47 protein-coding genes and 2 tRNA genes (2 of these 49 cut by a window edge) are annotated in these 57671 nt (G+C 70.0%); 41 read left to right on the forward strand and 8 right to left on the reverse strand.

Annotated elements, in window-relative coordinates:
• The 7 genes from mrdA to ACFYRX_RS36390 all read left to right on the forward strand — a co-directional run.
• Positions 1-2077: the 3' portion of a penicillin-binding protein 2 gene (mrdA, locus tag ACFYRX_RS36360; RefSeq protein ID WP_389109453.1), read on the forward strand. 173 nt of this gene lie to the left of the window's left edge; the window shows 2077 of its 2250 coding nt (coding positions 174-2250); its start codon lies beyond the left edge, outside the window; it ends in the stop codon at positions 2075-2077.
• Positions 2074-3273, forward strand: coding sequence for a rod shape-determining protein RodA (gene rodA / locus ACFYRX_RS36365; protein ID WP_389109456.1), 1200 nt, complete (start codon positions 2074-2076; stop codon positions 3271-3273). Before mrdA ends, rodA begins: the two co-directional genes overlap by 4 nt.
• A 98-nt stretch (positions 3274-3371) precedes the next feature.
• On the forward strand, positions 3372-4871 hold the full coding sequence (locus ACFYRX_RS36370; protein WP_389109459.1) for a CHAD domain-containing protein: 1500 nt from the start codon (positions 3372-3374) through the stop codon (positions 4869-4871).
• An 88-nt stretch (positions 4872-4959) separates the two neighbouring features.
• Entirely contained in the window at positions 4960-6939 is a 1980-nt protein-coding gene (locus tag ACFYRX_RS36375) for a TIGR03960 family B12-binding radical SAM protein (protein ID WP_389109462.1), read from the forward strand.
• A 263-nt stretch (positions 6940-7202) separates the two neighbouring features.
• Positions 7203-7736 (forward strand): CbrC family protein, encoded by a 534-nt coding sequence (locus tag ACFYRX_RS36380; protein ID WP_389109465.1) that lies wholly within the window; start codon positions 7203-7205, stop codon positions 7734-7736.
• A 96-nt stretch (positions 7737-7832) separates the two neighbouring features.
• Positions 7833-8648 carry a S1 RNA-binding domain-containing protein gene (locus ACFYRX_RS36385; protein WP_389109467.1) on the forward strand — a complete coding sequence of 272 codons (816 nt, stop codon included), beginning with the start codon at positions 7833-7835 and terminating at the stop codon, positions 8646-8648.
• Positions 8649-8858: 210 nt separating this feature from the next.
• Positions 8859-9923: a MerR family transcriptional regulator gene (locus ACFYRX_RS36390; protein ID WP_389109469.1), complete on the forward strand. Its 1065-nt coding sequence runs from the start codon at positions 8859-8861 to the stop codon at positions 9921-9923.
• Between the two features lie 164 nt (positions 9924-10087).
• On the opposite strand, the gene ACFYRX_RS36395 is transcribed toward ACFYRX_RS36390, so the two are convergent.
• The gene (locus ACFYRX_RS36395; protein WP_389109471.1) at positions 10088-11182 is read right to left on the reverse strand and encodes a glycosyltransferase; all 1095 of its coding nucleotides are present in this window, start codon (positions 11180-11182) and stop codon (positions 10088-10090) included.
• A 152-nt stretch (positions 11183-11334) separates the two neighbouring features.
• On the opposite strand from ACFYRX_RS36395, the gene ACFYRX_RS36400 reads away from it, so the two are divergent.
• On the forward strand, positions 11335-12831 hold the full coding sequence (locus ACFYRX_RS36400; RefSeq protein WP_389109473.1) for a glycosyltransferase family 39 protein: 1497 nt from the start codon (positions 11335-11337) through the stop codon (positions 12829-12831).
• A 67-nt stretch (positions 12832-12898) separates the two neighbouring features.
• Here the strand turns inward: ACFYRX_RS36400 and ACFYRX_RS36405 are convergent, their stop codons facing one another.
• Positions 12899-13702: a hypothetical protein gene (locus ACFYRX_RS36405; RefSeq protein WP_389109476.1), complete on the reverse strand. Its 804-nt coding sequence runs from the start codon at positions 13700-13702 to the stop codon at positions 12899-12901.
• 320 nt (positions 13703-14022) lie between these two features.
• Positions 14023-14607 (reverse strand): TerD family protein, encoded by a 585-nt coding sequence (locus ACFYRX_RS36410; protein WP_389109478.1) that lies wholly within the window; start codon positions 14605-14607, stop codon positions 14023-14025.
• 239 nt (positions 14608-14846) lie between these two features.
• On the opposite strand from ACFYRX_RS36410, the gene ACFYRX_RS36415 reads away from it, so the two are divergent.
• The 17 genes from ACFYRX_RS36415 (at position 14847) to ACFYRX_RS36495 (ending at position 38444) form a co-directional block, all read left to right on the forward strand.
• The gene (locus tag ACFYRX_RS36415; protein WP_389109480.1) at positions 14847-15200 is read left to right on the forward strand and encodes a GNAT family N-acetyltransferase; all 354 of its coding nucleotides are present in this window, start codon (positions 14847-14849) and stop codon (positions 15198-15200) included.
• A gap of 15 nt (positions 15201-15215) precedes the next feature.
• Positions 15216-16409, forward strand: a complete 1194-nt coding sequence (locus ACFYRX_RS36420) for a hypothetical protein (protein WP_389109483.1) — start codon at positions 15216-15218, stop codon at positions 16407-16409.
• Positions 16410-16457: 48 nt separating this feature from the next.
• Positions 16458-17222, forward strand: a complete 765-nt coding sequence (locus ACFYRX_RS36425; protein WP_389109485.1) for a TIGR03936 family radical SAM-associated protein — start codon at positions 16458-16460, stop codon at positions 17220-17222.
• 263 nt (positions 17223-17485) lie between these two features.
• Positions 17486-21493 (forward strand): Rne/Rng family ribonuclease, encoded by a 4008-nt coding sequence (locus tag ACFYRX_RS36430; protein WP_389109488.1) that lies wholly within the window; start codon positions 17486-17488, stop codon positions 21491-21493.
• Between the two features lie 211 nt (positions 21494-21704).
• Entirely contained in the window at positions 21705-22772 is a 1068-nt protein-coding gene (locus ACFYRX_RS36435) for a glucose-1-phosphate thymidylyltransferase (protein ID WP_389109491.1), read from the forward strand.
• Positions 22769-23755 carry a dTDP-glucose 4,6-dehydratase gene (gene rfbB / locus ACFYRX_RS36440; protein WP_389109493.1) on the forward strand — a complete coding sequence of 329 codons (987 nt, stop codon included), beginning with the start codon at positions 22769-22771 and terminating at the stop codon, positions 23753-23755. Before ACFYRX_RS36435 ends, rfbB begins: the two co-directional genes overlap by 4 nt.
• A complete protein-coding gene (gene rfbD / locus ACFYRX_RS36445) occupies positions 23752-24648 on the forward strand; it encodes a dTDP-4-dehydrorhamnose reductase (protein ID WP_389109496.1) in 897 nt (298 codons plus the stop codon). The genes rfbB and rfbD overlap by 4 nt, the downstream gene beginning before the upstream one ends.
• Positions 24645-26642 (forward strand): glycosyltransferase family 2 protein, encoded by a 1998-nt coding sequence (locus ACFYRX_RS36450; RefSeq protein WP_389109499.1) that lies wholly within the window; start codon positions 24645-24647, stop codon positions 26640-26642. Before rfbD ends, ACFYRX_RS36450 begins: the two co-directional genes overlap by 4 nt.
• Positions 26643-26652: 10 nt before the next feature.
• Positions 26653-27255 (forward strand): dTDP-4-dehydrorhamnose 3,5-epimerase, encoded by a 603-nt coding sequence (gene rfbC, locus ACFYRX_RS36455; protein WP_389109503.1) that lies wholly within the window; start codon positions 26653-26655, stop codon positions 27253-27255.
• 207 nt (positions 27256-27462) lie between these two features.
• On the forward strand, positions 27463-27783 hold the full coding sequence (rplU, locus tag ACFYRX_RS36460) for a 50S ribosomal protein L21 (RefSeq protein WP_030601628.1): 321 nt from the start codon (positions 27463-27465) through the stop codon (positions 27781-27783).
• Between the two features lie 14 nt (positions 27784-27797).
• The gene (rpmA, locus tag ACFYRX_RS36465) at positions 27798-28052 is read left to right on the forward strand and encodes a 50S ribosomal protein L27 (RefSeq protein WP_031130899.1); all 255 of its coding nucleotides are present in this window, start codon (positions 27798-27800) and stop codon (positions 28050-28052) included.
• 104 nt (positions 28053-28156) lie between these two features.
• On the forward strand, positions 28157-29593 hold the full coding sequence (obgE, locus tag ACFYRX_RS36470; RefSeq protein ID WP_389109505.1) for a GTPase ObgE: 1437 nt from the start codon (positions 28157-28159) through the stop codon (positions 29591-29593).
• An 896-nt stretch (positions 29594-30489) separates the two neighbouring features.
• Entirely contained in the window at positions 30490-32040 is a 1551-nt protein-coding gene (locus tag ACFYRX_RS36475) for an alkaline phosphatase D family protein (RefSeq protein ID WP_389109506.1), read from the forward strand.
• Positions 32041-32129: 89 nt separating this feature from the next.
• Positions 32130-33323, forward strand: a complete 1194-nt coding sequence (locus ACFYRX_RS36480) for a hypothetical protein (protein WP_389109508.1) — start codon at positions 32130-32132, stop codon at positions 33321-33323.
• 144 nt (positions 33324-33467) lie between these two features.
• Positions 33468-34967, forward strand: a complete 1500-nt coding sequence (locus tag ACFYRX_RS36485; protein WP_389109511.1) for an SDR family NAD(P)-dependent oxidoreductase — start codon at positions 33468-33470, stop codon at positions 34965-34967.
• Positions 34968-35097: 130 nt separating this feature from the next.
• Positions 35098-37143: a hypothetical protein gene (locus ACFYRX_RS36490; RefSeq protein ID WP_389109514.1), complete on the forward strand. Its 2046-nt coding sequence runs from the start codon at positions 35098-35100 to the stop codon at positions 37141-37143.
• A 107-nt stretch (positions 37144-37250) separates the two neighbouring features.
• Positions 37251-38444: a glycosyltransferase family 2 protein gene (locus tag ACFYRX_RS36495; protein WP_389109517.1), complete on the forward strand. Its 1194-nt coding sequence runs from the start codon at positions 37251-37253 to the stop codon at positions 38442-38444.
• On the opposite strand, the gene ACFYRX_RS36500 is transcribed toward ACFYRX_RS36495, so the two are convergent.
• Entirely contained in the window at positions 38428-40446 is a 2019-nt protein-coding gene (locus ACFYRX_RS36500; RefSeq protein WP_389109849.1) for a hypothetical protein, read from the reverse strand. The two genes, ACFYRX_RS36495 and ACFYRX_RS36500, sit on opposite strands and share 17 nt — an antisense overlap.
• Positions 40447-40581: 135 nt before the next feature.
• Positions 40582-42579: a hypothetical protein gene (locus tag ACFYRX_RS36505; protein ID WP_389109520.1), complete on the reverse strand. Its 1998-nt coding sequence runs from the start codon at positions 42577-42579 to the stop codon at positions 40582-40584.
• Positions 42580-42890: 311 nt separating this feature from the next.
• Between ACFYRX_RS36505 and proB the strand changes: the two genes are divergently transcribed.
• The 5 genes from proB to ACFYRX_RS36530 all read left to right on the forward strand — a co-directional run bounded on the left by proB (position 42891) and on the right by ACFYRX_RS36530 (position 47921).
• Positions 42891-43997, forward strand: a complete 1107-nt coding sequence (proB, locus tag ACFYRX_RS36510) for a glutamate 5-kinase (protein WP_389109852.1) — start codon at positions 42891-42893, stop codon at positions 43995-43997.
• A gap of 208 nt (positions 43998-44205) precedes the next feature.
• The gene (locus tag ACFYRX_RS36515; RefSeq protein WP_389109854.1) at positions 44206-44682 is read left to right on the forward strand and encodes a hypothetical protein; all 477 of its coding nucleotides are present in this window, start codon (positions 44206-44208) and stop codon (positions 44680-44682) included.
• Between the two features lie 111 nt (positions 44683-44793).
• Entirely contained in the window at positions 44794-46080 is a 1287-nt protein-coding gene (locus tag ACFYRX_RS36520) for a glutamate-5-semialdehyde dehydrogenase (RefSeq protein ID WP_389109523.1), read from the forward strand.
• Positions 46081-46149: 69 nt separating this feature from the next.
• Positions 46150-46731 (forward strand): hypothetical protein, encoded by a 582-nt coding sequence (locus ACFYRX_RS36525; protein ID WP_389109526.1) that lies wholly within the window; start codon positions 46150-46152, stop codon positions 46729-46731.
• 122 nt (positions 46732-46853) lie between these two features.
• Positions 46854-47921 (forward strand): hypothetical protein, encoded by a 1068-nt coding sequence (locus ACFYRX_RS36530; protein ID WP_389109528.1) that lies wholly within the window; start codon positions 46854-46856, stop codon positions 47919-47921.
• 181 nt (positions 47922-48102) lie between these two features.
• Here ACFYRX_RS36530 and ACFYRX_RS36535 read toward each other — a convergent pair whose 3' ends face one another.
• On the reverse strand, positions 48103-49239 hold the full coding sequence (locus tag ACFYRX_RS36535; RefSeq protein ID WP_389109531.1) for a M48 family metallopeptidase: 1137 nt from the start codon (positions 49237-49239) through the stop codon (positions 48103-48105).
• Positions 49240-49385: 146 nt separating this feature from the next.
• Here ACFYRX_RS36535 and ACFYRX_RS36540 point away from each other — a divergent pair, with 146 nt between their 5' ends.
• From ACFYRX_RS36540 to ACFYRX_RS36570, 7 genes are all read left to right on the forward strand, one after another.
• Positions 49386-49544 carry a hypothetical protein gene (locus ACFYRX_RS36540; protein ID WP_389109533.1) on the forward strand — a complete coding sequence of 53 codons (159 nt, stop codon included), beginning with the start codon at positions 49386-49388 and terminating at the stop codon, positions 49542-49544.
• Between the two features lie 153 nt (positions 49545-49697).
• Positions 49698-49862, forward strand: coding sequence for a hypothetical protein (locus tag ACFYRX_RS36545; protein WP_389109535.1), 165 nt, complete (start codon positions 49698-49700; stop codon positions 49860-49862).
• 79 nt (positions 49863-49941) lie between these two features.
• Complete coding sequence (gene nadD / locus ACFYRX_RS36550) at positions 49942-50580, forward strand: nicotinate-nucleotide adenylyltransferase (RefSeq protein ID WP_389109538.1); 639 nt, start codon at positions 49942-49944, stop codon at positions 50578-50580.
• A gap of 16 nt (positions 50581-50596) precedes the next feature.
• On the forward strand, positions 50597-52462 hold the full coding sequence (locus ACFYRX_RS36555) for a LytR C-terminal domain-containing protein (RefSeq protein WP_389109541.1): 1866 nt from the start codon (positions 50597-50599) through the stop codon (positions 52460-52462).
• 110 nt (positions 52463-52572) lie between these two features.
• Positions 52573-53016 (forward strand): ribosome silencing factor, encoded by a 444-nt coding sequence (gene rsfS, locus ACFYRX_RS36560; protein WP_389109543.1) that lies wholly within the window; start codon positions 52573-52575, stop codon positions 53014-53016.
• Entirely contained in the window at positions 53013-53672 is a 660-nt protein-coding gene (locus ACFYRX_RS36565) for a histidine phosphatase family protein (RefSeq protein ID WP_389109546.1), read from the forward strand. Before rsfS ends, ACFYRX_RS36565 begins: the two co-directional genes overlap by 4 nt.
• Before the next feature lie 83 nt (positions 53673-53755).
• Positions 53756-53828: transfer RNA gene (locus tag ACFYRX_RS36570), tRNA-Ala, on the forward strand.
• Between the two features lie 54 nt (positions 53829-53882).
• Here ACFYRX_RS36570 and ACFYRX_RS36575 read toward each other — a convergent pair.
• Positions 53883-54746: a helix-turn-helix transcriptional regulator gene (locus ACFYRX_RS36575; RefSeq protein WP_389109548.1), complete on the reverse strand. Its 864-nt coding sequence runs from the start codon at positions 54744-54746 to the stop codon at positions 53883-53885.
• A gap of 234 nt (positions 54747-54980) precedes the next feature.
• Between ACFYRX_RS36575 and ACFYRX_RS36580 the strand changes: the two genes are divergently transcribed.
• From ACFYRX_RS36580 to ACFYRX_RS36595, 4 genes are all read left to right on the forward strand, one after another.
• A complete protein-coding gene (locus tag ACFYRX_RS36580; RefSeq protein WP_389109857.1) occupies positions 54981-56348 on the forward strand; it encodes an MFS transporter in 1368 nt (455 codons plus the stop codon).
• Between the two features lie 69 nt (positions 56349-56417).
• Positions 56418-56591 carry a hypothetical protein gene (locus ACFYRX_RS36585; protein WP_389109551.1) on the forward strand — a complete coding sequence of 58 codons (174 nt, stop codon included), beginning with the start codon at positions 56418-56420 and terminating at the stop codon, positions 56589-56591.
• A 3-nt stretch (positions 56592-56594) separates the two neighbouring features.
• Positions 56595-56828, forward strand: coding sequence for a hypothetical protein (locus ACFYRX_RS36590; RefSeq protein WP_003976229.1), 234 nt, complete (start codon positions 56595-56597; stop codon positions 56826-56828).
• Positions 56829-56948: 120 nt separating this feature from the next.
• A tRNA-Ala gene (locus ACFYRX_RS36595) sits at positions 56949-57021 on the forward strand.
• A gap of 126 nt (positions 57022-57147) precedes the next feature.
• Here ACFYRX_RS36595 and ACFYRX_RS36600 read toward each other — a convergent pair.
• Positions 57148-57671, reverse strand: partial view of an NADH-ubiquinone oxidoreductase-F iron-sulfur binding region domain-containing protein gene (locus tag ACFYRX_RS36600; protein ID WP_389109553.1) — the end only. 1090 nt of this gene lie beyond the right edge of the window; the window shows 524 of its 1614 coding nt (coding positions 1091-1614); its start codon lies off the right edge, out of view — the gene reads right to left on this strand; it ends in the stop codon at positions 57148-57150.

The following is a 57671-nucleotide window of genomic DNA, read 5'->3' on the forward strand; positions in this document are numbered from 1 at the left end:
CGTCGAACCCGCCGTACGCGGCTCGATCCTGGACGCCCGCGGAGTGCCGCTCGCCGACAACGAGACCCGGCTGGTGGTCTCCGCCTCCCGCACCGACCTGCTGAAGATGAGGGACGACGGCAAGGCCGTCCTCACCAAGCTGGCCAAGGTCCTCGGCATGACCACCGCGGAGGTCACCCAGAAGGTCCGGCTGTGCGACGCGAAGACACCCCAGCCCTGCTGGAACGGCTCGCCCTACCAGCCGATCCCCATCACCGACGAGGCCACCGCCAAGCAGGCCCTGCAGATCCGCGAGCGCGCCGAGGACTTCCCCGGCATCACCGCCGAACCCGAGGCCGTCCGCCGCTACGCGGCCCCCGGAAAGTCCAACACCGCCCAGGTCCTCGGCTACCTCTCGCCCGTCACCGACGACGAGATCACCAAGGCCCAGGACACCGACTCGCCCTACCTGCGCTCCGACCAGGTCGGCCGCTCCGGCCTGGAGCGCCAGTACGACAAGGAACTGCGCGGCAAGGCCGGCGTCACCCGCTACGAGGTCGACAACCTCGGCCGCGTCATCGGCGAGGCCGAGGCCGACGAGGCCCAACCCGGCGCCAACCTCGTCACCAGCATCGACGCCCGCGTCCAGCGCGTCGCGGAGTACGAACTGAACGACGCGATGAAGATCGCCCGCACGCAGTTCGACAAGATCACCGGCGAGAACTACAAGGCCGACTCGGGTGCCGTGGTCGTGATGGAGGCCAAGACCGGCCGGGTCGTCGCCATGGCGTCCGCACCGACCTACGACCCGAATGTCTGGGTCGGCGGCATCTCCGCCAAGGACTACAAGAAGCTCACCGGCAAGAACTCCGACTACCCGCTGCTCAACAGGGCCATACAGGGCCAGTCCGCGCCCGGTTCGACGTTCAAGGTCGTCTCCACGGCCGCCGCCGTCGAGGCCGGCTACGAGTGGGACGGCGGCTACCCCTGCACCAGTTCGTACTCGGTGGGCGGCCAGGTCTTCAAGAACTTCGAGGGCGAGAGCTTCGGCCCCATCTCCCTCGGCCGTGCCCTGGAGGTCTCCTGCGACACCGTCTTCTACGGCCTCGCCGACCGGGAGTGGAAGAAGGACGGCGGCATCAACCCCAAGAAGGGTGAGCCCAAGGACTACTTCTACAAGGCCGCCCACCAGTTCGGCCTCGGCAAGGAGACCGGCATCGACCTCCCCAACGAGGTCACCGGCCGCGTCCCCGACCGCCAGTGGAAGGAGTCGTACTGGAAGGCCAACAAGGACTCCTGGTGCAGGACCGGCAAGAAGGACGGCTCCTACGTCGAGAAGATCGCGTACGAGAACTGCCTCGAAGGCAACAAGATGCGCGAGGGCGACTCGATCAACTACTCCATCGGCCAGGGCGACACCCTCGTCACCCCGATCCAGGAGGCCAAGATCTACGGGGCGCTCGCCAACGGCGGCACCCTGTACGAGCCGACCATCGGCAAGGCGATCGTCAGCGCCGACGGCAAGACCGTCCAGGAAATCAAGCCCAAGGCCGTCGGCAAACTGCCGATCGGCCAGGCCGCCCTCAAGGGGATGGACGCAGCCCTTGAAGGAGTCGTCACCCGGGGTACGGCCGCCTGGAAGTTCGGTGGCTGGCCGCAGGACAAGATCCCGCTGCACGCCAAGACCGGTACCGCCGAGGTCTACGGCAAGCAGACCACGTCATGGCTGGCCACGTACTCCAAGGACTACACGGTCATCATGACGATCGCCCAGGCCGGTACCGGCTCCGGCGCCTCCGGTGAGGCCGTGCGCGGTATCTACAACGCCCTGTACGGCGTCTCCGACGACGGCACCATCGACAAGAAGAACGCGCTGCTCCCCACCCCCGAGAAGAGCCTGCCGAAGATCCAGACGGACGGGACCATCAAGTCCCCGAAGGTCTCCAAGGACCCGGCCAAGGACCAGCGGGTCAGCCAGCAGGGCGCGCCCGAGCCGGACGAGACGCAGCCGGGGGCGACCGTGAACACGGCGACCCCGGGCAACCGTGACACACGCAGGCGCCGCCGCAGGCGGGGAAGCCGGAGGATGCTCACATGACCGGGGCGAACAGCTTCCAGGTCTCCGGCTACGGCCCCGCGCGCGCGGGCTGGACCCGGCTGCTGGCCCGCGACTCGCTCGCCCGCCGGCTGGACTGGCCGATACTGTTCTCGGCCCTCGCCCTGTCCATGATCGGCTCGGTCCTGGTCTTCTCGGCCACCCGCAACCGCACCGAGATCAACCAGGGCGATCCGTACTACTTCCTGCTCCGCCACCTCATGAACACCGGCATCGGGTTCGCCCTGATGATCGGCGTGGTGTGGGTCGGCCACCGCACCCTGCGCACCGCCGTGCCCCTGCTCTACGGCGCCTCGGTCCTCCTGCTCCTGATGGTGCTCACCCCGCTGGGCTCCACGGTCAACGGCGCCCACTCCTGGATCGTGCTCGGCGGCGGCTTCTCGCTCCAGCCCTCCGAGTTCGTGAAGATCACGATCATCCTGGGCATGGCGATGCTGCTCTCCGCCCGGGTCGACGCGGGCGACAAGCCCTACCCCGACCACCGCACCGTGCTCCAGGCGCTCGGCCTCGCCGCCGTACCCATGCTCATCGTGATGCTCATGCCCGACCTCGGGTCGGTCATGGTCATGGTCATCATCGTGCTCGGCGTGCTGCTCGCCTCCGGCGCCTCCAACCGCTGGGTCTTCGGCCTGCTCGCCGCGGGCGCGACCGGCGCGATCGCGGTCTGGCAGCTGCACATCCTGGACGAGTACCAGATCGCCCGCTTCGCCGCCTTCGCCAACCCCAGCCTCGACCCGGCGGGCGTCGGCTACAACACCAACCAGGCCCGGATCGCCATCGGTTCGGGCGGACTGACGGGTGCGGGCCTCTTCCACGGTTCGCAGACCACGGGCCAGTTCGTGCCGGAACAGCAGACCGACTTCGTCTACACCGTCGCCGGTGAGGAACTGGGCTTCGTCGGCGCGGGCCTGATCATCGTCCTGCTCGGGGTCGTCCTGTGGCGGGCCTGCCGGATCGCCCGCGAGACGACCGAGCTGTACGGCACGATCGTCGCCGCCGGCATCGTCGCGTGGTTCGCCTTCCAGGCCTTCGAGAACATCGGTATGACCCTCGGGATCATGCCGGTCACCGGACTGCCGCTGCCGTTCGTGTCGTACGGAGGATCGTCGATGTTCGCCGTCTGGGTGGCGGTCGGACTGCTGCAGTCGATCAGGGTGCAGCGGCCGATGTCGGCGTAGAGCGGACGAGCCGGGTGACGGGCCCGGATGAGCCTGGTGATGAGCCGGGTGGCGGTGGCCCCCTGCCGTAACTGCCGCCCGGCAACTAGATTCGAATCATGGCGGACACCAAGCGGGAGATCGAGCGGAAGTACGAGTCCGACGAGAGCGGCCTGCCCGACCTGACGGGAGTCGCCGGGGTCGCGGCAGTCGTGGACAAGGGCGTGGCGCATCTGGACGCCACCTATTACGACACCGCCGACGAACGCCTCGTCGCGTCCTCGATCACCCTGCGCCGTCGCACCGGCGGATCCGACGCCGGCTGGCACCTGAAATTCCCCGTCGCTCCCGGTGTACGCGACGAGATCCAGGCCCCGCTCTCCGACACCCTCCCCGACGAGCTCGCCGCTCTGGTCCGCTCCAGGGTCCGGGAGGCCGAACTGGTGCCCGTGATCCGGCTGCGTTCGGACCGTGACGTACGCGATCTCCTCGACCCGGAGGCACGGCTGCTCGCCGAGGTCAGCGTGGACGCCGTGCACGCCGAACGGCTCAGCGGCGGCATCGGCGACGCCCAGTGGACCGAGATCGAGGTCGAACTCGCCGACGGCGGCGACCCGGCCTTCCTCGACAAGGTGGAGAAGCGGCTGCGCAAGGCGGGCGTACGGCCGTCCACGTCGTCCTCGAAACTGGCCCGCGCCCTGGCGGAGACGGCCCCCAAAAAGAAGAGCCCCGTCCCCGGGGCCCCCGTGACCGCGGGCGACCACGTCCTCGCGTACGTCCGGACCCAGCGGGACGCGATCGTCGAGCTCGACCCGGCCGTCCGCCAGGACGCCGAGGACTCCGTGCACAGCATGCGCGTCGCCACCCGCCGGATGCGCAGCACCTTCAAGTCCTACGGCAAGGTCCTCGACCGGACCGTCACCGACCCGATCGGCGACGAACTGAAGTGGCTGGCCGGTGAGCTGGGCGTGGACCGGGACCGCGAGGTGCTGACCGCCCGCCTGCAGGGCGCCCTCGACGAGGTGCCCACGGCACTGGTGTCGGGAGCCATCGCCGAGCGGCTGGCCGTGTGGGCCGGCGACCGGCCCGGCGGGGCGAGCGCGCGGCTGATCGGCGTCCTGGACTCCCACCGCTACCTCACCCTGCTCGACACCCTGGACGCGCTCATCGCCGACCCGCCGCTGCTGAAGGCGGCCGGGAAGAAGCCCGAGGCGGTGCTCGCCAAGGCCGTGAAGAAGGACTTCGGGAAGGTCACCGGGCTCGTCGAGCAGGCGCTGGAGCTGGACCCCGGCAGCGACCGGGACATCGCGATCCACGAGGCCCGCAAGAAGACCAAGCGCACCCGGTACGCGGCGGAGACGGCCCACCCCGCCCTCGGCAAACCGGCCAAGGACCTCGTCAAGTCCATGAAGGCGCTGCAGAACCTCCTGGGCGAGCACCAGGACAGCGTCATGGCCCGCCAGACCCTGCGCGAGCTGTCCGCGGTCGCCCACGCGTCGGGCGAGAGCGCCTTCACGTACGGGCTGCTCTACGGGCGCGAGGAGCAGCGGGCGACGGCCGTGGAGACCGAGCTGCCGGGCTTCTGGGACGGGATCAGGGACGGGGTGCGGGCCCTCTGACCTTCCGGGCGTTCGGGGGGTGGCCGTCGCCGCGTTAGGCTGGGTGGTCATCCCTGTCAGTTCAGTCCAGCCCACGAAGGTGTGCGAGATGCCTGCCGAAGTCGCTGCGGCCGCGGAGTCTGTGTTCCCGCAGCTCGAAGCTCTGCTCCCGCATGTGCAGAAGCCGATCCAGTACGTCGGCGGAGAGCTCAACTCCACCGTCAAGCCGTGGGAGTCCTGCGACGTCCGCTGGGCACTGATGTACCCGGACGCCTACGAGGTGGGTCTGCCCAACCAGGGCGTCATGATCCTCTACGAGGTCCTGAACGAGCAGGAGGGCGTCCTCGCCGAGCGCACGTACAGCGTGTGGCCGGACCTCGAGGCGTTGATGCGGGAGCACGACGTCCCGCAGTTCACGGTGGACAGCCACCGCCCTGTCGGCGCCTTCGACGTGTTCGGCCTGTCCTTCTCCACGGAGCTGGGCTACACGAACATGCTGACGGCGCTGGACCTGGCGGGCATCCCCCTGGAGTCCCGCGAGCGGGGGCTGGACGACCCGATCGTGCTGGCCGGCGGCCACGCGGCCTTCAACCCCGAGCCGATCGCCGACTTCATCGACGCCGCGATCATCGGCGACGGCGAGCAGGCCGTCCTCGACATGACGAAGATCATCCGCGACTGGAAGGCCGAGGGCCGGCCGGGCGGCCGCGAGGAGGTACTCCTCCGCCTCGCGAAGACGGGCTCGGTGTACATCCCGGCGTTCTACGACGTCGAGTACCTCCCCGACGGCCGTATCGCGCGCGTGGTCCCCAACAGGTCGGGCGTCCCGTGGCGCGTGTCCAAGCACACAGTCATGGACCTGGACGAGTGGCCCTACCCCAAGCAGCCCCTCGTCCCGCTGGCCGAGACCGTCCACGAGCGGATGTCGGTCGAGATCTTCCGCGGCTGCACCCGCGGCTGCCGCTTCTGCCAGGCAGGCATGATCACCCGCCCGGTCCGCGAACGCTCGATCACGGGCATCGGCGACATGGTGGAGAAGGGTCTGAAGGCGACCGGCTTCGAGGAGGTGGGTCTTCTCTCGCTCTCCTCGGCGGACCACTCGGAGATCGGCGACATCGCGAAGGGCCTGGCCGACAGGTACGAAGAGGACAAGATCGGCCTGTCCCTCCCCTCCACCCGCGTCGACGCCTTCAACGTCGACCTGGCGAACGAACTGACCCGCAACGGCCGCCGCTCCGGCCTGACCTTCGCCCCCGAGGGCGGCTCGGAGCGCATGCGCAAGGTCATCAACAAGATGGTCTCGGAGGACGACCTCATCCGCACGGTCTCCACCGCCTACGGCAACGGCTGGCGCCAGGTGAAGCTGTACTTCATGTGCGGCCTGCCGACGGAGACCGACGAGGACGTCCTGCAGATCGCCGACATGGCGACGAAGGTCATCGCCGAGGGCCGCAAGGCCTCAGGCCAGAACGACATCCGCTGCACGGTCTCGATCGGCGGCTTCGTCCCCAAGCCCCACACGCCCTTCCAGTGGGCCCCGCAGCTCTCCGCCGAGGAGACGGACGCGCGCCTGCAGAAGCTCCGCGACAAGATCCGCGGCGACAAGAAGTACGGCCGCTCGATCGGCTTCCGCTACCACGACGGCAAGCCCGGCATCGTGGAAGGCCTCCTCTCCCGGGGCGACCGACGCATCGGCGCCGTCATCCGCGCCGTCTACGAGGACGGCGGCCGCTTCGACGGCTGGCGCGAACACTTCTCCTACGACCGCTGGATGGCCTGCGCCGACAAGACGCTGCCGTCCTTCGGCGTGGACGTCGACTGGTACACGACCCGCGAGAAGACCTACGAGGAGGTCCTCCCCTGGGACCACCTGGACTCGGGGTTGGACAAGGACTGGCTCTGGGAGGACTGGCAGGACGCCCTCGACGAGACGGAGGTCGAGGACTGCCGGTGGACGCCTTGCTTCGACTGCGGGGTGTGTCCGCAGATGGACACCTCCATCCAGATCGGGCCGACCGGGAAGAAGCTGCTGCCTCTGACGGTCAAGAACGCGGGGTCGGCGCCGGCTTCGAGTGGTCACTCGCACTGAGGTGAGCGAGGCGCTCGATCGGGTGGTTGAGGCGCTGGCGGGGGCTGGTGATCACGAGGTGACGGCTGCACTGTCCGCGGTCGGCGTCTCACTGCCTCGTCCGTCGGCGCCGCCGGCGCCCCTCCGGACGCCTCTGCCGGGGCCGGGGGCTTCGTTGGACATCGTTTCTGAGGTGGAGTGGGTCTGAGATTCACAGGCGGGCCCACCCACGCGCAGGCCACCCGCGTCAAGACGGTCACCTCCTGGCACAGGAAGGCTCGCTGATGAGCGCCGCCCTGCCCGTATTCCGCTATCACCCTGATCCTGTTGTGAGCGGCTCCATCCGCGAGGGCACCGAAACCTGCGTCTGTTGCGAGCGCAGTACCGGGTGGATCTACACCGCGAGCTTCTACACGGCCCAGGACGTCGACGGGCAGTTCTGTCCCTGGTGCATCGCCGACGGCAGTGCCGCTGCACGATTTGAGGGCGAGTTCACCGACTCGTATGGGCTCGCCGGGGTCAGCGGGGAGATCCTGGAGCATGTCACCCGCCGCACTCCTGGATTCCATGCCTGGCAGGACCCGCATTGGCTCGTCCACTGTGAAGACGCGGCTGCCTTCGTCGGGGAGGTCGGACACACCGAACTCGCCGCCCACCCTGAGGCACTCGACCAGCTTCGGACCGACCTGCGGATGGGCGGGTGGCACGACGCATCGCAGCTGGAGGGTTTCCTGACTCACCTGGGGCAGGGCGCAAGCGCCATGCTCTTCCGCTGCACCGTCTGCGGCACCCACCTCGCCTACGCCGACGCCTCATAGCCAAGCCTGGCCCAGACGTGCCGTTCCCGGGGGAGCGCAACCATTTCGTCTGAGGTGGAGTGGGTGTAGAGATCTCTCCGTGAGAGTCTTGGCGGCATGAGGGATGCGTCGGTTGGGCATGACGTCCGGCGGTTTCTGGCGGAGGTCCGTGTCGGTGACGTGTGCCGTGGGCAGGTCGCTTCGGTTTCTCGGTCCGAGATGTCGGTGCTCCTGGACGACTTCACCGACCGGCCGCTAGGGACGGTGGGGTCGTTGGACGGGTCCTGGCGTCGGCGCTTCTCCGACGTTGCCGTGGTCGGGCAGAGGGTCTCCGGCGAGGTAACCGCGGTTGATCTCGACGCGAGCCGGGTGCGGCTGTCGATGGCGGCGACGGAGAACCCAGAGCTCTGGGAGTTCCTCAAGCGGCTTCGCCATGGTGAGCTCCTGTCCGGCACGGTGGCGGCGATCGAGCGGTTCGGTGTCTTCGTGGTGCTGGATGAGGGTCCCGAGCATCCGGTGTATCCCGGCGTCGGCTTCATCACGTATCCCGAGTTGTCCTGGCGTCGTTTCGAGGCGGCGTCCGATGTCGTCGAGGTCGGGCAGCGGGTGTCGTGTGAGTTCTTGCAGTTCGACACATGGAACGGGGAGGCCAGGCTGTCGCTGCGGGCGATGCAGCCGGACCCCTTCCTGGTGTTCGTCGACGGCGTCGTGGTGGGACAAAGGCTGAGCGGGCGAGTGACGAAACTGGTCCCGTTCGGTGTCTTCCTGGAGCTCGCCGACGGCATCGAGGGCATGGTGCATCTGTCCGAGCTGAACTCGATCCCTGTGGCGGCGCCGGAGGATGTCGTACAGGTCGGCGATCAGTTGACGGTTGTCGTCATCGACGTCGACCGCGAGCGACGCCGACTGTCGCTCTCTCGGCGACAGGCTTGAGCGGTTGCGGTTCGGACCGCGTCCGCAGATGGACACCTACATCCAGATCGGGCCGACCGGCAAGGCGTTGTTGCCGTTGAGGGTGAAGCACGCGGGGGCGGCTGCCAGTTGGCATGTGCACTGAGGTACAGGGGTGTTGGGCGGGGTTGAGCGGTGTGGGTTGACCCTCGACCTTGTTCAGGGGGCAGGGTGCCGGGTGTGGAGAACGACATGCGCAGCATTGGGGAGACGGCCCGTGACAGCGGCCTCGGGGTGAGCGCCCTGCGGTTCTACGACCGTGCCGGTGTGCTGGTTCCGGCCTGGGTGGATCCGGTGAGCGGATATCGCTGGTACGAGCAGGAGCAGTTGGAGGAGGCCCGGCTGCTGGCCCGGTTGCGTCGCGCCGGGATGCCGTTGGCGGACATCCGGCTGGTGCTGGCCAGTTGGTCCGGCGTGGACACCGGTCTGGTGCGGGAACTGCTCGCGTCGCACCTGCGCCGGCTTGAACAGGGGCTGTCCGACGCCCGCAGTGAGTTCTCCGCGCTCCGTGCCCTGCTCGATCACCGGGAGAACGCCATGACCTCGCTCCGTACCGCCACCGTCCGGCTGTCCATCGCCGCACCGGAGCTCGCTGCCGCGCTGGACGCGGTCCGATTCGCGGTGAGCACCGACCCCGAGCTGCCGATGCTCGGCGGGGTCCTGTTCGACGTCGAGGGCGAGAGCCTCCACGTCGTGGCCACCGACCGGTACCGCATGGCTGTCGCGCGGGCCGGTGTCGCCGGGTACGACGGGAGCCGGGTGCAGGTCATCGTGGGCACTGCGCTCGCCGATGCGATGCGGGCGCTGTTGGACAGCGGGGGGCCCGCGCGGTTCTCGGTCGAGGGTGACCGCGTGACTCTGGAGGCGGGGGACGGACAGGCGGCCGGTCAGTGCCTCGACCACGACTTCCCCGACTACCGTCGTCTCCTGCCCGCCGGCGGGCGCCGCACGGTCGTAGATGTGGCGGCCTTCCTGAAGGCCCTGGCGACCGGTCCTGTCCGTTCCGGCGAGGCCGGAGCGCATGACCTGAGTGTGCTCGGCGTGGAGGGCGGTGGCGCTGTCACCCTCCGCGCTGACGGTCACGACGACCCGAACCGCGTCGCAGTCAACCGTGCGTTCCTGCTGGACGCCCTGGACGCCGGAGCCCGGGACCGACTGATTCTGGAGATCGGCGCCCCCACGGCGCCGATCGCGATCCGTCGACCCGACGACGAAGGTACTTTCTCGATCCTGATGCCGGTCCGACTGGAGGACTGACGGTACGTCCACCGTGATCCGGTCCCCTCGGACCAACCGGACGGAGCCGGGTCGCGGTCAGTGGCCCTGGGCGGGGACTGCCCGTCGGGCGTGGTGATGTCGAGGCCGAGCCGGCCGGCCCCGGTGCGCTGACCGTGATCCGCCGGGCTCTGTTTCACTCCGGTTCATACCGGCTCGGGGCGGGGTGCGCCGACGGCCAGCCTGGTGCGGGCGAAGTCCCGGTTGGCGGTGACCCGTTCGCGATGGGCGTCGGGCAGTTTTCCGCCGTCCAGGAGTTGCTCGCAGGCCTCCAGTGATTCTCGGTACGCGCCCATCCAGTACGCCGCCACTGCCAGCTCGTCCAGGACCTGCCAGTCGTACCAGCGCTGCTCGACGAAGAGGATGTCGTCGGGCTGCGGGATCTCCGCCGCGCGCCGTGCGAACAGATAGGCGAGCGGCCAGCGTTCTCCCCGTACGCGGCACATATGGGCGAGTTCCCCGAGCGGTTCGGCCCGGGTGGGCCGGTACTCGTGGGCGTCCAGGAAGCGGGCCATGACCTCGGGCGTACGGCGCTTCAGTGTCTGGGCCAGGCGGGCGGCGTAGAGGCGGGAGCAGAACGCCTCCTCGACGAAACCGTCCATGGCCGCGCGCCGGTCGTAGGCGGCGAGGGCCTTCGCCGGTTCGCCGGCGTCACGCCAGCTCTGGGCGAGGTAGAAGGCGTAGCGGGCGTTGTCCGGTTCCTTGGCGAGGCCGTCCTTGAGGATCGCGGCGTCGCGCAGGTACTTCTTGCGTTCGCTGCCCTGCAACCGCCCGCCGCCGCCCATGATGACCATGCGTACGCCTTCGAGCGGTGCCCGGTCGAACTCGTCCGCGCACTCCAGGTGTTCGTGCAGTACGCCGACGTACCGCCAGGAGAGCCGGGTCGACACCATCGTCGGGCGCCAGTGGACCACAGGGCCGTGGTGCACCGCGATGTCGTAGCAGTCGTGGCTCAGGTCCGGCATGGTGAAGCCGGGGTCGGTCTCCATCACGTCGTCGGCGTCGATGAACAAGAGGTAGTGCGCGCTCTCTGCCGCCCGCTCGATCGCCTCCGTGCGACTCAGGTCGAAGCCGTTCCAGGGGCTCTCGTACAGCGTTCCGGGCAGGTCGGCGAGGGTCTCGCGGATGATGTCCTGAGTCCCGTCGGTCGAGCCGGTGTCGAGGATCACCCAGGTGTCGACGAGGGAGCGTACGGAATCGAGGCAGCGCCGGATCACGTGCGCCTCGTTCTTGACGATCATATTAAGGCAGACCGTTTTCATGGCTTTTCCTTTTCTCCGGCAAAAGGGGGCGACTGGTGAATTTATCGACCCCTGGAAGGCTGTTCAAGCGGGTGCCAGTGGGTCGGGATGTATAAGTGGAGAGTTCCATCCGCCGGACCGGAGATATTCTTATGGTAATCATCGCGCAGCCCTCCTCTGCTCGCGAAGAATCCCGGCCCGCCGTCCCGGCCGAGTCCGCGTGGCGCCGCTCGATGCTGTGGCTGTGGCCGTGCACAGTCACCCTCGCCCTGGGCTGCTACGGAATGACCGACTCCCTGCTGGGGCGCGACGAACTGGTCACCTGGGACATGGTGGGCCGGGATTCAGGGCGAATCGTGGCCACGCTGGGAAACGTCGACGCCGTACACGGCACGTATTACCTGCTGATGCACGGTTGGGTGGCACTGTTCGGGGATTCCGTTGTTTCACTGCGGCTGCCGTCGGTATTGGCAGTGGCGGCAGCTGCGGCCGTCGTGGCTCTGATCGGGGAACGGCTCTTCGGATATCGGGCCGGAATTCTGGCCGGGTTCCTCTTCGCGATCTCCCCGGCGGTGAGCCGCTATGGTCAGGAGGCCCGCAGCTACGCTCTGGTGATCCTCGTGGTCGCCCTCGCCACGCTCCTGCTGCTGCGGGCGCTGGACCGGCCGCGCGGCCCCTGGCGATGGACCGGCTACGCGCTCGCACTGGTCCTGACCGGACTCCTCCACCTGATCGCGCTGTCCGTCGTACTCGCCCATGCCTGCCTGCTCGCGGCTCATGCGCGGCGGGATCACTCCCTGTGGTGGAAGGCATCCCTGGCGCTGACCGCGGTCGCCGGGTGTGTCGCCCCGCTCGCCCTGCTCGGCAGGTCCCAGGCCCGACGCCAGCTGTACTGGGTGCCGTCGCCCGACGGCTGGGCACTTCTCTCCCTCGCCCAGGGTCTCTTCGCCTCCGCCCTGTGCGGCGGAGCCCTGATCGCCCTGGCCCTGCTGGCCCGCGCGCCGAGCAGGGCCTCGCTGTTGCTGTGCGGAGCGTGGGCGGTGCTGCCTCCCGTCCTCCTCTGGACCGCCTCCCACGGCGAGATCTCCTACTTCCGTAGTGTCTACGTGCTCTTCACCCTCCCGGCCTGGGCCCTCCTCGCAGGCGCGGGGCTCGCCTCGGCCGCGCGTTCCTGGAAGGTGGCCGGGGCCCTGGTCGTGGCGCTGACCGTGCTGACGCTGCCGGACCAGCGGCAGATGCGGCAGCCGTTCGAGCACGACGTCCCGGTGCCCCTCGACTACGCGGCGGCGGCAGACGTGATCAAGCGGTTCCATCGCCCGGGGGACGCCGTCGTGTACGACCGTGCCGACACCTGGAAGCTCGACGGCGGAGTGCAGTACTACCTGCCGCGCGGTCTCGGGTTGCGCGATGTCTTCCTGGCGAAAACCCCGGCCGGGATCGACGACCTGTACGCGGTCGAGTGCTCCGTCCCGGACCGGTGCCTCAAGGGCGAGCCGCGCATCTGGCTGCTGACGCAGGGGACGGGCTTTCCCTTCGGCGCCATCGCTCCCGCGCAGGCGAGTGCTCTGCAGTGGCGGTACACGGTGTCCCGGAGCAGGTCGGTGACGGGGATGACGGTGAGTCTGCTGGAACGCAGAGTTCCGCGGTAGACGCGGCAAGGGGTGTCCGGTGGTCGTGACGACCTCGCGGGACACCCCTTGCTCCCGGTGATCCGTCTTACGGGACGGTGGTCCCGTCGTTCACGAGGTTGGGCGCCGGTTGCTTGTTGACGAGGGTCCAGTCGTTGTTGGCGCAGTTCAGGGTGCGGTTACTGGTGACCACCGCGCACTGGGTCTCGTAGACCTCCCCTGTGGTGGTCATGACGTCGATCCTCACGTCCCCTTCGGCCTGCATGCCCTGGGCGTGCTGGACGATGGAGATCCCGCAGGCGTTCTGCGGGTAGTGGGGGTGCATGGTGAGGTCGGTCCACAGGAAGGGCCCGGGGGTGTTCCCCGTGAGGTCACGAATACCCGCGTAGGACCTGTTCGGGCCACTCATGACCGGCGGGGTCAGCGCGGCCCGCAGCTCGTAGTTGTTGCTGTCCTGGGTGGCGTCGATATCGGCGCACGGGCCGATGGCACCCGTCGCCCCGGTCGCGCCCGTCGGACCGGTTGCGCCCGTTGCACCGGGGGTTCCGTCCGCTCCGGTTGCGCCCGTCGCTCCGGTCGCGCCCGTCGCACCCGTCGGACCGGTTGCCCCGGTCGCACCCTTCGCGCCTGTGGCGCCCGTCGCGCCTGTGGCGCCCTTCGGGCCGGTCGCCCCGGTCGCGCCCTTGCACTTGTCCTTGTCGTTGGTGGCGGGCGATGCCGTGGTCGTCCTCGGCTTGTGGGGGTGGCAGCCGTTGCCCCCCTGCTGGGTGGCGGCCGACTTGCCGGCCTCCACAGCGGTGGCCGCCGCCGCCGTGGGCGAGACCACGCCGGTCGTCAGGACCAGAGCGAGGGAGGCCAGCATCCCGGCCTTCTGGAATCTCGACCGGGCCACTGGACCGAGCAGAGACGATGTTTGTCGAGGACTCACAGGCATGCTCCTCTTGCAGGTGGCGGGCCGGAGACGTTCCGGGCCTCAGAGCGAGAGTGAGCCCGGTGCCCCTCGGCAACGCGCCTGTCCATGGAGAACGCGCCGTCAAGTAAGTAGGACGGTCTAATGAATCATGGAGAAAGGGTGAAGGCGTGACGGCGTCGCCGGCGCCGGCAGTGCCTACGCCCCGCTTCGTGAGGTCGTCGGCCTGCGGGAACCGGGACTGAAAGCGGTCATGAGGGGGTGAGGGGGAAGACCCCGGACGCGGCCCTCCCCCTGACTCTCTACTTGCTCACGGCGAAGCGCATCAGGGCCAGTTGGTCGCCCTGCTTGATCTTGCCTGTCACATTGATGACCTCGAGCTTCCAGGTACTGCCCACGCGGACCGCCTTGGCCACGGCGCAGCCGTTGTCCGTGGTGAGCATGCTCGGCCAGATGTCGGCGACCTGCTGCGAGCTGCCGCCGGTGGCGTCGTAGACCTTGAAGCTGATGTTGCGGGCCTTCTGGAAGGAGCTGCCCTTCTTGTAGGCGGCGGCGACGAAGACGACCGACGTGATGTGCGGCGGGAGCTTCGCGAACTCGACGGTGACCGTCTCGTCGTCGCCGTCGCCGTGACCGGTCTGGTTGTCGCCGCTGTGCAGCAGGGAGCCGTTGCCGATGGGGTCGAGCGAGTCCAGGCCCGCCAGGCGTACCGGGTCGCCGTCGTGCATGGCGATGGCGATCAGGTCGAGGTCCGTGCCGCTCTTCCGGCGGAGCTTGCCGATCACCCCGCCGCTGGCGCCCGCGGTGGGGTCCCAGGAGGCCCCTATGGACAGATGGGTCACGCCGTCCAGGTCGGCGGGGCCGTCTTCCTTCGTAAGCGTAATCATGGGGACATAGTGCACGGGGTTCGGTCGAGGTCCCATAACGGGCCCGCTATGACGGCCGGGTACTTCCGGATCACCGTCCCCGACACGTGTTCGCCGGGGGCGTGTTGGGAGGCGGAACGCCCGGGCCGGGGCGCGAGCGTCACGGTCGCCGATCGCTGCAACCGCCCTCCGATGCTCCTCGGACCCGGCCGCGGGCACATCCGGTGGGTGGCAGTTCCCGGTCCCGTCATGATCGGGCGATGCCGCAGCTGACCTCGCCCGACGTCCGGTTCGTCGAGGAGGGCCGGTACCCGGCCGTGGACATGCTGCTCGCGGAGACGGAACGGCCGCGTCGGCCGGACTGGGTGCCGATGACGAACCTCTGGTACCACCAGGACGACACCTACCTCGGCAGCCTCTCGGTACGGCACCGGCTCAGCCCGTACATGCTCCGGGCCGCCCTGCCGGTCTGCCGTCAACCGGGCATCGGCCGTGCGCTGGTCACGTGCGACACCACCAACACGGCTTCTCGTAAGGTGATCGAGGCCAATGGCGGAGAATTCGAGGACCGGCGCGGCGGAAAGCTGCGGTACTGGATCCGTACGGGGAACTGAGGCGTCTACGTCGTTATGGACCTGGAGAAGCAGCCCGCGCCGCCGGCGCGCTCGCCGGAGGGGTGCCTGACCGTCGCGATCCGCATCCCCGTACGCATCGTCGTGCTCGTACTGGTCGTACCCGTACGGGTGGCGTGGGACGCGCTCGTCGTGATCGGGCGGTTCCTGCGCGACAGCGTGCTGCGGCCGCTGTGGCGCGCGCTGGTCGTCTGGCCGTGCGCGGCCCTGTGGCGGTATGTCGTCGTGCCCCTCGCCAAGGCGATCGGGTGGCTCGGCAAAGTGCTCGTCCTCGCCCCCCTGGTGTGGCTGTACCGCTATGTGCTGATGCCGGTCGGACACGGCCTCGTCTGGACCGTGCGAGGCATCGGGGCCGGGCTGGCGTGGGCCGTGCGGGGCGTCGGGGCCGGGGCGGGGTGGCTGTACGCGCGTGTGCTCACCCCGCTCGGGCACGGGATCGTGTGGCTCCTCAAGGGCACCGGCGCGGTGCTCGCCTGGATCTTCACGCCGGTCTGGCGTGCGGTCGTGTGGTGTGCCGGGGGGCTTGCGTGGCTGGTGGGGATGATGGTGCGGGGTGTCGGTGTGGCCCTGTACTGGGTCGCCCGGATCCTGCTCGTGCTGCCCGCGGTCGCCCTGTGGCGCTGGGTCCTGACGCCGGTCTGGCGCGCGGTCGTGTGGTGTGCCGGGGGGCTTGCATGGCTGGTGGGGATGATGGTGCGGGGTGTCGGTGTGGCCCTGTACTGGGTCGCCCGGATCCTGCTCGTGCTGCCCGCCGTCGCCCTGTGGCGCTGGGTCCTCGCCCCCGTCGGACGCGTGCTCGTCGTCGTCGGCCGGGAGGTCTGGGGTGCCCTCGGGCACGCCTGGCGGATCGCCGGGTACATCTCGCTCGCCGTCGGACGGTTCCTCGGGACCCTCTTCCGGTGGATCTTCGTCGAGCCGGTGCGCTGGGTGTACCTCACTGTGCTGACCCCCGTCGGGCACATGGTCCGGGACCTGGTGCTGCGTCCCGTCGCCGAGGCCGCCCGCAGCGTGGGCCGGATCAGCCGGGCCGCGATCGCCTCCGCCCGCGAGACCGTCCGGCAGACCCGGGCCGACATCCGGCGGATGCTCTTCGGTGAGACCCGTGAGCGTGAGGCGGTGGCCCGACGGGAACCGACGGGCGCCGACACACGTACTCTTGGTAGTAGTACGACCGCACTCACGAAGGACTGAGCGACACTGGGCAAGCGACAGCCCGAAGGCCCGCCGCCCGCACCGGCGGTGCAGCGCATCCGACTGCGCTACACCAAGCGCGGCCGCCTCCGGTTCACCAGCCACCGTGACTTCCAGCGCGCCTTCGAGCGAGCACTGCGCCGAGCCGAGGTGCCCATGGCGTACTCGGCGGGGTTCACGCCGCATCCGAAGGTGTCGTACGCCAATGCCGCACCCACCGGCACGGGCAGTGAGGCGGAGTACCTGGAGATCGCGCTCACCAAGGCGCGCGACCCGGAGAAGCTCCGGCTCCTCCTCGACGAGTCGCTGCCCACCGGGCTCGATGTCATCGACGCGGTCGAGGTCCGGACCTCGGGGCTCGCCGACCGGCTCACCGCTTCCGTGTGGGAGCTCAGGCTGGACGGTGTGGACCCGGCGGAGCTCGGTCGCGCGGTCGCCGCGTTCAACGCCGCCGAGGTCGTCGAGGTCCAGCGGACGACCAAGAACGGCCTTCGAACGTTCGACGCACGCCCCGCAGTCGTGCGTCTTGAAACACACAGTGAATCTGCTGATAGGCCGAGCGACCAGCCCTGTGCGATACTGCGGCTGGTTGTTCGGCACGTGACGCCTGCCGTTCGACCCGACGACGTCCTGTCCGGTCTCCGCGCCGTGGCCGACCTGGCGCCGCCGGTCCCCGCAGCGGTGACCAGGCTGGCGCAGGGGCTGCTCGATGAAGAGACCGGCACGGTGACCGACCCGCTCGCGCCCGACCGCGAGGTAGTCGAGGCCCTTTCCACGGCCGAACCGACTGCCACCGCGAAGGCGTCGGCGTAAGGAAGGTCCCGCGAAGGACGGGCGTCGTAGCGCAGCCCATGTACTCGGGAGCCATCTGGGTCGGGCAGCGCACTGACCACAAGACTTTCGCCAGGCCGTACCCAACAGGGCGTACGGAACCGGCGAGACAGGACACTAGAGAGCTCCCGTGCGGCGCCCGCGCCCCGGACGGCGGCACCGCGCATCGCGCGAGCCGCGGACGTCACCGGCATTCCCGCCGGACCAGGTGCGGCGCCCGGGAGCCTGACGGGAGAAACGCCCGCATGCTCGAACCGACCGAACCCATCGAGGGTTCCGAACAGAACACTCCCAGCGACACCCTGCCGCCGCGTCGTCGGCGCAGGGCCGCTTCCAGGCCGGCGGGACCGCCGGTCGCCGCCGTCTCGGACGGCGATGAGATCGTCGCTCCGGCCGTAGCGGCCGCCGAGGCCGAGGACCTCGTCACGGACGAGGAGGAGAAGCTCGACGAGAACGTCGAGATCACCCAGAGCGCCGAGGCGGAGGCCGCTGCGCCTGCCGGGCGTCCGCGTCGGCGGGCCACCCGCCGGTCGTCCGCTCCCGCCGGGGCGCCCGCGGCGGCCGAGGCCGCCGAGACCGTGGTGCCGGTCGCCGCAGCACCCGAGTCCGTCGATGAGGCGCCTGCCGCCGACACTGCCGTGGAGACCGCCGCGCCGGCCGCGCGTACCCGTCGCCGCGCCACACGGCGGGTGTCCACGCCCGCCGGGGCTCCTGAAGCCGCCGAGACCGAGGTGCCGGTGACCGCCGAGGCGCCCGCCGCCCCCGAGTCCGTCGATGAGGCACCCGCCGCCGAGACCGCCGCGCCCGCGCGTACCCGTCGCCGGGCCGCTCGGCGCGCTTCCGCGCCCGCGGGTGCTCCGGAGGCCGCTGAGGTTTCCGAGACCGTTGAGCCGGTGGCCGCGGAAGTGCCCGCCGAGGCCGCCGAGACGGAGGACGAGGCTCCGCGTCGTACCCGTCGGCGTGCCACGCGCCGCGTCTCCACGCCCGCCGACGCTCCCGAGGGCGAGGCCGTCGAGGCCGCGCCGTCCGAGCCGGCCGCCGAGAGCGCCGCGCCCGTCGAAGCACCGGCGGAGGTGCCCGCCGAGGACGCCGCTCCCCGTCGTGGCCGTCGCCGGGCCGTTCGTCAGGCCGCCACCGGGTTCTCCGAGCCCGCGCGGAAGGGCGGCGTCGCCGAGAACGAGGACGAGGACGAGTCGCCGCGCCGGCCTGCCCGGCCCGCGGTTGCCGTGTTCCAGGCGCCCGTCTTCACCGAGCCGCAGTTCCAGACCCCGCAGCGGGCCGCCGCCGAGGCCGCCGCGGAGGCGGAGGTCGAGGAGAGCGAGCCCGCCGAGGCCGCCGAGCCGGTCGAGGAGATCGCCGAGGAGCAGACCGGGCCGCGCCGTCGCCGTCGTCGCCGGGGCGCCGCTGACGAGCCCGAGGTGCAGGAGGCCGTCGCCGAGACGGCCGTGGAGGAAGAAGAGGAAGCGGACGACGTCGGCGAGGACTCCGTCGAGGAGGACGAGACCGAGGAGACCGGGTCGCGTCGCCGTCGCCGTCGCGGTGGGCGTCGCCGTCGCCGGGGCGAGTCCGCCGAGGCGTCCGACGACGACTCGGAGGACTCCGACGAGCCCGCCGCCGAGCAGGGCGGTCGGTCAGCCCAGGAGGACGACGGCGCCGAGCAGGACGACGAGGACGACGAGGACGCCCGTTCCGACGAGTCGGGCGGCTCCAGCTCCAGCAGCCGTCGTCGCCGTCGCCGCAGGCGTCGGGCCGGGGACTCCTCCTCCGAGGTCGAGCCCGGTGACGGCGACCCCGAGCGGACCGTCGTCAAGGTGCGCGAGCCGCGTCCCGTGCGCGAGAAGAGCACCGAGCCGTCCGACGAGGTCCAGTCCATCAAGGGCTCGACCCGTCTGGAGGCCAAGAAGCAGCGCCGCAGGGAAGGGCGCGAGCAGGGGCGCCGACGCGTTCCGATCATCACCGAGGCCGAGTTCCTGGCCCGCCGTGAGGCCGTCGAGCGGGTGATGGTCGTCCGCCAGAGCGGCGAGCGCACACAGATCGGCGTTCTCGAGGACGGCGTGCTCGTCGAGCACTACGTCAACAAGGAGCAGTCGACCTCGTACGTCGGCAACGTCTACCTGGGCAAGGTCCAGAACGTGCTGCCGTCGATGGAGGCCGCCTTCATCGACATCGGCAAGGGCCGCAACGCCGTCCTGTACGCCGGTGAGGTCAACTTCGAGGCGCTCGGCATGGCCAACGGGCCGCGCCGGATCGAGGCGGCCCTCAAGTCCGGCCAGCCCGTGCTCGTCCAGGTCACCAAGGACCCGATCGGACACAAGGGCGCGCGTCTGACCAGCCAGGTCTCCCTCCCGGGCCGCTACCTCGTGTACGTCCCCGAGGGCTCGATGACCGGCATCAGCCGCAAGCTGCCCGACACCGAGCGCGCGCGTCTGAAGACCATCCTCAAGAAGATCGTCCCCGAGGACGCGGGCGTCATCGTGCGCACCGCCGCCGAGGGCGCGAGCGAGGACGAGCTGCGCCGCGACGTCGAGCGGCTCCAGGCGCAGTGGGAGGACATCCAGCGGAAGGCGAAGAGCGGCAACGCCCCGACGCTGCTGTACGGCGAGCCGGACATGACCGTCCGGGTCGTCCGCGACATCTTCAACGAGGACTTCACCAAGGTCGTCGTCAGCGGTGACGAGGCGTGGGACACCATCCACGGATACGTCTCGCACGTCGCGCCCGACCTGGCCGAGCGGCTGTCGAAGTGGACCTCCGAGGTCGACGTCTTCGCCACGTACCGGATCGACGAGCAGCTCGCCAAGGCGCTGGACCGCAAGGTCTGGCTGCCCAGCGGCGGTTCGCTGGTGATCGACCGGACCGAGGCGATGGTCGTCGTCGACGTCAACACCGGCAAGTTCACCGGTCAGGGCGGCAACCTCGAGGAGACGGTCACCAGGAACAACCTGGAGGCGGCCGAGGAGATCGTGCGCCAGCTCAGGCTGCGCGACCTCGGCGGCATCATCGTCATCGACTTCATCGACATGGTCCTGGAGCAGAACCGGGACCTGGTGCTGCGGCGCCTGCTGGAGTGCCTGGGCCGGGACCGGACCAAGCACCAGGTCGCCGAGGTCACCTCGCTGGGCCTGGTCCAGATGACCCGTAAGCGGGTCGGCCAGGGCCTGCTGGAGTCGTTCTCGGAGACCTGCGTCCACTGCAACGGCCGCGGTGTCATCGTGCACATGGAGACGCCGACCTCCGCCGGTGGCGGCGGCAAGCGCAAGAAGCGCGGACGCGGCGGTGACGGGCACGAGCACACGCACGAGGCCGTGGCCGCCGTGGAGGAGCTGGAGGAGACCGAGGTCGAGTCCGAGGCCGAGGTCGCCGCCGAGGTGGCCGAGCCGATCGCGTACACCCCGCCCGACTTCGCGGCCGACGAGGAGCTGTACAGCAGCGTCGCCGAGGCGGAGGCCGCGGCCACGCGTGGGCGTGGCCGTCGTAGGTCGAGCCGCCGGGCGTCGTCTCCGGCCGGTGCGCCGCGGGGCGCCGGGTCGAGGAGGTCGGGCGGCTTCGAGGCGCCGGACGTCCAGGAGAGCCCGGCTTCCGAGAGCGCGGAGAGCCTGGAGGCGCCGACCGCTCAGGCCGTGCCCGTCGAGGCGGAGGCCGTGCGTCCCGTGCAGCCGGAGACGGCTGCCGAGGCACAGGCCGAGCCGGTCGCGGCGGAAGACCCGGTCGTCGAGGCCGCTCCCGCCGTCGAGGCCGCTCCCCAGGGCCGGCCGCGTCGGCGGGCCACCCGCAGGGCGTCGGCTCCGGCCGGTTCCCCGACGGGCGCCGAGGCGGCCGTGCTGACCGTCGCCGAGACCGCCCCGGTCGTGGTGGAGGCCGCCGAGGCCCAGCCCGAGGAGGCCGCGCCGGCCGTGTCCGAAGCCGTCGCCGAGAGCGCCGCCCCGGCCCGTCCGCGTCGCCGTGCCGTCCGCAAGGCCACCGCGCCCACCGCGTCCGAGGAGACGGCCGTCGTGGTCGTGCCCACGGCGGAGGCGCCGGCCGCCGCGGAGGAGCCCGCCGAGGAGGCGGCTCCGGCCAAGAAGACGGCCCGCAAGACGGCCAAGAAGGCCACGGCGAAGAAGGCCGCGACCAAGACGACGGCTGCCAAGAAGACCGTCGCGAAGAAGACCGCCGCCAAGAAGACGACCGCGAAGAAGGCGGCGTCGAAGAAGACGGTGGCGGCCGAGCAGCAGTCGCCGCGGTCCGTCTCGACCCCGGCCGACGAGGCCTGACAGACGGTCACCGAATAGATTCGGCCATCCGAAGATCGGAATCCGCCCCCGGTTCGCCGGGGGCGGATTCCGTGATTCTGTGGGTAATGCGCCCGTCGGACAGCTGTCGCCAGAGGAGCTGTCATGTGAATGCCCGGTGAATCCCGGGCCTGTCGCCAGGGCTATGATGTGAGCCGAGATTGACGCTTAATTTAGACAAATAGGGATTCCAGTGAAGGCTCTCGTGCTCTCCGGGGGAGCGGGCACCCGCCTCCGCCCGATCACCCACACCTCCGCCAAGCAGTTGGTGCCGGTCGCCAACAAGCCGGTGCTGTTCTACGGCCTCGAGGCGATCGCCGAGGCCGGGATCACCGAGGTCGGCATCGTCGTCGGCGACACCGCGGACGAGATCCGTGAGGCGGTGGGTGACGGCTCCCAGTTCGGGATCGAGGTCACCTACATCCCGCAGGACGCTCCGCTGGGCCTCGCCCACGCCGTCCTGATCGCGCAGGAGTTCCTCGGTGACGAGGACTTCGTCATGTACCTCGGCGACAACTTCATCGTCGGTGGCATCACGGGTCTGGTGGACGAGTTCCGCGCCGAGCGGCCCGAGGCGCAGATCCTGCTGACCCGGGTTCCCAACCCCACCTCCTTCGGTGTCGCCGAACTCGACGGCAGCGGCCGGGTGGTGGGCCTGGAGGAGAAGCCGAAGGAGCCCAAGAGCGACCTGGCGCTCGTCGGCGTCTACCTGTTCACCCCGGCCATACACGAGGCGGTCCGCTCCATCGAGCCGTCCTGGCGCGGCGAGCTGGAGATCACCCACGCCATCCAGTGGCTGATCGACGAGAAGCGCGACGTGCGCTCCACGACCATCTCCGGCTACTGGAAGGACACCGGCAACGTCACCGACATGCTGGAGGTCAACCGGTCCGTCCTGGAGACCGTCGATCCGGTGAACGAGGGCACGGTCGACGAGACCAGCGAGATCATCGGCCGGGTCCGCATCGAGGCCGGCGCCAGCGTCAGCGGCAGCCGTATCGTCGGGCCCGCCATCATCGGTGCCGGCACGGTCGTCAACGACGCCTACATCGGCCCGTTCACGTCCGTCTCCGAGAACTGCCGGATCGAGGACAGCGAAATCGAGTACTCCATCGTGCTGCGCGGCTCGTCCGTGACCGGCGTGCGCCGCGTGGAGGCCTCACTCATCGGACGTGACGTCGAGGTCACGCCCGCGCCCCGCAACCCCAAGGCACACCGGCTCGTGCTCGGTGATCACAGCAAGGTGCAGATCTCTTCATGACCACTCGGATTCTGGTGACCGGCGGTGCCGGCTTCATCGGCTCGCACTACGTCCGTACCGTGCTCGGCCCCGAGGGCCCCGGTGATGTCTCGATCACCGTCCTCGACAAGCTGACCTACGCGGGCAACCCGGCCAACCTCGACGAGGTGCGCGAGCACCCGGGGTTCGCCTTCGTGCAGGGCGACATCTGCGACCCCGAGCTGGTGGGCAAGCTGATGGCCGAGCACGACCAGGTGGTGCACTTCGCCGCCGAGTCGCACGTGGACCGTTCCATCGATGGGGGCGCGGAGTTCGTGCGCACCAACGTGGTCGGCACCCACACCCTGATCGACGCGGCCCACCGCGCGGGCATCAAGACCTTCGTGCACATCTCCACCGACGAGGTCTACGGCTCGATCGACGAGGGTTCCTGGCCCGAGACGCACCCGCTCGAGCCCAACTCGCCGTATTCCTCGGCGAAGGCGTCCAGCGACCTGATCGCGCTGTCGTACCACCGCACCCACGGCCTGGACGTGCGCGTGACCCGTTGCTCCAACAACTACGGGCACCACCACTTCCCCGAGAAGGTCATCCCGCTCTTCGTGACCAACCTCCTCGACGGCAAGAAGGTCCCGCTGTACGGCGACGGCGGCAACGTCCGCGACTGGCTGCACATCGACGACCACGTCCAGGGCATCGAGCTCGTGCGCACCAAGGGCCGCGCGGGCGAGGTCTACAACATCGGCGGCGGCACCGAGCTCTCCAACAAGGAGCTCACCGGGCTGCTGCTGACGGCGTGCGGCGCCGACTGGGAGACCAGCGTCGAGTACGTCGAGGACCGCAAGGGCCACGACCGCCGCTACTCCGTCGACTGCACCAAGATCCGCGAGGAGCTCGGCTACGAGCCCCGCAAGACCTTCGAGCAGGGCCTCGCGGAGACCGTGCAGTGGTACCGCGACAACCGTGCCTGGTGGGAGCCGCTGAAGGAGCGGGCCGCGCTGTGACCGACAACCGCACCTGGCTGGTCACGGGCGCGGGCGGCATGCTGGGCCAGGACGTCCTGGCCCGGCTGTCCGAGGCGGGGGAGCGGTATGTCGCCCTCGACCGCGCCGCCCTCGACCTCACCGACGCCGACGCCGTGAGCGCGGCGCTGGACGAGCACCGGCCCGCCGTGGTCGTCAACTGCGCCGCCTGGACGGCCGTCGACGACGCCGAGACCCGTGAGGACGAGGCGCTCGCCATCAACGGCGACGGACCGCGCCACCTCGCCGAGGCCTGCGCCCGCACCGGCGCCGTCCTGCTGCACGTCTCCACGGACTACGTCTTCGCCGGCGACGCGACACAGCCGTACGCCGAGGACGCCCCCACCGCGCCCCGCAGCGCCTACGGCCGCACCAAGCTGGCCGGGGAGCAGGCGGTGCTGGCGACCGAGCGCGGGTACGTCGTGCGCACCGCCTGGCTCTACGGCGCCGGCGGCCCCAACTTCGTCCGCACGATGATCAAGCTGGAAGGCGTCAAGGACACCCTCGACGTCGTCGACGACCAGCGCGGCCAGCCCACCTGGAGCGCCGATCTCGCGGGCCTGCTGGTCGAGTTGGGCCGCGGCGCCCTGGCCGGCACCGCCCCGGCCGGCGTCTATCACGGCACCAGCTCCGGCGAGACCACCTGGCACGGCTTCACCCAGGAGATCTTCCGCCTGCTCGGCACCGACCCGGACCGGGTCCGCCCCACCACCAGCGAGGCGTTCGTGCGCCCCGCGCCCCGTCCCGCCTACAGCGTCCTCGGTCACGACCGGTTCGCCCAGGCCGGCATCGAGCCGCTGCGCGACTGGCGTACGGCTCTCACCGAGGCCTTCCCGGAGATCCACCGGGTCCATCTGAAGGAGAACACGGCGTGACGGTCAAGGTCAGCGTCGTCATCGCGGTCTACAACCCCGGCAAATACGTCGAGGACTGCATCACGGGCCTGCTCCGGCAGAGCCTGACCCCGGACGAGTTCGAGGTGTTCTTCGTCAACGACGGATCCACCGACGAGACCCCGGCACGGCTGGACCAGCTCGCCGCCGAGCACCCGCACTTCCACGTCATCCACCAGGAGTCCTCCGGCTGGTCGGGCCGCCCCCGCAACACCGGCCTCGCGGCCGCGCAGGGCGAGTACGTCATGTTCGCCGACCATGACGACTGGCTCGGCGACGAGGCCCTCGAGCGGATGTACGAGTACGGCAAGGCCAACGAGGCCGACGTCGTCGTGGGCAAGATGGCCGGTATCGGACGCCCCGTCCCGCAGGAGCTGTTCCGGGTCAACCGGCCGCGGGCCAGCGTGTCCAACGCGCCGCTGATCGACAGCCTCACCCCGCACAAGATGTTCCGCCGGGACTTCCTGAACGAGCACGAGATCCGCTTCAAGGAGGGTCGCCGCCGGCTCGAGGACCACGTCTTCGTCGTGGAGACCTATCTGCGGGCGAAGAACGTCTCCGTCCTCAGCGACTACCTGTGCTACTACCACATCACCCGTGACGACGGCTCCAACGCCGGTTTCCAGCGCTTCGACCCGGTCGGCTATTTCGGCAACCTGCGCGAGGCCCTCGACGTCGTCGAGTCGCTGACCGAGCCCGGCGCGCTGCGCGACAAGCTGTTCAGCCGCTGGCTGCGCAACGAGATGGTCGAGCGGCTGCGCGGCCAGCGGCTGCTCAAGCTCCCGGAGGACTACGCCGAGGAGCTGTACACCGAGATCCGCAAGGTGGTCACCGAGCGCTTCGGACCGGGTGTCGTGGCCCGTCTGGGCCTCACCCAGAAGGTCGTCGCGGGGCTGATCTTCGCCGACCGCTACGACGAGATCCACGACCTCGCCCAGTGGGAGGCCGGAATCAAGCCCACCGGCGAACTCACCTCGCTGGAGTGGCAGGACGGCACCCTGCACGTCGGTTTCGACGCCGAACTCCAGATCGACGACGAGCCGATGACCTTCCGCCGGGACGGCGAGCGCGAACTGCTCGCGCTGCCGCTGTCCGGGGCGGCGCTCGGCGATCTGGCCCGCCAGGGCATCAAGCTGGACGCCCCGCTCGACAAGAGCGACGTCGACCTGGTGGTCCGGCACCGCGAGGACGCCCGGCAGTTCTACCTGCCCGTCAAGAGCGAGCTGCACGAGGTGCCCGCCGGGGACGGTGTCTTCCGCCAGCGGATCTCCGCCCGCGCCGAGCTCGACCCCGAGACCGCGGCCTCCGGCGTCCCGCTCGACAAGGGCATCTGGGACCTGCACCTCAGGGTCAAGTCCTGCGGCTGGAGCAAGGAGACCCGGCTCGGCGCGGTGCGCGGCGAGGACGTCGAGGCCGGCCGCCTGGCCGCCCTCACCGGCGAGCCCAAGAGGCTCGTCCTGCCGTACTGGACCGACGGTCCCGGCAACCTCTCGCTCGACGTCGACCAGCACACGAACAAGCTGGAGGGCGAGGCGGTCGCCGTCATGCCGCCCGCCGAGGCCGCGGTCGAGGGGACCGTCGTACGGCTGCCGCTGCCGCTGCACATCGCCGCGACCGGCGGGGACTCCGTCCAGCTGCGCTTCGAGCGCAAGAACGTCGGCAAGTACCCGGCCGACGCCGTCCTGGACGGCCGTATCGCGACCGCCACGCTGCCGCTGGAACAGCTCACCGGCCTGCGCTGGGCGGTCCGTATCGGTGTGCCGTCCGCGGCCCGCGGAGAGCGCAAGTGGACCCGGCTCCCGGTCGACGTGGTGGTCGCCCCCGACGGCACCGCCAAGGTGATCGACCGGCACACCGCGTCCGACGCCAAGAAGGCCGCCGCCGCTCCCCAGAAGAAGACGGCCGCGCCGCGCCCGCTGTGGCGCCGGGCCGCCGGGTGGCTCAAGCGCGCCCTGACCAACCAGAAGAAGGGCTGAGAACCCAGCGATGCGACCCCTTTCGATCTCCGGTGCCTGGGTGTTCGAGCCGAAGGTCTTCCCCGACGGCCGCGGCAGCTTCCACGAGTGGTTCAAGGCCCCGGCCTTCGCCGAGGCGGCGGGCCACCCGCTCGACCTGGCCCAGGCCAACATGTCCGTCTCCAGCCGGGGCACGCTGCGCGGCGTCCACTTCGCCGACGTACCGCCCGGGCAGGCCAAGTACGTCAAGTGCGTGCGCGGCGCGGTCCTCGACGTGATCGTGGACATCCGGACCGGTTCGCCGACCTTCGGCCAGTGGGAGATCGTCCGCCTGGACGACCAGGACCACCACGCGGTCTACCTCTCCGAGGGACTCGGCCACGCCTTCATGGCGCTGACCGACGACGCCACCGTGGTCTACCTCTGCTCGGAGGGATACGCGCCCGAGCGCGAGCACGGCATCCACCCGCTCGACCCGGAGCTCGGCATCGAGTGGCCCGAGGGGATCACCCCGCTGCTGTCCCCCAAGGACGAGCAGGCGCCCACCCTGGCCGAGGCCCGCGAGCAGGGCCTGCTGCCCTCCTACGAGGCGTGCGTGGCCTACCGGGAGAGCCTCGGCTCCCTCGGTTCCTGACCCGTACGTTTGAAGCGAGGCGGGGCCGGTTTGACCCGTTCGGCCGTGGCCCCGTAACCTTGACCGTCGGCGTGTCCACAGTTATTGGACGCGCCTCATCCCCGTAAACCTCTTCCTCTCGGGCTTTTCCGGCCGGGAGAGGCCGCTTGTTCTGCCGGGCGGCTGGACTGCGGGGGTGCCGTCCCCGAGCGAGAGAGTGAGATCCGCGTGTACGCCATCGTGCGCAGCGGTGGTCGCCAGCACAAGGTTGCTGTCGGCGACATCGTTGAGGTTGACAAGATTTCCACTGCCAAGGTTGGCGACACGGTCGAGCTCTCGACCCTGCTCGTTGTCGACGGCGAGGCTGTGACCAGCGACCCGTGGGTGCTGGCCGGTATCAAGGTCCAGGCCGAGGTCGTGGACCACCACAAGGGCGTCAAGATCGACATCCTTCGCTACAAGAACAAGACCGGCTACCGCCGTCGTCAGGGCCACCGCCAGCAGTACACGGCGATCAAGGTCACTGAGATCCCCGCGGCTGCGAAGTAAGGGACTGAGGAGAGATGGCACACAAGAAGGGCGCATCGTCCACCCGTAACGGTCGTGACTCCAACGCCCAGCGCCTCGGCGTGAAGCGCTTCGGTGGTCAGGTCGTGAACGCGGGCGAGATCCTGGTCCGCCAGCGCGGCACCCACTTCCACCCCGGCAGTGGCGTCGGCCGTGGCGGCGACGACACGCTGTTCGCCCTCGCGGCGGGTTCGGTGCAGTTCGGCACCCACCGTGGCCGCAAGGTCGTGAACATCGTTCCGGTCGCCTGATCGGAAACTTTCGCGAGGCGGACCTCACTTCCCTCCCGGGAAGCGGGTCCGCCTTTCGCGTGTTGATCGAAGAACAGACTCGTAAGTAACTGGAGGCACATCCCATGACCACCTTCGTGGACCGCGTCGAACTGCATGTCGCCGCGGGTAACGGAGGCCACGGCTGTGCCTCCGTCCACCGGGAGAAGTTCAAGCCGCTCGGTGGACCCGACGGCGGTAACGGCGGCCGGGGCGGGGACGTCATCCTCACCGTCGACCAGTCCGTCACCACGCTGCTCGACTACCACCACTCCCCGCACCGCAAGGCCACCAGCGGCAAGCCCGGTGAGGGCGGCAACCGGTCCGGCAAGGACGGCCAGGACCTGGTCCTGCCCGTACCCGACGGCACCGTGATCATGGACAAGGCGGGCAACGTCCTCGCCGACCTGGTCGGACAGGGCACCACGTACATCGCGGCCCAGGGCGGCCGCGGCGGCCTCGGCAACGCGGCGCTGGCCTCCGCCCGCCGCAAGGCGCCCGGGTTCGCGCTGCTCGGCGTGCCGGGAGACCTCCAGGACATCGTCCTGGAGCTCAAGACCGTCGCCGACGTGGCCCTGGTCGGCTTCCCGAGCGCGGGCAAGTCCTCGCTGATCTCGGTTCTGAGCGCGGCCAAGCCGAAGATCGCCGACTACCCCTTCACGACCCTCGTGCCGAACCTGGGCGTGGTGACGGCCGGCGAGACCGTCTACACCATCGCCGACGTGCCGGGTCTCATCCCGGGCGCCAGCCAGGGCAAGGGCCTCGGCCTTGAGTTCCTGCGGCACGTCGAGCGCTGCAGCGTCCTCGTGCACGTCCTGGACACCGCCACGCTGGAGTCCGACCGCGACCCGCTCTCCGACCTCGACATGATCGAGGCGGAGCTCAGGGAGTACGGCGGCCTCGACAACCGTCCCCGTGTCGTCGTCCTGAACAAGACCGACGTACCGGACGGCAAGGACCTCGCCGAGATGGTGCGGCCGGATCTGGAGTCGCGGGGGTACCGGGTCTTCGAGGTGTCCGCCGTCGCGCACATCGGCCTGAAGGAGCTGTCCTTCGCGCTGGCCGACATGGTCGCGAAGTCGCGGGCCGCGAAGCCGACGGAGGAGGCGACCCGGATCGTCATCCGGCCCAAGGCCGTGGACGACGCGGGCTTCACCGTCACGCGCGAGGAGGACGGGCTGTTCAGGGTGCGCGGCGAGAAGCCGGAGCGCTGGGTGCGGCAGACCGACTTCAGCAACGACGAAGCCGTCGGCTACCTCGCCGACCGCCTCAACCGCCTCGGTGTGGAAGAGAAGTTGATGAAGGCGGGTGCCCGTTCGGGTGACGGCGTCGCCATCGGCCCCGAGGACAACGCGGTCGTCTTCGACTGGGAGCCGACCGTCATGGCAGGCGCAGAGATGCTCGGCCGGCGTGGCGAGGACCACCGCTTGGACGAGCCCCGTCCGGCCACCCAGCGCCGCCGGGACAAGCAGGCCGAACGGGACGAGGCCGCGCAGGAGTTCGAGGACTTCGAGCCCTTCTAGGTCTGTTCCTGGCGAAGAGGATGGCGCACGGGGCTCGCCGCCGAGGGGCGGCGGGGCCGTAGCGCTGTCCGCCCCCTGTTGTACGGCTCGGTGAGCGCGCCGAGGGTCGCGGCCGGGCAGGTGGTCGGCCGGAACAGCGCGGTTCCGAGGCGGTGACCGGTTCGGCAGTGCGCCGGCCTTGAGGGGACGGGTGCACGGGCGGGGCCGCTGAGCACGACGGCTCGGGTCTCCCGCAGGTCGCCACGCGGCCCATGACCGGCCGGGCGCCGAGGACACCTCGCGACGGCGGACATCGGCGGCGGGTGCACGGCGACCGATCCGCTGACCGTTGCCGACCAGCGTGACCTGGCCGCGGCCCGCGGCCCCTCACCCGCAGCGGCTCCGCGATCGGGCCGTCGGCTACGGGCACGACTCGTGCTGGAAGCATGCCGGTGGGCACCTGGGCGGGCTCACACGCTGACCCCGGTCCACGACATCGCCGCGGGCCGGACCGGGCCGAACCGCGGACCGCCCGGACCGAGGGCGTCGCGTCCGGCAGGGCCCTCCATGTGGGTGATGTGAACGGCGACGGACCCCGGTGGCCCGCCGATTCCGGCCACCGTCGTGGTGCCCGACGGCACGCCGACCTTCGGCCACTCAGGTCCTCGGCATCACGGCCGTGAAAGCCCCTCTGGGCTTGGGGTTCGTCAACCGGAAACCAAAAGATCGTCAGTCGGCGGTGTCCTGAAGGCCGTTGCGCCGGGATCACGTTCATCATGTGGTTCCCGAGTCGCAACGGCTCTTCTGTTGTCTACCTATTTGTCATGCACGCGAACACCCTGGTTCAACGCACGGATCACCCCGAAGCGTGAGCTTCCAGGGGGTCCAACAGGTAAGCGACGCAAGGGAGTTCGCCCATGTACGGAGCAGCATCACCCGGCCGACGCCGCTTTCTGACCGCCGGCGCCGCCGTGCTCGGCGCCGCCGCCTCCGCCCAGCTGTGGCTGCCGGGCACCGCGCGGGCAGCGGACACCCCGCTGCCCGACGGTGTGTTCAGCCTTGGCGTGTCCTCCGGCGACCCGCTGCCGGACGGCATCGTGCTGTGGACGAGGCTCGCCCCCGACCCGCTCAACGGCGGCGGCATGCCCGACCGGGCCGTACCGGTCGACTGGCAGCTGGCCGAGGACGAGCGCTTCAGCAAGATCGTCAGCCGGGGCACCGTCCAGGCCCTGCCCGCATACGGACACAGCGTTCACGTAGACGTACGGGGGCTGCGCGCGGGCCGCAGGTACTGGTACCGCTTCCGTGCCGACGGCCAGATCTCCCGTACCGGCCGCACCCGCACCGCCCCCGCCGCGTACACCTCCCAGGGCACCCTGCGCGTCGCCCTCGCCTCCTGCCAGAACTGGCAGAACGGCTACTTCACGCCGTACGCCGACATGCTGGACCAGGACCCCGACGTCGTGCTGTTCGTCGGCGACTACATCTACGAGTCGGCGCCGTCGTCGGCGGGCCCGCGTCGCCACGAGGGCACGGGGGAGCCGTACAGCCTCGTCCAGTACCGCAACCGGTACGCCCAGTACCGCACCGACCCGGACCTCGCCGAGATCCACGCGAACGCGCCCTGGGTGGTCACCTTCGACGACCACGAGGTCGACAACGACTGGGCCGGCGAGATCCCCCAGGACCCCGACAAGCAGCCGCACGACGCGTTCGTGGCCCGGATCACCGCGGCCTTCCAGGCGTACTACGAGCACATGCCGGTCCGCGCCACCGCCGTACCCAACGGCCCGCACATCCAGATGTACCGGCGCCTGGACTTCGGCCGGCTGGTCCAGCTGAACGTGCTCGACACCCGGCAGTTCCGCAGCGACCAGGTGACCAACCAGGCGGCCGCCCAGGACCCCGCGCTCACCATGCTCGGTGCCGAGCAGAAGCAGTGGCTGCTGGACGGGCTGCGGGACTCCCCGGCCCGCTGGAACCTCATCGCCTCGCAGATCATGATGGCCGAGACCGACATCCTGCCCGGCGACGGCAAGCTCTGGTACTACGACGCCTGGGACGGCTACCAGGTCGAACGCAACGCCCTCCTGCAGGACTTCAGGAGCGTGCGCAACCCGGTCGTGCTCTCCGGCGACCGCCACCTCACGATGATCAGCGACCTCAAGGAGGACTACGCCGACCCGTCCTCCCGGGTGGTGGGCGCCGAGTTCGTCGGGACGTCCATCTCCAGCAACGGCGACCAGGACCAGGCCGCCTTCCACGCCCAGTGGGACCCGCTGAAGGCCGACAACCCGCACTGGAAGTTCATCGACGCCCACCGTGGCTACCACCTCTTCGACATCAACCGGTACGGCATCGACGCGCGGGTCAGAGCCGTGGACACGGTGGTCGCCCCCCAGTCCGCGGCGAGCACGATCGCGCGGTTGCGGGTGGACGAGGGCACGCCCGGAGTCCGTCTGGTGTGAGTGCGTCGCCTGAGAGGGGCGTGGTCCTCATCACGGTCCCAGCCTCCTCTCAGGCAACACTCAGGCACTTCTCTTACCGTCCTCTGACTATGGAGACGGACTGTACGAGAGACGACCTTCCGGTGAACGGCGTGACCGCTCCGCTGCCCGCAGGCACGCGCTTGCTGCACATCGGCCCCCACAAGACCGGCACGACCGCCATCCAGAGCGCGCTCTTCGCAGCCAGGGACCTGCTGCCCGAGCACGGTGTCGTGTTCCCGGCGCACAGCAGACACCCCATGGAGGCCGCTCTGGCCGCGTGCGCGAGGCCCGCGATGATGGGCGACACCACGCCCACCGACAAGCACTGGACGCGGCTGCTGGAACAGGTCGAGGCCACCGGGAAGCGCACCTCCGTCATCAGCAGCGAGTTCTTCGCCGACGCCGAGGACGACGCCACGATCGCCCGGATCGTCGAGCAGCTCGGCGGGGATCGCGTACACATCCTGGTCACGCTGCGGCCGCTGGTGCGGATCATGCCCTCGCAGTGGCAGCAGTACGTGCAGAACGGCCTGCGCATGGGCTACGAGGACTGGCTCACCCACATGCTGAGGAAGGCGCCGTACGAGCAGCCCAACCCCAGCTTCTGGCGCCGTCACCGGCACGACCGGCTCGTCGAGCGCTGGGTCCGGGCGGTAGGTCCCGGGCGGGTCACCGTCGTCGTGGTCGACGACTGCGACCGGGGCGGACTGCTGCGCACTTTCGAACGGCTCCTCGGGCTGCCCGAAAATCTCATTCAGCCCGTCCCGGACACCGCGAATCGTTCTCTTACCCTTGCCGAGACCGAAATGCTGCGGAATCTTAACAAGGAATTCCGCGGCAATGGACTGCCCGACGAGTTGTATTCCAAGCTCGTCCGCAACGGCGCGGTCATGCATATGAAGAACGCGTGCAGCCCCTCGCCCGAGGACGTGAAGATCCTCACTCCCGAGTGGGCCGTGGAAGCCGCCGCCGGAATCGGCGCCGAGATGGCGGGGCGGATCCGTGACACGGGGGTGCGGGTCATCGGTGACCCCGGGCTCCTGTCCGCCGTACCGAAGGCGCCCGCGCTCGACGGGATCCCCGCCCCGCGGATCTCGCCCGAGGTGGCGGCCCAGGCGCTGTACGGGGCGCTCGCCGCGGCGGCCGAGGCGCCGGTGCGCCACACCTCGCCCGCCAAGGCGCGCACGGTGCACCAGACGTCGTCGAAGGAACTGATGCGGGTACTCGGTCACCGGTGTCTGAAGAAGCTGCGCCGGCGCTGAACTCATACATCCTCGCCGTTACCGGCAGTGCGAGATGAATGACAGGTAGCGTGCACATATGCAGCGAACGGCGGTCACCTTGCACTGCGGTAACCGCAAGTGGGACCATTTCCCCGTTCCCTGTCGCCCCGAGGTAGGTCTTCTGTGTCCCAGCACATCGCCAAGCCCCGTACCACCGCAGTGATCCTGGCCGGTGGTACCGGTCAGCGCGTGGGTCTCTCGATCCCCAAGCAGCTGCTGAAGATCGCCGGCAAGGCAGTCATCGAGCACACCCTGACCACCTTTGAGAACGCCGACTCGATCGACGACATCATCGTGCTGATGGCGCCGGGCTACGTTCCGGACATAGAGAAGATCGTGGCCAAGGCCGGCTTCCGGAAGGTCAAGAAGATCATCGAGGGTGGCGCCACCCGGAACGAGACCACCGAGCGTGCCATCACGGCCCTCGGCGAGGGCCTCGCCGAGGGCGAGGACCGCAACGTCCTGTTCCACGACGCCGTACGCCCGCTGCTCTCGCGGCGCGTCATCGACGACTGCGTGGTCGCCCTGGAGCGCTTCCAGGCCGTCGACGTCGCCATCCCGTCCGCGGACACCATCATCGTCACGCGCACCCACGGCGGGGACGGCGAGTTCATCACCGAGATCCCGGACCGCTCCCGGCTGCGCCGCGGGCAGACCCCGCAGGCCTTCAAGCTGTCCACCATCAAGCGCGCCTACGAGGTCGCCGCCGGTGACCCCAACTTCCAGGCCACGGACGACTGCTCGGTCGTGCTCAAGTACCTGCCGGACGTGCCGATCCACGTCGTCGCGGGCGACGAGTACAACATGAAGGTCACCCAGCCCGTCGACGTCTTCATCGCCGACAAGCTGTTCCAGCTCGCCTCCACGGCGGCACCGGAGCAGGTCGACGAGGCGGCCTACCGCGAGCTGCTGACCGGCAAGACCGTCGTCGTCTTCGGCGGCTCGTACGGCATCGGCAAGGACATCGCGGAACTCGCCGAGTCCTTCGGCTCGAAGGTGTACGCCCTCGGCCGCTCCACCACCGGCACCCACGTGGAGAACCCGGAGGAGGTCGACGACGCGCTGTCCAAGGCGTACGGCGAGACCGGGCGCATCGACTACGTCGTCAACACCGCCGGTGTGCTGCGTATCGGCAAGCTCGCCGAGACCGACAACGCCACCATCGAGGAGGCGCTGAAGGTCAACTACCTCGCCCCGGTGCAGATCGCCCGCTCCTCGTACAAGTACCTCGCGGAGACCAAGGGCCAGCTGCTGCTGTACACCTCCAGCAGCTACACCCGCGGCCGCGCCGAGTACAGCCTGTACTCCTCGACCAAGGCGGCGATGGTCAACCTGACGCAGGCCCTGTCCGACGAATGGGCGGGTGACGGCATCCGGGTGAACTGCATCAACCCCGAGCGCACCGCCACTCCCATGCGCACCAAGGCCTTCGGGCAGGAGCCCACGGGCAGCCTGCTGTCCTCCGAGGCGGTGGCCCGCACCTCGCTCGACGTGCTGCTCTCCGAGCTGACCGGCCACGTCATCGACGTCCGCCAGCAGGACCCGACGGCCTCCGCCGGCCAGGCCTCCGGATTCGAGCAGGCGCTGGCCAGTGTCCTGGACCGCCAGGACGGCGTGGCATAATCGGGCACAAATAGTCTTCCGCAAATTCAGGCCTCTGTGGCTGCCCGTTCCTGGTGCATTCACAGGGGCCTGAAGCCTTAAGCATCACTAATTCGTAAACAACCGGCATCCCTCCCAGAGCAGGTTTTCAGTGATAAGCACCGCTATTCGCGTCGCCCGGGTGGGCAGCGCGGCCGAGCTTGCTGCGGCGGTCCTCATGATGGCGGGCTTCCCCGCCATAATGGTGGCCGCGCTCGTCCCGAGCGTTCCCGCCTTCGCGGCCGCGACCGCCGTGACCTACCTCGCGGACCACTATCTGCACCGCCAGGGCAGCTATCTGGTCAACCGCCTCAGCAAGGTGCGCGCGGGCCTGTCGATCCGCTTCCTGATCAGACAGCTCCTGCTGATCCTGCTGCTGGCCCGCATGAGCCTCTCGGACGGTCTGATCTTCTACGGGGCGACCGCCTGCTTCATCGCGTTCTACGGCCTCCAGGCCCCGCACGGCGCGCTGGTCACCCTGATCCGCAACCGCCGCCGCCTGCCGGTGGCCACCCGCAACGTCGACCTGGCCTCCCGTGTCCGCATCCCGGACGCTCCGCCGATGGGGCTGCTCAACCGCTCCGCCGAGAAGATGCTCCACCTCGACCTCGCGGCCGTGGTCGGCATACTCGTCGCGGCCCAGCTGGACTCGCCGACGCCTGCCTTCCTCGGCATCGGCGCGACGATCGCGCTCGGCTCCCTGTACGTCCTGGCGCTGATGCCGTACGTGCGCGGCAAGAAGGTCCCGCCGAACGCCGACAAGATCCTCGCCAAGGTCGACGACTGGCTGCGCGACTACAAGCCGGAGACCGTGCTCTACTTCTCCGGCTCCAAGGACTCCGTCTACCAGGTCAACATGTGGCTGGAGACCATGGAGCAGCTGGACTCCAGGCCGCTGATCATCCTGCGTGAGCGCGTCATCCTGCAGAACCTCGCGCCCACCACGGTCCCCGTCATCTGCGTGCCCGGAGGGGTGCACCTGATGAACATGGACCTGTCCACGGTCAGGGTCGCGCTGTACGCGGCGAACGTCGGCAAGAACATCCACCTGCTGCGTGTCCCCACCATGAAGCACGTCTTCATCGGCCACGGCGACAGCGACAAGCTGGCGAGCGTCAACCCGTTCAGCAAGGCCTACGACGAGGTCTGGGTGGCCGGCCGGGCGGGCCGCGACCGCTACGCCATCGCCGACGTCGGCGTCCGCGACGAGGACATCGTCGAGGTCGGCCGCCCGCAACTGGCGCCGATCCAGGTCCGGGCAGGGGTGCCCGAGGGCCACATGCCCACGGTCCTGTACGCGCCCACCTGGGAGGGCTGGGACGGCGACCCGGGCAACACCTCGCTCATGCTGGCCGGCGAGAGCATCGTGCGGAAGCTGCTGAAGGCCGACCCGCCGGTGCGGGTCCTCTACAAGCCGCACCCCTTCACCGGCACGGTCCTCGCCAAGGCCGGCGCCGCGCACCAGAAGATCACCGCGCTGATCGAGAAGGCGGCGGCCGAGCGTGCCGCCGACGCCCGCTTCCAGGCCGACACGGCCATCCGGACCGCGGCCAAGGCCGACCTCGCCCGCATCGAGGCCCGGCTCGCCGTCCTGGCCGGCGGCGGCGGCGAGAAGGGCGACGAGGCGGAGGCCAGCCGTGACGGCGTGGTCGACGTGGCCAAGTACGAGGAGATCGGCCGCCTGCGCGGCGAGTGGAACGACGCGTACTGGCGTTCCTTCCCGGTGTGGGAGCACCGCGTGATCTCCGGCTCCGAGCCGCGTCTGTACGACTGCTTCAACGTCTCCGACGCGATGGTCTCCGACATCTCCAGCGTGGTCTCCGACTTCATCGCGAGCGGCAAGCCGTACGCGGTCACGGACTCCGCCGAACTGGGCGTGGAGGAGTTCAAGCGGCAGAACACCGCCGTGCGGGCCGCCACGATCCTGTCCAACAGCGCGGCCGAACTGGGCGGGCTCCTGGACGCGGTCCGCGCCCCGGAGGCCGACCCGCTGGCCGAGGACCGCGTGGAACTCAAGCAGTACCTGCTCGGGCCGGACGAGCCGACCTCCATCGAGCAGTTCAACACCGCGGTGGCGAACCTGACGATCAAGGCCGAGGCGCGCAACGTCGGCCAGGAGGCACGGGCGGCTGCGGGAGCGGCGGAGACCGTGGTCTGACCATCACTTCGCAAAGAAAAGGCCCGGTTTTCGGCGGTGACTCCCGAAAACCGGGCCCTTTTGCGTATATCCCGGTGTCGGAAGCAACCACCGTGACTGGGGGAATCATGTCCCTTGCGCAGCCTGACGTGACCGTGGTCGTCGGGGCCTACGAAGCGATGCCCTACCTGGTCGACTGCCTGGCCTCCGTCGAGGCACAGACCCTCGGCCACCCACGCATCGAGGTCATCGCCGTCGACGACGGCTCGACGGACGGCACCGGGGAGTACCTGGAGGAGTTCGCGGCGCGGTCACCCCTGGACGTCATGGTGGTCCGGCAGGACAACTCCGGAGGCCCCAGCGGCCCGCGCAACGTCGGCCTGGGCAAGGCCACCGGGCGCTACGTCTTCTTTCTCGACGCCGACGACCGGCTCGGCCCCGAGGCCCTGGAGCGGATGGTCGCGATGGCCGACCGCAACGGTACGGACGTCGTCCTCGGCCGTGTCGAGGGCGTCAACCGCAAACCGCCGACGTCGATGTGGGGCAGCACACTGGAGCGGACCGACGTCTTCTCCTCCAACATCAAGTTCACGCTGAGCGCGCAGAAGCTGTTCCGCCGCGCCTTCCTCGAACGGCACAGCATGCGCTTCGACGAGTCCCTGTGGACCGGGGAGGACGCCCTGTTCACCATGGAGGCCTATCTGCGGGCCGACGGCGTCTCCGTGATCGCCGACCACACCTGCTACTACCTGGTGGGCCGTGAGGACGGCAAGCACGTCACGAAGACCGGCAGCCACACGCTGCGCTTCGACTCCGCCCGGGCCCTGATGAACCTGATCGCCGAGATGGTCCCCGCGGGCGCGAGACGCGACGCGCTGATGGTCCGCCCCTTCCTCGTCACCCTGCTCCCGCAGTTCGGCCCGAAGTTCCTGAAGGACAGCGAGGCGGTCCGCGAGGAGAAGCTGGCGCTGGCCAAGCCTTTGGTCGACGCCTACTGGACGGGCGAGGTGGCCCACCGTCTCCGGGTCCACGAGCGCCTGCGGCTGCAGTTGGTGGCGTCGGGGCGGCCGGATCTCCTGGTGGAGGTCCTGGAGTTCATGAGGGCGAAGAAGACGCCGGAGACGGTGCTGGAGAAGGGGGGACGACGGGTGTATTTCGCGTACCCCTTCTTCCGCGACCGGTCGACGGGCCTGGCCGACTCGCTCTATCTGGCCGAGCCGCGGGAGGCCCGCGAGGTGCCGGGCTACCGGGAGGTGGGGGTCGACCAGTTGCTGCGCCGGGCGGTCCGCAAAGCGCGGAGGGCACTCACCCCGGCAGCGTGAGCGTCCCGGAGACCGACACGGTCTCCTCGTCCCGCCGCTGCCCGGGAAGCCGCCGCTTCCGTGCCACCGCGCACAACGCCCGTACGGCCATGTCGAACCGTTCCTGCGAGGACGGTTCGTCTGGTCCCAGCAACCGCCGCTTCAACTCGGCCCGCGCCCCGACGAGTTCGTCCCGCTCGGGATGGCGCACCGCCTCCAGCAGCGCGGGCACCCCCAGCGCGTCCGGCGTCAGCACGGTCGCCGCCCCCGCGGTGGGGAACGCCGTACGGAACGCCGATTCGGTGAGTCCGCTGGTGTTCGCGACCGCGTACGGCTTCCCGCTCGCCAGGAAGTCGCTGACCACGCTGGACACATCGCTGATCAGGAGGTCCGCCCGGTTGAAGCAGGCGTACAGCGTCGGCCGGGCGCCGGTCACGATCTGGTGCTCCCACTCGGGCAGCGAGGCCCAGTACGCCCGTTCCCAGGCCGCAGTGGCCCCGGTCACCGCGGCCGCCCGGCCGGGTTCCGGCGTCGACTGGAGCAGCATCCGCTCGACCGAGTCCGCGCCGGACCGGAAGGACGCGGCGGTGAGCCGGTCCAACTCGTGTGTCCTTCGCGAGAGTTCACCGTCGTCGGCGGGCCGTTCACCCGACCGCTCCCGGTTCGCCGCCCGCACCAGCTCACGGATCCGCAGGTCGGCCGCGCCCGCGCGCGGTTCCACCGACCCGGTCAGCGGATGCGGCTTGTACAGCAGCCGGACCCCGGGATCCGCCAGCAGGGCCCGCACAATGTTCTCCCCGGCCTCGACGACCGAGGTGTTGCCGGGGTTGCCGTCCCAGCCCTCCCAGGTCGGCGCGTACAGCACGGTCGTGCGGGCGCCCGTCGGCGGCCCCGAACGCGGCCGTACGGCGTCCAGCTGCGGGCGGCCGATCTCCACCACGTCCTTGTCCTCGACGCCCACCTCGGCCGCCGCGTACCGCTCGCGCGCCGCGGGACCGGCCACCCACACCTCGTCGTAGGCCTTCGCGTACGGGTTGCAGGAGGACAGCTTGTCGCTCTCGCCGTGGTTGACGAAGGTGTGCTTGATCGTCGGGATGCGCAGGACCTGCGAGGTCTTGCCGGAGTTCGACGGGTGGATGAGGACCTGGAGCGAGGACTGCTCCAGGCGCAGCAGCGTGGAGACCTTCGGCAGGCAGACGACCGGGACGTCGGTCGCGGCGATCTTCTGCATCATGAACCGCTCGCGCAGCACGATGACCGGCCGCCCCTCCAGCTTCGCGAGCGGCTCCAGCCACATGTTGGCCTGGTAGGCGGAGGACGCGCCGCCCGAGAAGTAGAGGCCCACGGTCGGCCGGTATTCGGCGAGCCATGCGTCGAACCAGTCCAGCACCTCCTGCTCGCCCGCCGGCCGACGGCTCGGCAGCAGCCGTACGAGAAGGTCGTACAGGCCGAGGAGCGCGAGCCCGAGGGACATGGCGATACCGAAGGCCGCGCAGCGGGGCTCACCGGTGGCCGCGGTGACCAGCAGGCCCGTGGTGGCGGGCAGGCCGTGGACCAGCAGGCGGGGGCCGGGGCGGCGCAGCAGGGCGGGCGGCGCCGGGGTCAGGCGGAGCGCGGAGGCGTCGATGTTCCGGGTGAGGACCGGCAGGGTGCGGGTGCGGCGGACCAGGACGGAGGCCGCCTGGATCGCGCAGTGCAGCGCGTAGAAGGCGAGCAGACCGGCCACCAGCAGGGTGTACGCCGTCTCCTCGTCCTCCGGGGTGAGCCGCAGCAGGCCGACGACCAGCAGCAGGTCACGCAGGACGTGCCGGACGGTGATGTCGGCGTGCGTCTTGGCGAACAGGGACACCATGCCCCGCTGCCACCGGTGCAGGACGCCCTCGACGGCCAGGGAGACGACCGTCGCGGCGAGCAGCAGCGGGACATGCGGACGCAGGGCGGCGACGGCCTGGGCGACGACGGCGGCTGCCAGGACGGCGGCGACGAGGGCTCTCGTCGCGTTCTGCCGGCCCGGCAGCCGCAGTGCGGGCCGGAGGCGGGGGAGGGGTTTTCGCACGGGGGTCGCTCCAGGGTCGTCGCGAGACGGGCGCCCTGGTTAACGCTTGCCGACCTCCGGACGACACGCGCGTGTCCGCTGCCCTGCCGGAGCGGGGAGATGCTATGCGACGGGTTCGTGTGCTGCGGCGGGCTCGTGTTCTGGGACGGGCTCGTGGTCTATGACGGGTCCCCGTTCCGTGACCGGCGCGATGAGGTCCTCGGCCCGTTCCGCCACCGCCTTGTCGGCCAGGTGGTTCACCGCAGTGTTGAACCGTTCCATGGACGTGGGCCGGTCGGATCCCAGCACGTACTCCTTGAGGATGCGGCGCTGCGGGGCCATCGGGTCGTGGTGGGGTTCGCGGACCGAGCGCAGGATCTGCGGCAGCCGGGCGCAGGCACGGTCGAGCAGATACGCGCCGCCCGCGGTGGTGTAGGCGGCCCGGAACTCCTCGTCGGGCAGGTCCTGGGCGTTGGTCAGGACGTACGGCTTGAGGCTGGCCACGAAGTCGGCGACCACCGAGGAGACGTCACTGATGAGCAGGTCCGCCTGGTTGAAGCACTCGTACAGGGTGGGCAGCTGGTCGAGGATCACCTGGTGGCGTGCGGTGCCCCGGCTCGCCCAGAAGATCCGGTGCCACTCGGCGCGCAGCTCCTGCCACTCGGCGGCGCCGTCCGGACCGGGGGCCCGGGCGTCCCGCAACTGCTGGGCGTCGTCGCCCTCGTGGCGCCCGGACAGCTCGTCGAGGCGGGCCCGTATCTCCTGCAGCCGGGGCTTCGCGAGCTCCATGTCCCGGTCGTCGTCGGCTCTCAGCAGCTCCCTGATGGCCTGGTCCGCGGCGGCCGCCTCGGGGGAGCGCTTGCCGGTGAGGGGATGCGGCTTGTAGATGATCCGGACGTTCTCCGCGAGGAGCCCCTCGATCAGCGGTACGCCCATCGGGATCAGCGAGGTGTGGCAGTCGTCGTCGCTCCAGCCCTCCCAGGTGGGGGCGTAGAGGACGACGGGCACCGGGCCCGGGACGTGCTCGGTGTGCAGCCGGACCGGCGCCAGCTGCGGGCGGCCCACCTCGACGATGGCCTCGTCACTGATGGCGTGCCGCACCCGCTGGTAACGGTCCCGGCCCGCCTTTCCGGCCACCCAGATCTCGTCGTACACCTTGCTGACACGGTTGCTGCTGGCGAGCTTGTCGCTGTCGCCGTGGCCGATGAAGACGTGCTTGGCCTCGGCGACGCGCAGCATGTGCACGTTCTTGCCGGCGTTGCCGGGGTACAGGACGACCCGGACGCCGGACAGCTCCAGCTCGGCCAGGTCGTCGGCCTTGGGCACGCAGATGACGGGGATCCGGGTGCGGCCCAGGAAGCGGAACGAGGCCCGCTCGCGCAGGACGATCACCGGGCGCCGGTCGAGCTGCTCCAGCGTCTCGATCCACATGTTGACCTGGTACATGAAGTCGCGGGACACCGCCGCGAAGCTGAAGTACAGCGCCACCTCGGGCCGGTATGCGGCCAGTTGGCGGTTGACCTCGCCGATCACCGCGTCCCGGCCGGGCATCCGGCGCACTGCGCGGAACTGGCCCAGCAGCGCGGCGAGGGCGGCCAGGGAGGCGACCGTCGTCAGTGCGTAGCCGACGTAGGCCGAATACCAGGTTCCGGTTGCCAGCGCGGTGAGGAGTCCCGCGTGGGCCGGCAGGTCGAGGTGGAGCAGCTTGCGCAGGAATCGCCGGTATAGATAGGCGGGCGGCCGTTCGGGGACATCGATTCCGCTCATGTCGAGATTGCGCACGATCACCGGGAGGACGCGTCTCCTGCGGATCGCGTGATGCAGCGCCGAATACATCGTGACCAGCAGGAAATGGGCGCTGAGGACGGCGAACCCGGTGACCAGCGCCGCGCCCGGCGCGTCCATCCGGTCGGCCAGGGCGAGGAGCATCACGGTGCGCACGGCGAACCGCAGCGTGCGGCTGAGCTGCAGTGCCGCGACGCGGCGGACGAATCCCGGGGCCTTCGCGTGCAGTGCCTCGTCCGCCAGATAGGTCACGGCCCATGCCGCCGTGAAGCCCCACAGCGACGGCAGCAGCGCGAGAACGGGGAGCGCCGCGAAACCGGCGGCGAAAAGGATCACCAGGAGAAGCCCGGTTTTCCCGGGGACGCGTAGGACGGCACACAACCGGCGGATCTTCATGGCCAGTTCGACACAGGTGAGAGGTGAATGGTTGTACATCCGGAAGTCGGAAGAAATTCACTTTCGATTAATGGGAGGGTGTAATTCCGCTTTTCTCGGAACGGGAACCGGAATGGCCCCGGAACGCGTCCGGTACCGGGTCCGGGGACTGGACGGATGCGCCTGTCCGCGTCCCCTTCGCGTACATTGCGGGCGAGTACCCGAAGTGGCGCGAGGGGACAGGAAACAAGGTGGCAGGGGCAAGGCAGGCCGTGGGCGAGGCCCGCAGGATCGTCGTCAAGGTGGGTTCCTCCTCGCTGACCACCGCCGCCGGCGGCCTCGACGCCGACCGGGTCGACGCGCTCGTCGACGTCCTCGCGAAGTGCCGCAGCGGCGGCGAGCGCGAGGTCGTGCTCGTCTCCTCCGGTGCCATCGCCGCCGGACTCGCCCCGCTCGGCCTGCGCCGCCGCCCCCGTGACCTCGCCCGCCAGCAGGCCGCCGCCAGCGTCGGCCAGGGCCTCCTCGTCGCCCGCTACACCGCCTCCTTCGCCCGCTACGGCGTCCGCGTCGGCCAAGTGCTGCTGACCAGCGACGACATGAGCCGCCGCGCCCACCACCGCAACGCCTCCCGAACCCTCGACAAGCTCCTCGCCATGGGCGCCCTTCCGATCGTCAACGAGAACGACACCGTCGCCACCGACGAGATCCGCTTCGGCGACAACGACCGGCTCGCCGCCCTGGTGGCCCACCTGGTCCACGCCGACCTGCTGGTCCTGCTCTCCGACATCGACGGCGTCTACGACGGCGACCCCAGCAAGCCAGGCACCTCGCGGATAGCGGAGGTGCGGGGACCGGCCGACCTGGCGGGCATCGAGATCGGCAGCACGGGCAAGGCGGGCGTCGGGACCGGCGGCATGGTCACCAAGGTCGAGGCCGCCCGGATCGCGGCCGCCGCCGGCATCCCCGTGGTGCTGACCAGCACGATCCACGCGGCCGACGCGCTGTCCGGCGGCGACACCGGCACCTACTTCCACCCCGCGGGCAAGCGCTCCGCGGACCGGCTGCTGTGGCTCCAGCACGCGTCCACCCCGCAGGGCTCCCTGACCCTGGACGACGGGGCGGTGAAGGCGGTCGTCGATCGCCGCAAGTCGCTGCTGCCGGCCGGGATCGCCTCCGTCGAGGGCGAGTTCGTCGCGGGCGACCCCGTCGAACTGCGGGACGGCACGGGGCACGCGGTGGCCCGCGGCCTCGTCAACTTCGACGCCAAGGAGATCCCGCGGCTGATCGGCCGCTCGACCCGGGAACTGGCCCGGGAGCTGGGGCCGGCCTACGAGCGGGAGGTCGTCCACCGGGACGATCTCGTGATCCTTCACCCCTGACGGCCCCGGCGACCCGGTGGCTTCCGGCGCCCCGGGTGCCCCAGGTGCCCGAAAACGGGGTGAACGCCCTGCCAAGAGCGTCGCCCTGAGGTGGACGTTCCGCAAAACCGCCCCACGAGCTCTTGCGGCCTGCTCAACTTTGTCTCAGGGACACATTCCGCCGACCCGTGGGGTCGATCTGTGCGTAAAGGAGGCCGTCGTGAGACGAGTGCGCCCTGGGGCGGCCGCGTCCCGCGATGGATCCGGTGCTCCGGGCGGTGCCGTCGCACGGGTGCCCGGCGAGGAGCGGACGCTGACGAGTGTCGCCGCCGGGGACCGCTTCCAGGGTGAGGAACCCGAGGACCTGCCCCGTCTGTGGCACGTCACGCTCAGCGTCTCCGGCGAGGAAGCCCCGCTCAAGGAGGTCCGGCGCGCCCTCGAACAGCTCGCCCACGACCACCCGTTCCTGCTGACCAGCCGCTACGCCAACGACCACGCGGAGATCCGGTACTGGGAGGAGGCCCGTGACCTGCACGACGCGGCCGCCGTCGCCCTGCGCCTGTGGGGCGAGCACCGCCAGACCGCGGGCCTGCCGCCGTGGGAGATCGTCGGCCTGGAGGTCATCGACCGCCAGACCTACCACCAGCGGATCGCGGAGGGCTACGGCCCGCCGCCGGCCACGCCCGTCGGAGTCCACCCGTTCTGATCGCGGTCCCCGACGACCCCGTCACGGTGTCCCTTTGGTCCTCCCTTCGATCCTGTCTCGCGCTGTGGAACAACCGCTGGGCGGCCCCGCACGGCGCACTACCCTTCCGGTATGACCTCGCTCTCGCCGTACGACTCCATGACCCCGGTCACCCAGGCCGCCTACCGGGCCAAGGCCGCCGCCGCCGACCTCGCCCCGCTGCCCAGGGCCGAGAAGGACGACGCGCTGCTCGCCATCGCGGACGCGCTGGAGGTCCGTACGAGCGAGATCGTCGAGGCCAACGCCAAGGACATCGCCAGGGCCCGCGAGGCCGGCACCAGCGAGACCGTCATCGACCGGCTCACGCTCACCCCGGAGCGGGTGCGCGCGATCGCCTCCGACGTCCGGGACGTCGTGGCGCTGCCCGACCCCGTAGGCGAGGTCGTCCGCGGCTCGACCCTGCCCAACGGCATCGACCTGCGCCAGGTCCGCGTCCCGCTCGGCGTGGTCGGGATCATCTACGAGGCCCGCCCGAACGTCACGGTCGACGCCGCCGCCCTGTGCCTGAAGTCCGGCAACGCCGTCCTGCTGCGCGGCTCTGGCTCCGCGTACGAGTCGAACACCGCCCTCGTACGGGTCCTGCGCGACGCCGTGGGCGGGGCCGGGCTGCCCGCCGACGCCATCCAGCTCGTGCCCGGGGAGAGCCGCGAGAGCGTGCGCGAACTGATGCGCGCCCGCGGCCTGGTCGACGTGCTCATCCCGCGCGGCGGCGCCTCGCTGATCCAGACCGTCGTCACCGAGTCGATCGTCCCTGTCATCGAGACCGGCACCGGCAACTGCCATGTCTACGTCGACGCCCACGCGGACCTCGACATGGCGGTCGACATCCTGATCAACTCCAAGGCCCAGCGCCCCAGCGTCTGCAACTCCGCCGAGACCCTCCTCGTCCACCAGGACATCGCGCCCGAATTCCTGCCGCGCGCCCTGGACGCCCTTGCCGAGGCCGGGGTGACCGTCCACGCCGACCCGCGCGTGCTGGCGTACGCGAAGGACACCAAGGCGACCGTCGTCGAGGCCACCCTGGACGACTGGGACACCGAGTACCTCTCCTACGACATCGCCGCCGCCGTCGTCGACTCGCTCGACAAGGCCGTCGAGCACATCCGGCTGTGGACCTCCGGCCACACCGAGGCCATCGTCACCACCTCCCAGCAGGCCGCCCGCCGCTTCACCCAGCTGGTCGACTCCACGACCGTCGCGGTCAACGCCTCCACCCGCTTCACCGACGGCGGCCAGTTCGGCTTCGGCGCGGAGATCGGCATCTCCACCCAGAAGCTGCACGCCCGCGGCCCCATGGGCCTGCCGGAGCTGACCAGCACGAAGTACATCGTGACCGGCGACGGACACGTACGACGCTGACGCCGGGCGCCTCCGGGCGCGCGAGAGGTGTCTCACAGGGCGGATGAATTTCCATACCGTCTGCCCAAATTGACCCCCCAGGTCTACTCTGGATCCGTGCCGGAGGACGTGGGGGGCACGCCGTTCCCTGACGGCTGGGAGCCCGACGACGACCACGACCGCGGGGTGTCGGACGAAGAGTTCGCCTCCGTGGTCTTCGACGAGGCCTTCGTACAGGCGGCCGTGGTGCACGAGCCGACCGCCGTCGAACGCCTCCTGGCCGCCGCCCAGGCGAGAGCGGAGGCCTCCGAGGCCGAGGCCCGCCGCGCCCACCCCAGAGGCGAGGGATACGGCACCGGTGGTTTCGGCCATGATCCCGACCTCGACGACCTGGACGACACCGAAATCCTCGAAGGCCGCTACGGCGCCCCGGGGACGTACGGCAAGCAGGTCCGCTGGCACCGCCCCGTCGCCTGGATGCTCGCCCTGGTCATGGGCATCGGCATGGTCGCGCTGGCCTTCACGGCGGTCTACCGGGGCTCCTCCTCCGGCAGCCGCGACCGGGTTCCGCCGCCCGCCTCGACCGGTCTGGAGCAGGCGAGCACGGTGACCCCCTCGGCGTCGGCCGACTACTCCCAGCCAGCCGCCTCCGCGTTCCCGCGAACTCCCTGAGCACTTCCTGGCTACTGCCTGGGTGCTGCCTGGGCCGATCTCTGACGATCCTGGTGAGACCTGTCAGAACTTGTCGCGCAGCGGGGCGTTTACCCGGGCTTCCCGAGACCTACTCTGAAGATATGGGAGGGCCAGGAGACCCAACTGAGGGGACACCCGAGGGCGGCCCCGGAGGCGGCGAGGAAGAGTATCGATCCGTCGTCTTCGACGAGTCGTTCGTCCGCGCTGCCCGTCTCCAGGAGTACTCCGCGCGCGAGCGCATCGCCGATCATGCGCCCGCCGTGCGCCGCCGCCCGCCGCTGCGCCGGGGACTGTCCCGGCAGGCGCTGATCCTGGTCCTGCTGATCGCCGTCGCCTTCGGCACCGCGATCTACATGGGCGTACGGCATCCCTACCAGACCTCCGCGGCCCAGCAGCCCGTCGAACCCCTGCGGATGACCGTCATCCCGCTGGCCCCGGAGGGCAGGGTTCCGGGGTACACCGACGCGGAGTACCTGTACGCGCACAGCCCCGCCGCGCAGTTCCGCGTCGGCGCCAAGGGCATCCCGCTGCCGGCGTCCCGCCGCACCGAGCACTTCTCCGACAGCCAGGTCGTGAGCGCGCTGACCACCGCCAAGGACTACATCGTGCGGTCCTCGCTCGACCCGGACGTCCTCGTCGGCGGCCAGGCCCGTGCGGTGCGGGTCCTCGTCGACACGGACCAACTCGACCAGTTCGACCAGAGTTTCGCCCACCCGACCGCGGACGGACGGCACGCGCCGACCGGGTGGCTGGTTCGCTTCGACCCCACCGAGGCGCGGCTGGCCGACAGCAGGATCCGGGTGCAGGGCAGTCTCCAGGCCGCCGAGACCGACTCGTCGACGCTGGAGGTCACCGCCGACCACACGTTCGTGTACGCGCTGCGGTCGGCCGGCGGCGCGGATGCCGAGGTCTCGCTGTTCACCGTCCGGCGCGAGCTGCACTTCCGGTTCGACCGGGACGATCTGCGGATGCACACGGCCCAGCTGGTCGTCTCCTACGTCCAGGCCGGACCGCTGACGTGTGCCGAGGACTCCACGAACCGGTTGCACCCGTTGCTGGCCGGACAGACCGCGAAGGCGGGCGGGCCGGCGGGCACGGATCCGTACGCCACGGGCAGCGCGACGGCGCTGTGCGGGTCCCTGGCCACCAGCGCGCAGCCGAAGGTGTGACACGGGGCCGGTGGCCTGGTGGCAGGTTCGCCGGGTGCGGGCGAGTGGGGGGCGTGCCGGCCGGGGTGCGAGCCGACGGTGGGCCGGGGCCCTAGGGCGCCCCCGCGGCGGAGCCGCGCAGCGACACGGCCCCGCGCAGTCAGGAGGCCACACCCCGGGACCGCCCTGGGAGGCCGAGGTTTCAGTCCTCCTCGTCGTTTCGAGGGGTGTCCGTCGGCGGCTGGTCTTTACCGTTCCGGGGCGTGTCCGTCGGCGTCTCGTTCTCCCCCGGCGCGGAGCTCGAGAAGCCGCCGAAGCCCCTGCGGACCCGGCCGCCGAGATCGCCCGCTCCACCCGCGATGTCGCTGACCAGCTTCATCAGCGGGTCCTTGGAGCTCTTGACGTTCGTCGCATAACTGGCCGCCGACTCACGGAAGGAGTCGGAGACCGAGGTGTTCTTGTCCTCGGTACGGCGCGGGTAGTGGCCGTCCATGATCCGCTGGTAGTCGCGGGACTCGGCCCACTTCTTCAGCTCGGCCGCCCGGATGGTGGTGAAGGGGTGGGTGCGCGGCAGGATGTTGAGGATCTTCAGGACCGAGTCGCGCAGGTCGCCGCCGGCCTCGTACTCCTCGGCCTGCTTGAGGAACGCGTCCACGTTCATCTCGTGCAGATGGTGGCCGCCCGCGAGCTTCATCAGGCCGCGCATCGAGGCCCGCAGGTCCTGGCCGACCAGCAGGCCCGCCCGGTCCGCCGACAGCTCCGACTTGCGGAACCACTCGCGCAGCGCCGTCACGATCGCCATGATCGCGATGTTGCCCAGCGGGATCCACGCCACCCTGAGAGCGAGGCCGGTCAGGAACAGCAGGATGGTCCGGTACACCGAGTGGCCGGACAGGGCGTGCCCCACCTCGTGTCCGACGACCGCCCGCATCTCCTCCTCGTCGAGCAGGTCGACCAGGCCCGTGGTGACGACGATGATCGGCTCGTCCAGGCCGATGCACATCGCGTTCGGCTGCGGGTCCTGGTTGACGTACATCGGCGGGACCTTCTCCAGGTCCAGGATGTAACAGGCGTCCCGCAGCATGTCGTTGAGGTACGCGAACTGTTGGTCGGAGACGCGCACCGAGTCGGACAGGAACAGCAGCCTGAGGCTCCGCTCGGGGAGCAGACCGCTGAGCGCCTTGAACACCGTGTCGAAACCGCTCAGCTTGCGCAGCGCCACCAGGGCGGAGCGGTCGGCGGGGTGCTCGTACGCACGCGAGGAGATTCCCGGGAAACGCCTGCGCTGCCTGCTCGGCACGTTCTCGTGTCCGTTGTTCTGATGGCCGTCGTCGGACATGTCTTCCCCCATGTGCGTCTTTGGCTGTGCCTCTTCGGCCTCTGTGATCCTTTGCGGACCCTTGTGCGGCCCTTTGCGCCCCCGAAGCAGAGCCCAGCCTAGGCGGAGATAGCGTGGACGGGCAGTACAGCGAAGGAGTCCACGTCATGGAGCACACCCGGGCCGCCTGGCTCACCGAGGCCGCGAGCGCCGCCGAGCAGCAAGGGTCCGGAGATCTGCTCCGGGTCGTACTGGTCGTGATGTTCGTGGGTTGTGCGTTCACCGCGTGGTTCCTGCTGCGGGGGTACAAGCGGAAGGACGAGTGAGGGAGGGCGAAGGTTCCCCCGCCGTCCCCGAGCGCCCGGCAGTCCCGAGTGCCGCGCCGCCTCCAACGGTGGAGTCGGCGTGATCCCCGCCTCGGTGCCCGCTTACCATGGGCCGACATCTTTATCCCGCCCACCGGATAGGTCCTGCCGAAGATGAGCATCCACAGCACCGCTGCCCAGTTGGTCACCCTCGCTGCCGAGGGCGAGGAGCACGGCGGCAACCACGAGAGCCTCAACCCGCTGGTCACAGGCGGTGGCGCGTTCATCCTCCTGCTGCTTCTGCTGTGGATCACCACCCGTTTCAACCGCGACCGCTGAGGCGCCGGGTGCTCAAAGCGGGGCACTTCGGGCCACCGTCGGACGGTGCCCTCAGGCCGGGCCGGTAGGGTCTGCACGCATGGGAGAGCAGGACATGCCTACCGGCCAGGGCAACGGCCCGTCGAACCCCGGCAAGCGCCGCCTCGGGGTCATGGGTGGAACGTTCGACCCGATCCACCACGGGCACCTCGTGGCGGCCAGCGAGGTCGCCGCGCAGTTCCATCTGGACGAGGTCGTGTTCGTACCGACCGGCCAGCCCTGGCAGAAGACCCACCGCGCGGTGTCCCCGGCCGAGGACCGCTATCTGATGACGGTCATCGCGACCGCCGAGAACCCGCAGTTCTCCGTCAGCCGCATCGACATCGACCGCGGCGGAGCGACCTACACCACGGACACGCTGCGCGACCTCAAGGCCCTCAACCCCGACACCGACCTCTTCTTCATCACGGGCGCCGACGCCCTGGGACAGATCCTCACCTGGCGGGACGTGGAAGAGCTGTTCTCCCTGTCGCACTTCATCGGGGTCACGCGGCCGGGCCACACCCTGGCCGACCCCGGGCTGCCCGAGGGCGGTGTCTCGCTCGTCGAGGTCCCCGCCCTGGCCATCTCCTCCACCGACTGCCGGGCGAGAGTCGCCAAGGGCGACCCCGTCTGGTACCTCGTGCCGGACGGTGTCGTGCGTTACATCGACAAGCGCGAGCTGTACCGCGGCGAGTGAGCCGAGAGGGGCACCGGTGAACGACCGATACGACGCGGGCTACGGCGACGACCAGGAGAACCAGTACGTACTCGTCGGCTATGACGACTACGGCAGGCCGGTCTACCAGCAGGCCCCGCCACAGCAGGCCCCCCAGCAGCAGTACGACCCCTACGCACAGCAGGGCTACGGCTACGACCCGTACGCCACCGGCAGCCCGCAGCAGCCCGCGCCCTACGACACGGGCGGCCGGCACCCCGCCCCGCCGTACGACCCCTACGGCACCGGTGACACCGGGCAGCAGGCGCCTGTGCCGCCCTACGACCCGTATGCCAACGGGCCCCAGCAGGGCGGCGGTTCGGCGACGGCGTACGACCCCTACGGCCGGGCCGCCGCGAGCGGCCAGCAGCCCCGCGTCGCGGAACAGACCGCCTACATCCCGCAGCAGGGTGCCCGGGGCGAGAGCGCGCAGCCGACCGCGCAGGGCAGCCAGGGCTACGCCGAGGACACCCAGGCCCGCCAGGGTTACCGTCCCGCGCCCGACACCGACGAGGACCGCCCGGGCGCGGACCGTCCCGGTGCGGACCGTCCCGGCGCGGTTCCTGCCGACGGCGACGAACGGCAGTACCAGACCGCGCAGTTCGCGTTCATCGAGGAGCCCGACGGTGACTCCGAGGACGTCATCGACTGGCTCAACTTCACCGAGAACCGCACTGAGCGACGCGAGGAGGCCAAGCGCCGCGCCCGCAGCCGGATCGTCGCCCTGGTGGTCGTCCTCGCCCTGGTCGCGGTGGGCGGCGTCGGCTACCTCTGGTACGCCGGAAAGCTGCCCGGCCTGTCGAAGTCGGACTCCGAGCAGGGCACCACGATCGCCGCGAGCGCCCAGAACCGCGACGTGATCGTCGTCCATCTGCACAACACCGCGAAGGGCGGCACCTCCACGGCGCTGCTCGTCGACAACACCACCACCAAGCAGGGCACCACCGTCCTGATCCCCAACGCCCTCACCCTCACGGCCGACGACGGTTCCACGACCACGCTCGCCAAGTCGGTCGACGACGACGGCTCCTCCGGGACCCTCGACTCCCTCGACACCGTCCTGGGCACCGACATCGAAGGCACCTGGCGGCTGGACACCCCCTACCTCCAGAACCTGGTCGACCTCGTCGGCAACATCGACGTCGACACCAACACCGACGTGCCCGACCCGGCCGCCAAGAAGAAGGGCGAGGAGCCCTTGGTGAGCAAAGGCAAGGGCCAGACCCTGAGCGGCAAGATGGCCGTCGCCTACGCCACCTACCGCGCCTCCGGCGAGGCCCAGAACGCCCAGCTGGAGCGCTTCGGCCAGGTGATGCAGGGCGTGCTGCGCAAGCTGTCCTCCGACCCGACGGCCGCGACCACCACCGTGCAGACGCTGGCGCAGATCCTCGACCCGTCCCTGACCGACAGCGACCTCGGCACCTTCCTCGCCAAGCTCGCCGACCTCGCCAAGGGCGGCGACTACAGGACCGCTCTGCTGCCCGTCCAGCAGGACGGCACTCTGAGCGCCGAGGCCAGTGCGAGCGTGGTCAAGGACGTCCTCGGCGGCAAGGCGAAGAGCCCCGACAAGGACGCGGCCGTGAGCGTCTCCGTCCAGAACGCCACCGGCGCCAAGGACAACACCGAGAAGGCCCGCGTCGTCCTCCTCAACGGCGGCTTCACCTTCGTCGACGGCGGCACGCCCGCCGCTTCCCGGGCCACGTCCCAGGTCCTCTACGCCGACGCCTCGGACAAGGCGAACGCGACCGAGGTCGCCAAGACCCTGGGTCTGCCCACCAGTACCGTCGCCAAGGGCACGATCTCGTCGAGCGCGAACGTCTCCGTCATCCTCGGCCAGGACTACAAGCCCGGTTCCTCGTCCTAGGGCCCGTCGGCCCGTAACGGCACCTCGCGTGATCTCCGCGATCACGTGGGGTGCCGTCGGCGGACCGTGAGACCCTTGATGTCAATCGACCGCCGACCGAAAGCCTTGTAGTGACCGCCACTGACCGTTCCCTCGAGCTCGTCCACACCGCCGCGCAGGCGGCCGCCGACAAGCTCGCCCATGATGTGATCGCCTACGACGTCAGCGACGTCCTGTCGATCACCGACGCCTTCCTGCTGGCGTCCGCGCCCAACGACCGCCAGGTCAAGTCCATCGTCGACGAGATCGAGGAGCGGCTGTCGAAGGAGCTCGGCGTCAAGCCGGTGCGCCGCGAGGGCGACCGCGAGGCCCGCTGGGTCCTGCTCGACTATGTCGACATCGTCGTCCACGTCCAGCACAGCGAGGAGCGGGTCTTCTACGCCCTGGAGAGGCTGTGGAAGGACTGCCCCGAGCTGGAGCTGCCGGCCGACGCCAAGGCGACCCGCGGCAAGGCCGCCGAGCATGCCGAGCTCCGCGCCGAGGGGGACGACGCCGAGTTCGGGGAGCCGCGGTGACCGCTCCCGCCGACCGCAAGGGCCGGGGGCGCCGCGTCATCCTGTGGCGGCACGGCCAGACCTCGTGGAATGTGGAGCGCCGCTTCCAGGGCACCACCGACGTCGAGCTCACCGAGACCGGCATCGGTCAGGCCCGCCGCGCGGCCAGGCTGCTGGCCTCTCTCCAGCCCGACGCGATCGTCGCCTCCGACCTCCAGCGGGCCGCGAACACAGCCGCCGAGCTCGCCGAGCTCACCGGCCTGGACGTGACCCACGACGAGGGCCTGCGCGAGACCTACGCGGGCGTCTGGCAGGGGCTGACGCACGAGGAGATCATCGCCCGGCACGGCGAGGAGTACGCCGCGTGGAAGCGCGGTGAGCCAGTGCGCCGCGGCGGTGGCGAACTGGAGACCGAGGTCGCCGACCGTGCCGCCCCCGTCGTGCTCCGGCACGCCGACAAGCTCCCCGACGACGGCACCCTCGTCGTGGTCAGCCATGGCGGCACGATCCGCACCACCATCGGGCGGCTGCTCGGTCTGGAGTCCCGGCACTGGGAGAGCCTCGGCGGCCTTTCCAACTGCTGCTGGTCCGTCCTCGGCGAGGGCGCCCGCGGCTGGCGCCTCCTGGAGCACAACGCCGGCACCCTTCCCGAGCCGGTGCTGGGCGACGACGACTGAGGCCCCGAACCCGGATTTCACTTTCCGGCAGGTCGCAGGCTAAAGTTCTTCTTGTTCGCCCCCGCCGAGCGGGAAGAACACGCGGGGCTATAGCTCAGTTGGTAGAGCGCCTGCATGGCATGCAGGAGGTCAGGAGTTCAATTCTCCTTAGCTCCACAGAACGACACTCTGTTGAGTTGTCAAAGATCGGTAATGAGGATCCCGTCTCCTTCAGGAGGCGGGGTTTTCTGTGTGCTCCCGCAGTCGCGCTGCTTTCTCCCGTGTCTCCTCGTCCTCCGGTGTGTAGACCACGATCCGGCACTCCGGCATTCCGTCGATCGACAGCGACTGCGACGTCATCCGCAGCTCGCCCACGGCCCTGTGACGGAACGTCTTGACCCGGGGCCCCGGTCGGACCACTTCTCCGCTCGCCCACAGCTCGGCGAAGTACGGGCTGGCCGCCGCCAGCGCGTCTATGTAGCTCTCCCAGGCCGGCTCGCCCACATGTCTGCCGTACGAGGACCGCAGGGTCGCCACCATGACGGGCAGTTCGCGCTCCCGGTACATCACCGGGCTGGACTCCTCGGGCACCGTGAACAGCGTCCACAGGGCGTTCGGCACCCCGATGTCGACGATCTCGGGGGTGACGAACAGCTCGCGGTAGCCCGGATTGGTGGCCAGGATGTCGTAGCGCGAGCTGTAGACGACCGCCGGGAGCGGGTCGAGGGCGTCGATGATGCTCTGTACTTCCGGGCTCGTCGACCGCGTCAGCCCCTCTGGGGCCGGGGCGAACGGCACCTGCGCGAGGCGATACAGATGCTCCCGCTCCGGCAGGTCGAGCCGTAACGTACGGGCCACGGCGTCCAGGACCTGCGAGGACGCGTTGATCGGCCGTCCCTGCTCCAGCCAGGTGTACCAGGTCACACCGACGCCGGAGAGCTGGGCGACCTCCTCGCGGCGCAGACCCGGAGTGCGGCGCCTGAGGCCCGGCGGCATGCCCACGTCGGCCGGGGTCACCCGGGCGCGCCTGCTGCGCAGGAAGGAGGCCAGCTCGGGCCGCCGTCGCTGTGTCGTCGTCACTTTCACGTCCCCCATCGTCACGTCCCCCGTCGTCACCTCGTCACGACCATCCTCGATGCCGGACCCGTCGCCTGCCAGGTGCTGGCAGTACCAGCATCGGTGGGCTCTCGGCACCCGTACCGGGATGTCCTCAAGCTCGACGGCATGACGACAACGCCCAGGACGGGACCGGGTCCTGCACCCGTTTCCTCACCTGTCCAAAGTGAAGCACCCGCCACTGACAACCGGCCCCGGCCGCTGCTCGCGCTCCTGCTCGCCGCCCAGTTCATGGCTCTGCTCGACGTGTTCATCGTGAACGTCGCGGCCCCCACGATCGGCACGGAACTGCATGCGTCGGGCGCCGAACTCCAGCTGGTCGTCGCCGGATACGCCATCACGTACTCGGTGCTGCTGATCACCGGCGCCCGGTTCGGTGAGCGTTTCGGCCACGGCCGAGTCCACCTCACCGGGCTCGCGCTGTTCACGGTGGCCTCGCTCGCCTGTGGGCTGGCGCAGGGGTCGATCGAACTGATCGTCTTCTGGCTGGTGCAGGGCGCCGGTTCGGCGGTGATGATCCCGCAGGTGCTCAGCCTGATCCAGCGCAACTTCACCGGCGAGGCCCGGATGAAGGCGCTCGGCGTGTACGCGGCGGTCCTCGCGGTCGGAGCGGCCGCCGGACAGGTCATCGGCGGAGTCCTGGTCAGCGCCGACCTGTTCGGCACGAGCTGGCGGCCGGTGTTCCTCGTGAACGTGCCGGTCGGTCTCGTCCTGCTGGCCGTCGGCAGCCGCCTCCTGCTCCCCGGGGACCGTACGACGCCCCGGGACCGGGCGCGCGGCCTCGATCTGCCCGGTCTGCTGCTGGTCGGGGCGGCGGTGTCGCTGTGCACGGTGCCGTTGGTGCTCGGGCAGGAGGAGGACTGGCCGTTGTGGTCCTGGCTGTCCTTGTCCGCCGCCGTCCTCCTCTTCACGGTCTTCTGCGTCCACGAGTCGCGGCTGGCCCGGCGCGGCGGCGCCCCGCTGATCGCACCGAGTGTGCTGCGTCATCCCGGGATGGGCCTCGCCGTCCTCCGGATCATGGCGGTCATGGCCGTCAACGGCGGTTTTCTCTTCGCGCTCACCCTGTACGTGCAGGGCGGCCTCGGCTACAGCGCGCTGCGGGCAGGGCTCTCCTTCGCGCCCACCGCTGTGATCTTCGGCATCGTCGGGCTCACCTGGCGCACCTGGCCCGCCTCCTGGCAGCGTCGGCTGACGCCCGCCGGGTTCGCGATCACCGCGATGGGCGTGCTGGGCGTGGGCCTGACCCTGAAGGACGGCGGTACGGGAGGCGTGGCGCTGTACGCCGCGTACGCCGGCGTGGGCGTGGGGCTCGCGCTCGCCTTCAGTCCCACACTCACCGGGGCCCTGGCCACGGTGCCGCCCCTGCATGCGGCGGACGCCAGCGGGCTGCTCGCCACGGTCACACAGCTCGGCCAGCTGATCGGTGTCGCGGGCTTCGGCACACTCTTCTTGAACCGGCTTGAGTCACTCGGCCCCTCTGAGGCGTATACCTCTGCGGAGGCGTTTTTGGCGTGCATGTTCGCGCTGGCCGGGACCGCTGTGGTGGGTGCCGTGTCCGGACTGGTACTCAGGCGTCGCTGACCGTATTGGTCCGGCCGTGGCAGAATCAAACGGCCGGAAGGGGGCGCGGCCCGACGGGAGGGAGTAGTGATGCCTGCGAGCATCCTCGTGGAGGGCGGCCACCTCCGCGACGCGGCGTCGTCAAGGGACACGACGGTCCGCCTCATCTGCCCTTCCTGCGGTTCCGTCCACGTCGCCCAAGTACTCGGCGACAACGGCGGAATCTCCTACGTGTGCACGGCCTGCGGCCACAGCTGGAGCTGATCGATGGGTGCACACAGGCGAAAGTGCGACTGGTGCGGCAGCGGGACGCCGATCGTGCGGGACATGGAGCCGGTCAATCCCGACTACCAGTACTGGTGCGAGGAGTGCGCGCGGGCGCTGATCATAAAAGGCGACCCCATCGAGACGTACCGCGAACTGGAGGGTGAGCCGATCTACGGCCGTCTCCTCGAAGAACACTGCACGCTCAAACGGTTCTACTCGTTCGTCACTGCTTGAGGCCCGTCGTCGAGGCGGGCCTCGGGGGCCTTGACGCCTCGGGGAAACGATTTGGTGTTCCACCCGGGGGACCGTGTAATGTTGGCGTCGCCGCCGGGGAAGCCGGGCGGAACGCAACACGGGGCTATAGCTCAGTTGGTAGAGCACCTGCATGGCATGCAGGGGGTCAGGAGTTCAAATCTCCTTAGCTCCACAGCAAACAGAAAGATCCCGCCGGATCACTTGATCCGGCGGGATTCTTTTGTTTCCAGGGGCAGTTGTCCCGCACACGACCGAGGGGGCCGCCCGGCATTCGGGCGGCCCCCTCGGTGTCGTCGGTTCAGCGGCCCAGTGCGCGGCGTCCGCGGCCCTGGGAGAGGACCGGCAGGTTGCGGGCGGGAGCCTTGTCGCGCGGTGCCTCCTCCTCCAGACGCAGGGCGAGGGCGGGGCAGCGACGCACCGCGCGTAGAGCCTTGGCCTCGGCGTAGCGCGGCACCTGTGCCTGGGCGACGGTCGGGAAGCCGTCGGCGCCGAGTTCGAAGACCTCGGGGAGGATGTCGGCGCACAGTCCGTGGCCCCGGCACAGCGTCCAGTCGACGTAGATCTTCTGACGGCTGGGGCCGGTCTCCTCGGCCTCGGCGCCGCCAGGGATGCCCGTGGGCATCTTGCCGCCCTCGAAGAGCGGCAGAACGCCCTCCACGGGCCGTCCGCAGCCGTTGCCGAGGACATGGGCCGCAAGGTCGTCCGTGAACGCCTTGATGGTCGACTCGAGGAACATCGCGGAGCCGTCCGGGTGCGAGCACGCGCCGCGCCGCTTCACGTTCTTGGCGACCTGCTTGAGCGCCTCCAGGGCGGCCGGTCCAC

The sequence above is a fragment of the Streptomyces sp. NPDC005374 genome, assembly GCF_042872225.1.
GTDB lineage: Bacteria > Actinomycetota > Actinomycetes > Streptomycetales > Streptomycetaceae > Streptomyces.

Excerpts from the sequence above, each read along its gene's own strand:
- ACFYRX_RS36530 (WP_389109528.1), top strand. The coding sequence starts at position 46,854 with ATGGGAGGGCCAGGAGACCCAACTGAGGGGACACCCGAGGGCGGCCCC.
- ACFYRX_RS36395 (WP_389109471.1), bottom strand. The coding sequence starts at position 11,182 with ATGATCGTCAAGAACGAGGCGCACGTGATCCGGCGCTGCCTCGATTCC.
- ACFYRX_RS36400 (WP_389109473.1), top strand. The coding sequence starts at position 11,335 with ATGGTAATCATCGCGCAGCCCTCCTCTGCTCGCGAAGAATCCCGGCCC.
- ACFYRX_RS36575 (WP_389109548.1), bottom strand. The coding sequence starts at position 54,746 with ATGGGGGACGTGAAAGTGACGACGACACAGCGACGGCGGCCCGAGCTG.
- ACFYRX_RS36410 (WP_389109478.1), bottom strand. The coding sequence starts at position 14,607 with ATGATTACGCTTACGAAGGAAGACGGCCCCGCCGACCTGGACGGCGTG.
- ACFYRX_RS36475 (WP_389109506.1), top strand. The coding sequence starts at position 30,490 with ATGTACGGAGCAGCATCACCCGGCCGACGCCGCTTTCTGACCGCCGGC.
- ACFYRX_RS36520 (WP_389109523.1), top strand. The coding sequence starts at position 44,794 with ATGACCTCGCTCTCGCCGTACGACTCCATGACCCCGGTCACCCAGGCC.
- ACFYRX_RS36495 (WP_389109517.1), top strand. The coding sequence starts at position 37,251 with ATGTCCCTTGCGCAGCCTGACGTGACCGTGGTCGTCGGGGCCTACGAA.
- ACFYRX_RS36540 (WP_389109533.1), top strand. The coding sequence starts at position 49,386 with ATGGAGCACACCCGGGCCGCCTGGCTCACCGAGGCCGCGAGCGCCGCC.
- ACFYRX_RS36390 (WP_389109469.1), top strand. The coding sequence starts at position 8,859 with ATGCGCAGCATTGGGGAGACGGCCCGTGACAGCGGCCTCGGGGTGAGC.
- rfbB (WP_389109493.1), top strand. The coding sequence starts at position 22,769 with ATGACCACTCGGATTCTGGTGACCGGCGGTGCCGGCTTCATCGGCTCG.
- ACFYRX_RS36590 (WP_003976229.1), top strand. The coding sequence starts at position 56,595 with ATGGGTGCACACAGGCGAAAGTGCGACTGGTGCGGCAGCGGGACGCCG.
- ACFYRX_RS36535 (WP_389109531.1), bottom strand. The coding sequence starts at position 49,239 with ATGTCCGACGACGGCCATCAGAACAACGGACACGAGAACGTGCCGAGC.
- rpmA (WP_031130899.1), top strand. The coding sequence starts at position 27,798 with ATGGCACACAAGAAGGGCGCATCGTCCACCCGTAACGGTCGTGACTCC.
- nadD (WP_389109538.1), top strand. The coding sequence starts at position 49,942 with ATGGGAGAGCAGGACATGCCTACCGGCCAGGGCAACGGCCCGTCGAAC.
- ACFYRX_RS36385 (WP_389109467.1), top strand. The coding sequence starts at position 7,833 with ATGAGGGATGCGTCGGTTGGGCATGACGTCCGGCGGTTTCTGGCGGAG.
- ACFYRX_RS36420 (WP_389109483.1), top strand. The coding sequence starts at position 15,216 with ATGGACCTGGAGAAGCAGCCCGCGCCGCCGGCGCGCTCGCCGGAGGGG.
- ACFYRX_RS36380 (WP_389109465.1), top strand. The coding sequence starts at position 7,203 with ATGAGCGCCGCCCTGCCCGTATTCCGCTATCACCCTGATCCTGTTGTG.
- ACFYRX_RS36545 (WP_389109535.1), top strand. The coding sequence starts at position 49,698 with ATGAGCATCCACAGCACCGCTGCCCAGTTGGTCACCCTCGCTGCCGAG.
- rodA (WP_389109456.1), top strand. The coding sequence starts at position 2,074 with ATGACCGGGGCGAACAGCTTCCAGGTCTCCGGCTACGGCCCCGCGCGC.
- ACFYRX_RS36430 (WP_389109488.1), top strand. The coding sequence starts at position 17,486 with ATGCTCGAACCGACCGAACCCATCGAGGGTTCCGAACAGAACACTCCC.
- ACFYRX_RS36480 (WP_389109508.1), top strand. The coding sequence starts at position 32,130 with ATGGAGACGGACTGTACGAGAGACGACCTTCCGGTGAACGGCGTGACC.
- ACFYRX_RS36375 (WP_389109462.1), top strand. The coding sequence starts at position 4,960 with ATGCCTGCCGAAGTCGCTGCGGCCGCGGAGTCTGTGTTCCCGCAGCTC.
- ACFYRX_RS36370 (WP_389109459.1), top strand. The coding sequence starts at position 3,372 with ATGGCGGACACCAAGCGGGAGATCGAGCGGAAGTACGAGTCCGACGAG.
- rfbC (WP_389109503.1), top strand. The coding sequence starts at position 26,653 with ATGCGACCCCTTTCGATCTCCGGTGCCTGGGTGTTCGAGCCGAAGGTC.
- obgE (WP_389109505.1), top strand. The coding sequence starts at position 28,157 with ATGACCACCTTCGTGGACCGCGTCGAACTGCATGTCGCCGCGGGTAAC.
- ACFYRX_RS36415 (WP_389109480.1), top strand. The coding sequence starts at position 14,847 with ATGCCGCAGCTGACCTCGCCCGACGTCCGGTTCGTCGAGGAGGGCCGG.
- ACFYRX_RS36585 (WP_389109551.1), top strand. The coding sequence starts at position 56,418 with ATGCCTGCGAGCATCCTCGTGGAGGGCGGCCACCTCCGCGACGCGGCG.